Raw genomic sequence first — 55,875 nt, 5'->3', positions numbered from 1 at the left:
CCGGACCGCACGTTCGACGAGACGATCCTGCTCAACATCGACGTCGACGTCTACGTGCGGCTCGACGACACCGGCCGTCACTGGGGCAAGATCTCCCTGGCGCCCCAGGGCCTCGCGCGCAGCTACGGCCAGGCGCACGCCTGCCCGAACTCCGCGACGCGCGACCAGCAGCTGGTGATCAGCAAGAACCTGGCGGGCCTGCACGACGACGGCACGCCGCACGTGGAGAACTTCCTGTTCCGCGGCGTGACCAACCACGCCAGCGCGGGCCGGGGCAGCTTCTTCTTCGAGTCGCGTGGCCTGCGGCCGATCTTCATGTCCGGCCAGGCGGACAACGACTCGCTCGGCCACCGCAACGAGATGGTCTCCGCCAAGCGTTCCGGCGAGTGGACCACCGACCCGCTGATGGAGATCAAGGGCAAGCCCGCGATCCGCTACGTCCGCGGCGCGGTCCAGACGTGGGGCTACATCAACTTCGAGACGATGCGCGGCAGCTCGCTCGAGGAGATCCTGTTCCCGGGCAACAGCATCCTGGGCACGCTCGACACCCCGACCGGCCCGCTGGCCAACGCCTACATCACGGGCACGTTCAAGGGCAAGCTGGTCGACTGGGACGGCGACGGCAAGATCGACGTCAACTCCCTCGACATCTACTCGACGCACGAGGCCGAGGTGGACACCAACCAGGACAACATCGCGGACGAGCCGGGTGTGCAGTTCTGCACCCGCACCGGCTGGATGCACTCCTGACCCAGCACGGCGAAGCGGGGTGAGCGGTTTCGGCCGCTCACCCCGCTTTTTTGCGTGCGGGCCCGTCGCGGGGTCAGGTCACCCGATGGCGGGAGTGGAGTGGGAGATGCGCAGAACGCGCCGGCGTGCGAGGGACAGCAGCGGCCGGGTGAACTCGACGGGCGGGTCGAAGCGGCGCTGCCTGCGCAACGCGACCTGGAACGGGTGGCGGCACCGGCCGCCGGTGACGGTCACGGGTGAGTAGCCGAACCCGATCCGGCCGAGCACCCCGATGGGGGTGGCCAGCACGTCGCGCACCGTCGCGCTCGGGCCGACCGCGACGGCGATCGGCTCGTAGTCACCGTCCGCGACCGGGGGAAGGGCGACCAGCCGGTTGGTCGCGATGGCGTGGAACATCGTCGGCAGCTCCTGCGGCCGGTTCAGCCGGAAGAGCCCGAGCAACGCGTTGCAGGGCTCACCGTGCAGGCCGGTCACGGCGCCGATCGGTCCGGAGGCCGCCGCCAGCTCCGGACCCGCCTCGACGAGCTCCTCGACGGGAATGTGCCCGATCTGCTCGACGACGCACCGGAACCGGCGCGGTGACAACCCGGTCAGCTTGCCGAACTGGCTGATGAAGGTCCCCAGGCTGGAATAGCCGATCGAGGTGCACACGTCGGTCACGGTCTTCGGTGTGACCAGCAGCAGGCGCCGGGCCTCCGCCATTCTGAGCGAGGTCAGGAACCGGGCCGGCGTCGTGGTGGTGACGTCCCGGAAAACGCGGTGGAAATGAAATGGGCTCAACGTGCCCGCTCGTGCGACATCGCTGAGCTGGATTGGTTCCGGCAGATGCTCGATCATGTAGTCGACTGCCTTGGCGACCGACGTTATCCGGGCCGCTCCGGTGCTCTCGGCCAGACAGCGGCCGACCGTGGAGCACAGCCCGATCTTGTCGCACTTGAGGCAGTTTGCCTCTGTTCGCCATTGGATTGATGAATGGCCTTTCACGGTGAGTCTCCTACCCCTCGGTCAGAGCCCCGAACAAAAACCCCCGACGCGGATGGCCCCACCCGCGGCGAATGTGCGGTACCTGTCCTACGCCTGGGGCTGCTGGCTCACGAGCACCGGCAGCGGAGCGAGAGTCTCGACTATGTGAACGGGACGGATCAGATACCGGACAACGGTTGGCCCTCTTCTTTGTTTGTCAACCTGAGCTAACCGTCTGTGACCGCACGGACGGTAGTCGCGATCTTGCTATTTGTCGGGATTGTGGTGATCGAGAAGTAAGGGCTGCTCGACCATTCGGTCGGTACGGCTTCATGCTTGATCAATTGCGCGACTGTCGTTCGCTCTCACTTGGAATGGTATGTCACGCACGATCGTTCTGGTCTTTCTGGGCGAGTGCGGAATGATCGATCTGACGCAACGTAGCAACGAAAAACCCCAGCTGCGCCGTCGGAGTGACGCACTGGGCAGTTTCGCTGGTTCCTTTGGGTGTTGCCACTTGAATTGACTACACTGCGGTGATCTTTCCGTCGTCGCCGAGCAATAGGGAATGGCTACCGGGAGGAAGCACGATCCGCTCGGTTCGCGGCCCTGACGGAGTCCGCCAGCGGATCGTGTATTCGGCGTGTTCGTTCGAACCCGTTGCGAAGAACAGCTCGGTGGACGAGACACCCGTGTGCCCATTCGCGGGATAAAGCTGCGCGCGTTGTGCGGGTCGGTTGTCGGTCTGTGCGACGACCTGCGCGCCAATCGCCGCGGTGGTCGAAGTCCCCGTGCCGGGCCGGCGCAGGCTCAGTACGGTCTGGCGGGGTTCCGAGGTGGACGTGTTGAGCAGCAGCCGGGAGTCCTGCCACTGATTGGCGACGAGGGCGTCCGGCCTGCCGTCCGCGTTCACGTCGCCGATCGCTATCCCGCGGGAGTTGGCGGACTCGTCAAGGTGAAGATGTTTCGCCATGTCGGCGTAACGTCCGGACGCCGTTCGGGCCCAAAACGGGTTGCGGTCGTCTCCGGAGAGATTCGATTCGGGGCCGAAACGTGGCCATGCGGCCGGGTACTGGAGCAGCTGGTCGTTTCCGAGAGCCAATTCCTGCAGCAATGCCCAGTGCCATTTCTCGCCTTTCAGGAATCCGGTCGCCTGCATTATCTCGTCGGTTCCGTCACCGTCGAAGTCGGCGGCCTTGATGTCCCATCCCCAGCCGCTGCGCGCGAGTCCGAGCTCTTCGCTGCGGTCGATGAACGGAACGTCACCGGAAAGCAGGTCCGAACCGGGGCCGGTCGGCGTGAACGCGAAGTTGCTCTCCTGCAGTCCCCATTCCGCGGTGATGTTGCTGACCACCATCGTCGGCATCTCGGCGCCGTCCGGGTACGTGTAGGTGACGCCCATGCCCTTGAACGAGTCGTGCCCGAGAACCGTCGACTTGGGAGAGGTGAGATCGCGCGCGCCCTTCACTGTGCGTAGTCGCACGTTCCCCGGTGTCGACAGGTTGACCATCAGGTGGTCGGGGCCGAAGTCCTCGGCCTGGTAGATCTCCGGCAGGTGGTCGCCGGTGAGGTCCTGCAGGCCGATCGCCAGCGTCCACGCCTGCGCGGCCTCGGGCGGCAGGGCCGCGCTCGCGTCCGTCCACTCGGGTGCCTGGTCGGCCCCTCGCGGCCGGGACAGCAGCAGCCGGTTCGTGCCGCCGTTGAACGCACGCGCCATGCCGTCCTGCATCCGCATGCGCTCGTCCGGGCCCGCCTTCGGGTCGAGCACCTTGGCGTTGTCCGGGAAGTAGTTCGCCACCAGCAGGTCCAGGTTCCCGTCACCGTCGATGTCGCCGGCGTTGAGCGTCGTGGAGTTCCACACCTGCCGCGGCTCGACCAGCTCCACGACGCGGAACCCGCTGCCGGTGTTGAGGAACTGCACGGGCGAGCGGCCCCAGTAGTGGACGACGTAGTCGGTGTCCCCGTCCACGTCCAGATCGAGCGGCACGCAGCCCATGGGGGCCATCGTGGCGTCGTAGTCGCGGTCGGGGACGAGGACCTTCGGCTGGAACCGCGCACCGGTGCCCGGCGCGGGGAAGAGCCGCACCGAGTCGTCGCGCGGGTCGACCAGGCAGACGTCGTCGGACCGGCCGTTGCCGTCGTGGTCCGTCACCGCGACCGCGGCGCCGACGGCGGAGATCCACGATCGGATGTGCTCGACGTCCGGGCCGACCTCGCGCAGGGCGCGCGCCCCCGGAGGGGCCTGGTTCAGGGCCTTGACGGTGAACCCGTACCGGGAGGCGAGGCTCGCCGCCTCGGCGTCCGGGAGCACCGGCCGGGCCGTGGCGAGGCCGGTGGCGGCGACCAGCACGACCGCGACCACCGCCGGCAGCAGACCGGCGGCTCGTGATTTGGGGACCGTGGGTGAAGTCATGGCGTTGTCTCCGAGGTGAGGTGGTCAGACGTGCCGGGCCGCTCGATCGCGGATGAGGTGCTGCCAGTGGCGGTACGCCGCGATGTCGAGCTCGCCCGCGGACGCGACGTGCGCCGCGGCCTCCGTCCACTCGACGGCCTCGTCGACCGGCACCCCGGCCAGTTCGCGCACCGCGGTGGCGGTGTGCTCGGGCACGTGGCCCGCGGCGGCCCTGGCCCCCGCCGCGAAGGCCGCTCCCTGGGCGAGGGCCACCCGGTCCGGTCCGGTCAGCGACGTGAGGTCGTCCAGCGCGGCGTCGTCGGCGCCACCCGCGTAGCAGACGGCCAGGCCGACACCCGACCAGAGCTCGGCGCGCGTCTGCGGTGGGAACGTCGCGATCCGCCGCCGGATCGCGGCGGGGTCGGCGCATTCCATGAACCACATGGCCCGGCCGACCCCCTGGTGCAGCACGGTGTGCGAGGGCGCGGACGACCAGGCGGCGCGACGGAACCGCTCGTTCCACCTCCTGCCCCGCAGGAACGCCCTGGAGAACCCGGCGCCGTCCAGGGTGAGCCAGCGCAGCAACGGATCGAGCTTCGCGCGGCGGAGCACCGTCGACGGCGGAGCGACCAGACCGACCCAGCCGGCGCCGACGTGCATCAGGTGCGGATAGCGGTCGCCGGCCAGGGCGAACAGGTCGTCCAGCGTCGAGTTCCGCTTACGGCCCAGCAGGATGTCGTGTGCGGTGGCGGCGAACGAGGCGCCCTCGTAGGCGAACCCCTGGTCGTCGAGCGGCATCGGGTCGAGGTGGAACGGGAGCTCGCCGACGCCGTGCCGCCGCAGGGTGTTGTAGCCCGTGAGGAACGCGCCGGCGCGGCGTTCCAGCAGCGCTCTCGCCGCCGCGTTCGTGGTGCGGAAGCCGCGGCTCTCGAAGTCGACCAGACCGGACGGCAACGGGGGCAGCACCCGCGTGCTCACGGCCCCTCCTCGAGCTTCGAGATCGGCGTGACCAGCCGCCGCGCCCACAGCCCGAGCACAGCGGCGAGAGCCCCGACCAGCGCGCCGGTCTGTTCGGCGGTGAGCTCGATGAGCCCGAACGCGACCACGAGGTTGACGAGCGCCAGGAACGCGGCCTGCAGCAGCACGGGTTCGCGGCGCAGCAACGCGATCACGAGTCGTCCTGTGCCGGGCGGCGTGCCGTGAACCGTCCGTAGGACAGTTCCCGGCGGACGAAGCTGTCGAGGTAGAACTCCGTCGACTCGCACCAGTGCTGGTACTCCTCGGCCGTGCAGACGTCCTGGATCGCGCGCTGCCGCACCGTCAGCGCGCCGGAGATGATCCGGAAGCAGTCGACGGCCGCCGCCGAGATGTCGGTGTGCACGATGTCGACGAAACCCAGGTGGCTCAGCAACTCCGCGGTGTCGGCGGGCTGGGGCAGCGGGCGGATGCCGTCGTACTCCCAGGCCGTGCCGCGCACCCGGTCGCTCAGTTCACGACCGGTGAGGATGTCGGCGAAGACCAGGTGGCCGCCGGGACGCAACGCCGCGTGCGCGACCGCGAGCGCGTCGCCCGGGTCGTTCATCAACGCCAGCGAGTCGACGGCGACGACGAGGTCGTAGGCCCGGTCGGGCATCCAGGTGTTGACGTCACCGCGCAGGAAGCGGACCCGCTTCTGCACGCTGGTCGGCAGCTGCCGGTGCTTGAGCCTGGCGTGGTCCAGCTGGGACGGGTTCAGCTCGATCCCGGTGATCTGGCAGTCGAAGCGGCCGGCCAGGTAGCGGCACACCTCACCGGTGCCGGAACAGAGTTCCAGCACGCTGTGCCCGGCACCGAGATTGAACTCGGTGCCGATGCTGTCGAGCAGCGCGGCGCCCGCCATGTTGGTGAACTCCCGGCCCTCGTGCACCGGTTCGTACACCGCGAGGTGCCACAGCGCGCCCGCGGCGGTGTCGTAGATCTTGTTCTGGGCCGGCAGGGAGGCGGAGAGCCTGCCGGGGTCGGTGGAGTTGCCTTGCATGCGAGATCTCCTCGTGCGTGTGAGCGGGACAGGGTGCGGGCCACCCGACCGGGTGGGCTTCACATGCGTCATCTGCGCCGGGTGTCGACCGGGCTGCGCACCGGTCCCATGCTCCAGGGGGCAGGACCCGGGTCGGTCTCAAGTGGAGGGTCGAAGTCGCCTGCCAGGTCGGCGATCGGCGAGCCGGGAGCCCACACGTTCTCGGCGAGCCAGTACTCGACGGTGCGATAGGTCCGGGTGAACACCACCAGCGAGCCGTCCCGTGACGGCACCGGGTAGCGGACCGAGGGACCGGCGGCGGAGAGCACGCGGCCCAGGCCGTCGGGCTGTTGCTCGTGCAGCTCCTCGGCTCCCGAGGCCACGAGCGAGCACAGCAGGTTGCCGTCGGGCAGCAGGTGCGGGTTGTTGCGCTCCACGTAGTCGGGCCCCGCGAGCGTCGTGATCTCGCCGGTGGCCAGGTCCTTGCGGTAGAAGCCCCACGTCCAGTCGCCACCCCGGGTCGACATGAACACCACGCCGCGCCCGTCCGGTGTCCACGACGGAGCCTCGTCCCACCACGGGTCCTCGGTCAGCTTGTGCACCTCGCCCGTGCGCACGTCCAGCACGCACAGGTCGGCCTCGAACGGCTCGGTGTCGGACTTGAAGACGAGCCTCGTGCTGTCCGGAGACCAGTCGAGCGGACCGTGCATCCCCTTGAGCCAGTCCATTCCCCGTGTCCACACGCGACTGACGCCCTCGGCGAAGTCGTAGGTCGCGATCTCCCAACGCGGTCGCGCGGCGTGCCGGGACAGGTAGGCGATCGAGCGGCCGTCCGGGGACCAGGCGGGGAAGGCCGCCTCGCCGAGCGGGAGCAACCGGGGCGGTCCACCGGCGAGGTCGCGGATCTTCACCACCGACCGCCCGGAGTCCTCGGCCGCGTACACGAGCCGGGTGCCGTCCGGGCTCAGCGATCCGTACCGGGGCTGCTCGTCGGCACCGACGAGCTGGTGCACGCCACCGGTGCGGCGGTCCAGCACCCAGATGCCCACACCGCGGTCGACGAGGCGGTGGAAGAAAAGGTTCTGGCCGTCGGCGGTCCAGTTGGGCCACCGGTCGTCGGCGGCCTCCGTGACGAGCGCGCGGCCGGTGCCGGTGCCGTCGAGCCGTTGCACCCAGATCACCGAACGACCTTCGAAGCTGCGGGAGAACGCCACCACGGGATGAGCGCTCGACACCGACGGCTTGTAGTCCCACGCGCTGCCGTCCGTGACCTCGATCGGCGCGGATCCGTTGAGCGGCAACACGGAGATGGCGCCGGCGCCGGTGTCGTAGGAGTGGCAGACGAGCGCGTTCCCCTCAGGCAGGTAGGAGCAGGCGCCCGCACGACCGGGAGTCCTGGTGACCGCGCGGGGCCTGCCTCCCTTCGCGGGGACGACGTAGAAGTGCCGGTGTCCCCAAGGGCCGCCGGCGTACGCGATCTGCGTGCCGTCGGGGGACCACTGCGGGTACTCCTCCTCGTGATCGGCGTAGGTGAGCTGGCTGATCCGGCCGTCGCGGGCCCGGTACAGCCAGATCGCCTTGTGGCCGCCCCGCGACGAGGTGAAGGCGAGGCAGCTGGAGTCCGGGGACCACTGCGCCTCGATGTCGTCGCCGGCGCCGCGCGTGCCCTGGTGCCACTGGTCGGTCGCGAGCTCGTAGAACCACAGGTTCAGCGATCCCGCGCGCCGCGACGAGGCCACGAAACGCGCGCCGTCGGGAGAGATCGCGCCGTCGCCCGCGCCCGCGGGGTCCTGGGTCAATCGGCGCAACCGGAACTCGGGTCCGTGAGAACGCATGGGTGGGAGGTATCCGCTCACGTGTTCTGCCATCGTCTCTCCCCGATTGTCGAATGCGCGCAGACCGACTACTGGGACAGTAAGTTTGATCAGCTCGGAGTCCTTCTCATCCCTTGCGGGGAAACTCGGTGAAATCCAGCAAGGCAGAAGATGGACTTGTCCGGCAAGGCTGCTGGAATGAGTTCAGAGCAACAGAGGAGAAGTCATCGCAGTCCGCGGTTGACTACAACGGACACCGAGGAAGAGCAGTCCGTCGCTACGGTCGGTCGGCTGGCGACGCTATTGATCGGAGAGTTGATTGTGACTGAGATCCAGGATTTCGGCAGGCAGCTGAGCGAATTCGCGCGAGGCCTCCTCGGTTCCTCCGGTGGTTCGGGCGAGGGTGAAGTTTTCGAGTCGGACGCCAACGCCGAGCTCGAGATTCGCGGATTCCTGGCCGACTTGCAGGTGGCCTATTCGCGAGGCGACATCGACTACATTGTCAACACCATCGCCGACGAGTTCACGACGTACGAACTGGTGGCGGTGAACGGTCGCCCGCTGAAGGTCACGGGCCGGGAGAACATGCGGACGTACCTGTCGACGCTGTTCCCCACGAGCACCGACACCCAGGTCAAGACGATCTTCGCGACGCAGGCGATCGCGACGCCGACGCTCGGCCTGGTCAACGAGGAGGGCGACGTCATCATCACGCGCGCCGACCACAAGGAGCACCAGCCGCTGTACTCCAGCGCGCTCGCGGTGAAGACGGCCGACGGCTGGAAGTGGCGCCACTGGCACATGTCCGAGGCCGGCCCGCGCTTCCGCGTGAACCTGGGCGGTCAGCCGATCGACGACAACGGCCGCGTCATCCCCGGCGCCCGCGTGGTGGTCGAGAACGGTCTGGGCCGCGTCGTCGTCGACGGTCAGAACGACGGCGGCACTGCTCCGCGCGACTAGGACCGTTCGCGCGAACGGCCAGATAGGACGAGAACATGAGCCCACCTGTCGATCGGCCGGCCAAGTCCGGTGCGGACGCGCTGCCGGTCATGCACGTGAGCAACGGCGAGGAGAACCTCTACCCGGACTACCTCGGCAGCTACAGCAAGGGGTTGTCGCACAACGAGTTCGGTGAGGTCGACCCGGTCGTCTACCGGCAGTACCTCCGGGCTCTCCTCAGTGAGAACCCCGACGAGATAGACCGCATCCCCCTCGCCGAGGGGCGGCCGCTGACGAACCCGCAGGCTGGGCTCGCGGTCGACGCCGTCGGTCCGCCGAGTCACGCGATGACGATTCCGCCCGCGCCGAGGATGGACTCGGCCGAGCTGTCCGCGGAAGCGGCCGAGCTGTACTGGATGGCGCTGTGCAGGGACGTTCCGTTCACCAGGTTCGCGGACGACGGCCTGGTCGTGGCGGCGGCCGGCGACCTGAGCAGGTTGTCGGACTACCGCGCGGCCAAGCGCGACGGCCGGGTGGAGCCGGACTTCGTGTTCCGCGGCGACACGCCGGGGGACCACGCGGGTCCGTTCATCTCCCAGTTCTTGTACCAGCCCGTCCAGTTCGGTACCTACCGGACCGAGCAGCGCCAGGACACGGTGCGGCCCAACTATGACTACGCCACCACGTTCGAGACATACCTGCGGCTGCAGAACGGCTGGAACCGGTCACTGGCGGCGTCCGAACGGGATCAGGTCAACCGCCGGTACCTCGCCACGCCGAGGGACCTGACGCACTGGGTGCACTACGACGCGGGCCCCACGCCGGCGCAGGCGTTCATCAACGCCGCGCTGATCATGCACTACGCGGGCACGCCGACGGACGCGGGAAACCCGTACGTCGACTCGAAGACGCAGCTCGGGTTCAGCACCTTCGGCATCCCGCACCTGCTGTCGCTGGTGACCGAGGTGGCGAACCGGGCGCTGCGCGCGGCCTGGTTCCAGAAGTGGTACGTGCACCGGCGCCTGCGCCCCGAGGCGTTCTGCGCCAGGGTGCACAACCGGATCACGGGCAGGCGGGAGTACGAGTTCCTCGACTCCGAGGTGCTCGACTCCGACGCGGTGGACCGGGTGTTCAGCAAGTTCGGTTCCTACCTGCTGCCCCAGGCGTTCCCCGAGGGTTCGCCGACGCACCCGTCCTACGCGGCCGGGCACGCCACCGCGGCGGGAGCCTGCGCGACGATCCTGAAGGCCTGGCACGACGAGACGGCGATCCTGCCCGATCCGGTGCAGGCCAACGACAACGGCACGGAACTGGTGCCGTACACCGGCGTGGACGCGGACCGGCTGACCGTCGGCGGTGAGCTGAACAAGCTCGCCGCCAACATCGGAGTCGGCCGCAACATGGCGGGGGTTCACTGGCGGTCCGACTTCGCCCAGTCGGCGAAGCTGGGCGAGAGTCTGGCGATCGAGCTGCTTCGTGAACAGAAGTCGTGGTTCAACGAGAGGCACCGCTTCTCGGTCACCCGGTTCGATGGCACCACGGTGACCATCTGACCCCGCGACGCCCCACCCGGCGGCAGGCGCGGCGCGACTTTCCGTCCGCGCCGCGCCTGCCGCCGCCCTTCACTTCCCACCCTGCAGCCCCACTCCCCGGACGGTGACCTCCCGATGACCACGACGCCCGCTGACACCACCCGACCGTCGCCGAGCCACCGGCTCGCGGCCCGGCCGCCGGACAGGCGGCTCATGGCGTTGCGCCGCTTCGCCATGTCGATCACGGCGTTCAACGTCATCGGTCACCTGGTCCTCGGTTTCGAGCAGTCGCCGATCACGCCGATCACGACGGTGCTCGTGGCCTACGCAGTCGACCTGCTGCTCGAGACGCTGGACGCGCGCGCCCACGGCCGCAAGCCGGGCTATGCGGGCGGCTGGCTCAAGATGCTCAACTTCCTGCTGCCGAGCCACATCGGCGGACTCGCCGTGGCGATGCTGTTGTACGGCAACACGTCGCTGTGGCCCTACATCTTCGCGGTGACCGCCGGCATCAGCACCAAGTACGTGTTGAGGCTGCGCGTGCGCGGCCGGAAACGGCATTTCCTCAACCCCTCCAACGCGGGCATCGCGCTCACGCTGGTGCTGTTCCCGTGGGTCGGCATCGCACCGCCCTACCACTTCACCAACGAGCCCACCGGTGCCATCGACTGGATCCTGCCGCTGGCCATCCTCGGCGCGGGCACGATGATCAACGCCAAGCTGACCGGCAAGCTGCCCCTGATCCTGGGCTGGGCCGGTGGCTTCGCCGCGCAGGCCGTGCTGCGGTGGGCGATCTTCGACCACGCGCTGCTCGCCGCGCTGCTGCCGATGACCGGGCTGGCCTTCGTGATCTTCACCAACTACATGATCACCGACCCCGGCAGCACTCCGCTGGGCAAGCGCAACCAGGTGCTGTTTGGCCTCGCCACCGCGTTCACCTACGGCGTGCTCGTGCTCAACGGAGTGGTGTTCGGCTTCTTCTTCGCACTGGTGATCGTCTGCATCCTGCGTGGCGCCGTGCTGCTGACGGCGGAGCTGCGCTCGGCGTCGGCCGAACGCGCGACGGGAAGGGCCTCGCTCGCGGGCGTTGATGGGCGGTGAGCACCCCCAGGATCGCCATCGTCGGCATGGCCTGCCGGTACCCGGACGCCTCGACCCCCGAGGAGCTGTGGCAGACGGTCCTCGGCCGGCGGCGCGCGTTCCGCGCCATCCCACCGGAGAGGCTGGACCTGGCCGACTACGGCGGCGGACCATCCGAAGTGGACAAGACCGTCGCGCGCCGGGCGGCCGTGCTGCGCAACTGGTCGTTCGACCGGGCGGGGTTCCGCGTTCCCGGAGCGCTGTACCGCGCGGTGGACCCGACGCACTGGCTCGCCCTCGACACCGCACGCGCGGCTCTCGAGGACGCCGGTGTTCCCGGTGGCGAGGGCGTCGACCGCGACCGCACCGGGGTGTTCATCGGCAACTCGCTGGCGGGCGAGTTCAGCCGCGCGTCGTTGCTGCGGCTGCGCTGGCCGTCGCTGCGGCACGTCGTGGGCGCCGCGCTGGAGGAGTCCGGTGTCGCGGGCGACACCGCGGCCAGGGTCCTCGCCACCGCCGAACGCGTGCTGAAGGAACCGTTCCCCGTGCCCGACGACGAGATGCTCGCGGGCGGGCTCAGCAACACGATCGCCGGCCGGGTGTGCAACCACTTCGACTTCCACGGGGCCGGCTACACCGTCGACGGCGCGTGCTCGTCGAGCCTGCTCGCGGTGATCACCGCGAGCGAGGCACTGGCCCGCGGCGAGCTCTCGTTCGCGCTCGCGGGCGGTGTGGACCTCTCGCTGGACCCGTTCGAGCTGATCGGGTTCGCGCGCGTGGGCGCCCTGTCCGCCGGTGAGATGCGGGTCTACGACGCGCAGCCCACCGGGTTCCTGCCGGGTGAGGGCTGCGGGATCGTGGCGCTGATGCGCGCCGAGGACGCCGAGGCACGGGGACTGCGGATCTACGCGCACCTCGTCGGCTGGGGCATGTCCTCCGACGGCGCCGGTGGCGTCACCCGGCCGGCCGTCGGCGGGCAGACGAGGGCACTGCGCCGGGCCTACGCGCGGGCAGGACTCCTGCCCGCGGCGGCCGGCCTGATCGAGGGCCACGGCACGGGCACCGCGGTGGGGGACCAGGTCGAGCTCGAGGCGTTGCTGGCGGTGCGGGGCTTCAGCTCGCCCGTCGCGGCGCTCGGCAGCGTCAAGGCCAACATCGGCCACACCAAGGCGGCGGCCGGCGTCGCGGGGCTGATCAAGGCTGCACTCGCCGTGTCGCACCGCGTGATCCCGCCGATGACCGGGGTGCGTGAACTCCACCCCCTGCTCGCCGGACCGGCGGCCGGTCTGCGGTTGCCGGACGAGCCGGAGCCGTGGACGCACCGCAACCCGGTCGCGGGCGTGTCCTCGGCGGGGTTCGGCGGCATCAACACGCACGTGGTGCTCGACGCGGGAGTGCGCACCGCGATGACCAGGCGGGTGCCGCGCAGGCTCGTGCCCGCGGCACCGGAGCCCGTCGCGACCCTGCCGGACTCGGCACGCCACTGGTCGGCGCCGCTGCCCGACTGGGAACCGTTCCTCATCACGGCGAACGACCTGGCCGATCTCGACGGCCGGCTCGGCACGCTGAGCGAACGGTGCGCGGCCATGAGCGAGGCCGAACTGCATGACCTCGCGGCGACGCTGACCGCGCGGCACGACCCGCGTGCCGCTGTGCGCTGCGTCCTCGTGGCAGCCGATCCCGCCGGGCTCGCCGCCGCCGCCACGGCCGCGCGCAAGCAGTTGCCGGGATGGGACTCGAACCTGCTGCTCGACGAACCCGCGGGAGTGGTGATCGGGCGCGGTCCGGGCGTCCGGGTCGGCCTCCTGCTGCCGGGGCAGGCCGCGCCCGTGCGCGCCGCGCTCGGTCTGCCGGGCCGCCTGCTGCCGCACCCACCGTCCACTCCGGACGGTCTGGTGGACGGGGCCGCGGACACCGCGATCGCCCAGCCGGCCGTGGTGTGGCAGTCCCTCGCCGGCCTGGCGTGGCTGCGGCACCTCGGGTGTCACCCGGTCGCGGCGCTCGGGCACAGCCTCGGTGAGCTGACCGCGCTGGCCTGGGCCGGCGCGCTGACCGAGGAGCAGGTCCTCGACCTGGCCGCGCGCCGCGGCCGGTTGATGGCGGAGCACGGTGCCCGCGGCACCGGGATGATCTCGGTGGCGGCACCGGCGGAGGTGGCGCTCGACCTCGCGGAGAGCACGGAGGCCGTGCTGGCGGCCGAGAACGGACCGCAGACCGTGGTGCTCGCGGGCCCCGTCGCGGCGCTCGACGTCGTGGCCGTACGAGCGGCGGCGGCGGGTGTCCACGTGGCGAAGTTGCCGGTGTCGCACGGTTTCCACAGCTCGGCCATGTCGGCCGTGACCCGGCCGTGGCGCGAGCACCTGCGCGAGGTGCCGATGGTCGCGCCGGACAAACCGGTCTTCTCCACGGTGACCGGCACGCGGCTCGGCCCGTTCGACGACATCGCGGCGTTGCTCGTCGAGCAGCTGACCGAACCGGTGCGGTTCCTGGAAGCCGTCCGCGAGCTCGCCACGCGGTGCGACCTGCTGGTGGAGGCCGGTCCCGGCACGATGCTCGCCACGCTGGCGGCACCGGCGGGAGTTCCCGCGGTGAGCCTCGACTGCGGCGGTTCCGCGCGGCGCACCGCGTTCGCCTCGGCGACCCTCTTCGCCTCCGCGACCGCCAGGCCGCAGGCGTGGTTCGGTGACCGCGCGCATCGGCTGGTCGACCTGGACACCCCGCTCGAGTTCCTGGCCAACCCGTGCGAGTCGTTGTCCAAGAACGGGGTGCGGCCGTCGGTGACCGCGCCGGTCGAGGTTCCCGAGGTGGTGGCGGCCCCGCCGGGCACGGACCTGCTCACGGCGGTGCGCGAGTACCTGGCCGATGAGCTGGAACTGCCGGTCTCGGCGATCACCGGCGACACGATGTTGCTGTCCGACCTGCACGTCAACTCACTGCAGGTCGTGCGCTTGGTCAGCGAGATCGCCGCGCGGCACGGCAGGCAGCTCGTGCTGGACGAGTCGCTCGACGGCGTCACCGTGGGCGGGCTGGCGCGGCGGCTGGACGAGCTGCCGGAGAGCGCCCAGGACGGCCAGGCCGAGCTCAGCGGTGTGCGCCCGTGGGTGGGGCTGTTCAGCCACCACTGGGTGCCGCTCGGGCCCTCGCCGGAGCGTTCCGCCGCCCACGACCCGGCGGAAATGGTGGTGGAGCTGCCGGGCACCGCCGGCACCGGGGAGATCGCGCGGCTGCTGCGCGAGATCGCCGGGAGCGCGCCGCGGCGGTTACTTCTGACGCACACCGGACACCCGGCCGCGGCGGCGGTGGGCAGGGCGGTCTCGGCCGAGCTCCCCGGCTGCGCCGTGACGGTGCTGGACGGGCCGCCCGGCGAAAGCGCGCCGGCCGTGGCTGGGGCGGCCTCCGTCACGCCGGCCTCCGGGTACGCGGAACTGCGCGTGCGCGAGGGAGTGGTCGAACGCCTGGTGACCCGGCCGCACGTCGGTGCGCCCGGATCGGTGGCGTTGCCGCTCGGGCCGGGAGACGTGTGCCTGGTGAGCGGCGGGGCCACCGGGATCACCGCCCGCTGTGCCGCCGCGCTCGCCGGGGAGACCGGCGCGCAGCTCGTCGTGCTGGGCAGGCGGCCCGCCGACGACCCGGACGTGGCCGCGGAGGTGGCGGCGCTCGGCGCCGACTACCTCAGCTGCGACCTGACCGACCCGGCCGCCGTGCGGGCGGCGGTGCGCGAGGCCGCCCGGTTCGGCCCGGTGCGCGGCCTCCTGCACGGCGCGGGGGTCAACCAGCCGCGCCGGCTCGCCGAGGTGGGCGAGGAAGGTCTCGTGGCCACGGTCGCGCCGAAGGTGCGCGGCCTGCGGGCACTGCTCTCGGCAGTCGAAGAGGTGGTGCCGGAGGACGAGTTGCGCCTGGTGGTCGCCTTCGGGTCGATCATCGGCCGGCAGGGCCTCGCCGGGCAGTCCGAGTACTGCGTGGCGAACGACTGGATGCGCGTCGAACTGGAGCACTGGGCGCGGCGCAACCCCCGTTGCCGCACGCACCTGCTCGAGTGGTCGGCGTGGTCCGGCGTCGGCATGGCCGACCGGATGCGCGTCACCACGCAGCTGAGCAGGCTCGGGCTCGCGCTGATCGAACCGGAACGGGGCGTGACGGCGATGCTCGACGCGCTCACCGACCCGAGCGCGCCGGTCACCCTGCTCGTCACCGGACGCTTCCCGCCGTCGCCGACGTTGCGGGTCGAGCCGGAACACCACCTGTCGCCCGCGGGGCTGCGGTTCGCGGAGGAGCTGCGGAGCTGGGTGCCCGGCGTGGAGACGATCGCCGAGGCGACGCTCAACACGGGAACCGATCCGTACCTCTCCGAGCACCGGGTGTCCGGGGTGCTGGTGCTGCCCGCGGTGATCGGTGCCGAGGCGATGGCCCAGACCGCCGCGCTCACGACCGGGCCACGCGGCTCCTGGACGTTCCGCGATCTCCGGCTGCACCGGCCGGTGACCGTGGGCGAGCGGTCCGACCGGGTCATCCGCGTGGCGGCACTGGTATGCCGCGACCGGCAGGTCGACCTGTCCGTGCGCCAGGACGGTGACCGCTTCGGCGCCGACCACCTCAGCGCGAGCCTCGTGCCGTCGGCGCCACCGCCGGCCCGCCGCGCACCGGTCGACGCCGCGCCCGCCGGTCCTCCCCACCACGCCTACGGGTCCGTCCTGTTCCACAGTGGACGGTTCGAGCGGGTGGTGCGGTACGACGTGCTCTCCGCGTTCACCGTCAAGGCCTGGGTGCACGCGCGGGAGGACACGTGGTTCGCGTCGTACCACGGTTCCCGTTTGCTGCTTGGTGATCCCGCCGCGCACGACGCGACCATCCACGCGTTGCTGCCGTGCGTGCCGCACAAGCGCGCGCTGCCGGTGGAGGTGGAGGAGCTCAACGTCTGGCGCAGGCCGGCGGGCATGCTCCTGGTGCACGCGGTCGAGACGTGGCATTCGGCGGACGAGTTCCTGTTCGACGTCGACCTCGTGCAGCCGGACGGCCTGCCGGTCGCGCGGTGGACCGGATTGCGGCTGAAGGTGGTGGGGGAGCACGACCTCACCGGTCCGCTGCCGTGGGACCAGGCCGGACCGTGGCTCAGCCGCCGGATGGTCGAGTGCGGCTGGGCGCACCGGATCGGGTTGTGGAGCGCCGGCGACTCGCTCGTCGCCGATCCTGCGGCCGGTCTGCACTGGTCGCTGGGGGACGAGGATCCCGCAACCGCGGCGGGGCAGGCGCTCGCCCGGCTGGGCGCGTCCGGTTCCGTGGTGTTCGACGAGGTCACCGAGGACGGCCTGATGTCCGGGGTCGTGGGCGGGATCCGGGTCGTCGTGGCCAGGAGGGTGACCGACATGGGGCCGGTGACGGTGGCGCTGGCGTTCGGTGAGGAGCACGACGATGCCTGAGCACTACGTCCACCGCCACGTGGTGACGCTGGACGAGACGAACCTCGTGGGCAACGTCTACTTCGCGCACTACCTGCGCTGGCAGGGACATTGCCGCGAGCACTTCCTGGCCGACCATGCGCCGGGTGTGCTGCGGCGGCTCACCGCGGGAGAACTGGCCATGGTCACCGTGTCCTGCAGGATGGACTATTTCGCGGAGTGCTTCGCACTGGAGGAGATCGACGTCCTGATGTCCCTGTCCGCCGCCGCGGGCAGCAGGATCGTGATGGACTTCGAGTTCCGGCGGGGCGGGGCCGTGGTCGCGCGGGGCGGGCAGACCGTCGCGTGCATGCGGCGGACGGCGGACGGCGTGGCACCCGTCGAGGTGCCCGCCGAGCTGGCATCCGCTCTGGCCGCCTACTCGGGCTAGTATGACTATTAGTCATATGAGTGTCGCGACCGGCACAAGCGGGGAGGCTGCATGGCTCGGCGAATTGTCAAGGAGGTCGAGGTCGAGGCGCCGCTGGAGCAGGTGTGGCAGGCGATCTCGAGCGGTCCGGGCTTCGCCACCTGGTACGTGCCGCACGCGATCGATCCGACACCGGGTGGCCTGGTGCGCACGGACTTCGGGCCCGCCGGCGTGCGGGAGGGTGTCGTGCTGGACGCCGAACCGCCCCAGCGGCTCGTGTACGGGGGGTTCGGCGAGCCGGAGGACCCGGTGTACTGCTACGAGTTCGTGCTCGCGGCCGCCGAGGGCGGTCACACCGTGTTCCGGTTGGTGCAGAACGGTTTTCTCGACGACGAGGTGTGGGACCAGGAGTACGACGCGCTGGACGCGGGCTGGGACCTCTTCCTGCACAACCTGATCGTGTCCCAGCGGTGTTTCGCGGGCCTGCCCGCGTCGCTCGCGATGGCCATGACGAGGTCGGCGTCCGGCGGGGAGTGGAACCGGCTGCTCGCCGCGCTGCGCGTGCCCGCGGGTGTCGCCGTGGGGGATCGGGTCGTGGTCGCGGCGCCGCGGGGCGAGCCGGTCGAGGGCGTCGTCGACTTCCTCAACCCCGGCAGGCACCTCGGTGTGCGGTCGGATCGCGGGTTGCACCGGTTCAGTGCCGAGGGCGTCGAGCTGTGCGGCGTCAGCGTGTACCAGTACCGGTACGGGAATCCGCCACTGCGCGCGGACGTGTCCGCGTGCTGGCAACGGTGGCTGGACGACCGGTTCGCCTGACCCGGAACGGTCAGTCTGACGGCAGGGTGCGGCGCCGCACCGGGCGGACGCTCGGGTGCACGGCCACGACCATGCGGTGCGGACGACCGCCGGGCGCGTTCTCGTCGTGGTACTTGGCCGCCAGCGCCGTCACCGCTGCCGAGAGTTCGGTGGCGAACTGTGTGCGCGCGGCGGCGGAGGCGAAGCGGATCTCGCCGTCCAGAGCGAAGGTCGCCACCTTCCTGCCGGCCCGGCGCGAACCGATCAGCAACTCGCCCAGGTCGCGCATCAGCTGGGCGGTCACGGCCAGCAGCCACCCGATCGAGCGGTGGTCCTGGCTGTGCCGGGGATCGGGCTGGACCTGCTCGAAGACGTCGGGCGAGATCACGTACGAGCTGGACGCCTGCAGGAAGCGCTCGGTGGTGTTGCGGACCCGGCGTTCGGAGACCAGCTGGATCAGGCCGTGCTCCTCGAGCGTCCGCAGGTGGTAGTTGATCTTCTGGCGCGGGATGCCGAGCAGGGGTTCGAGGGTGGTGGCCGACTTCGGTGTGGCCAGCTCCGCCAGCAGTCGCAGGCGGATCGGGTCGAGGGCGATGCGTGCCGTGCCCGCGTCGCGGATGACTTCGATCTCGTGCACGTGCGGCTCCCCACCGAGTGATCGGACAACTTCGCCTTTATATACGAACCGGGCTGCGGAAACACGAGAGCCGCCGTCGGGGGGATGACGGCGGCTCTCCGCGGTCGGGCTCAGCCGGCGCTGCGAGGGGTGAGCGCCTTGCCGGCCACGACGAGCGCGGCGGCCACCAGCACGATGTCCTTCAACACGTACTGGCCGGTCAGGTTGGGCGTGAACGTGTCGTGCTCGAAGAGCTGGGCGGGCATCAGGACCAGGGGCGAGAGGATGCCCGTCAACGCCACGCCGAGCACGGCGAGCCCGGTCCTGCGCAGCCTGCCGGTGATGAGCGACAGCCCGATGAAGGTCTCCATCAGCGCCACGAGCACCACCGCGCCGCGACCGGGCACCAGGCCCAGCGTCAGCATCTCCACCGTCGTGCCCGCGATGTGCTCCGCCGGGCTGATCCCGGGGAAGAACTTCAGCGCGCCGAAGCCGAGGAACACGAGGCCCAGGCTCAGGCGCAGCAACCGGACGCTGTGCCGCGAGAGCCAGCGAGAGGCGACTTCGGTGACGTGAGTGGTGACGCGCAAGGAATGTGTGGTGATCGCGATGCTCATGGCGCTCCCCCTGGGGCGGTGTCCGGCGGTGCACCCAAGGTCGCACGAACGAATCGAGCTGTCAATACAAAACTTTTTGTCCCATGAGACCCGTTGTCCCGCAACGGCTCTGTCAGATGCCCAGCTGATGAGCCATGCTCAGCGCGTCGTAGTACACCGTGCAGCTGACGATCCGGCCCGCGCGGAACCGCAGCACCTCGCAGCCGCGGACGTCGAGGCGGCGTCCGGTGGCGGGGTACACCGTGCCGTCCGGCATGGTGAGCGTGCCCGTGTGCGTGCCGTGGTTGCGGACCTCCGCGACCACCACGTCGCCGTCCTGGTGCAGCGCCATGACCTCGGCCACCGCGTCCGGCAGCCCGGCGCGGCTGCGGCGCATCCAGTCGCGGAACCCGTCGTGCCCGCGGATCGACTCACCGGTCGCCATGTCGGTGAGCTCGTAGTCCTCGGCGAGGAGCCGGACCACGCCTTCCACGTCGTTCTCGGTGAAGTGCCGGTACATCGTCCGCGCGAGGTGCGCGTTGGCCTGAGGTGTTGTCATGGCGGGATTCCCGTCTGCCGCGCGGTGTTCCCCTTCTGGTCTACCGCCGGGGCCGCGCGCGGTCCTCTCGCAGGTTGCCGCATCTTCCCCGGCGGTCGAGAAGACACCGCCGGCCGACGCAGCATGGAGCTGACAACGGGAGGTGCCAGCGATGGCAGACAAGGTGTTCGTGAAGGCGATGGTGTTCGCCCCCGCGCCCGCGGTGTACCGGGCGATGACGACCGAGCTGTCCCTGAGCACGTGGTTCGCCGAGCACGTCGACGTCCGGCTGGACGACGGCAGATTCGAGTTCTGGGGAAGGCACACGCCGTTCGGCGACGTACCCCGGCAGACGAACGTGTCGGCCGAGCCGGGCGGGAAGCTGCGCTTCGACTGGGAGATGGAGGGGATGAGCACGGCGGTCGAGCTGGCGGTGCGCGGAACCGTCAGCGGTGACACGACGGTGTCGGTGCGGCACGAGCCGGTTCCGTTCTGGGGATTCGATCGGGCGAGCATGAACGACTTCTGGGGGATCGCGGTCGGCAACCTCGCCAACTTCACCGAGGGACGGACTCTCGCGCCGCGTCCCGACTACACGGTTCCCTGCGAGGAGACGGCTCTCGCGACGATCGTCGTCGGCACGAGCCCCGATGACGTGTTCTCCGTGCTCCTCGATCCGGCCATGATCGACAAGTGGCTGCCGTCGCAGTCGGTGGTGGAACCGTGGGAGGGCGGGCGTTACGAGTTCGGCTGGGACCACGGCCCGATGACGGTGGTCGACATCGAGGCACCACACCGGCTCGCTTACACCTGGCACAACGACGGCTGGCCGGACACCCTCGTGAGCTGGGAGCTGGACGAGGAACCGGGGGAAGGGACGAGGATCAGCCTGCGCCACAGCGGTTTCGTCGACGGACGCCCGTCCGACGGCTACCAGCTCGGCTGGCAGAACCTGCTGATCAACCTGCAGCGCATGGTCGAGATCGGCGAACGCTGGGAGGCGCCGCAGTGGCGGCACCGCTGACTCAGTCCGCGGGAAGCCAGCCAAGCGAGGTGGCCATCGTCCGCATCGTGGTGGTCACGTTGTTCAGCAACACGGTGCGCCGGAACTCGTAGAGCGCGCCCGCGTGCTCCGGCTGCGCCTCCATCGCGTGCACGAGGTGGCTGCCGCCGGGGCCGTGGCGGAACGTCTGGGTGATCAGCGTTCCGCCACCCGGACGTTCGGCGAGCCGGTAGTGCCAGGTCGAGGAGGGCAGCGACGGATCTCCCGCGAACCCGACGACGATCCACGAGAAGCTCTCCGGCCTGCTGACCTCGACCACCTCGCAGGTCACGTCCCACTCCCACTCGCCGGCCCGGTTGCGCGCGTGGAACCGGGCGCCCGGTTCGGCACCCCTGGCGCCGCCGATCCAGGCGACATGGACGCACTCCGGACTCCACTCGGGTACGCGGGTCGGATCGGCCACCGCGTCGAACACCTCGGTGGCGGGGGCGTCGACTTCGAGCTCGACGGTCACGGCGAGGGTGGTCACGTCCACGGGCACACCTCCGGTCGATGAATCTCCTTGCAGGCTAACGTAATCGCGATCCGCGCAAGCTGGGACAAGTGTTGTCCTGTCCTGGGGTCCTATAACCGTAGGCATGTTCCAGAGCGTTCAGCTCGTCCTGCGAGCGATCACCGTGGTCTCGATCTCCCTGTGGCACCTGGCTTTGGCCTGCCCGGTGATCGTGGTGCGCGCGTGCGTGAGCCGTGCGGAGGCGGGCGCGGTGGTGCAGCGCCGCACCCGCCGGCTGGTGGTCGCGCTGGGGCCCGCCTTCGTGAAGGGCGCGCAGTTGCTGAGCACGCGGCGCGACGTGCTCCCGGTCAGGTGGTGCGAGGCGCTGGCGGACCTGCACGACCGGGTGCCACCCATGCCGGTCCGCACGGCCAGGAAAGTGCTGCGCTCGGCGTACGGCGGTGCTCCACCCTTCGCGGTCGACTGGAATTCCGTGCGCAGCGGCAGCATCGCGTGCGTCTACCGGGCCGAGCTGGACGGGCTTCCCGTGGCGCTCAAGGTGCGCAGACCCCGTGTGCGCAAGCTGATCGAGCAGGACTTCGCGATCATGCGCGCGGGGGCCGCGGTGACGGCGCGGCTGCCGTGGTTCCGCGGCCTGCCCGCGGTCGCGGTACTGCGCCAGATCGGTGCCGCGGTGGCGGCGCAGGCGGACTTCGAGGCGGAGGCCGGCGCCCTCGCCGAGCTGCGCACGGTGCTGGCCGACGTGGAGTACCTGCACATCCCCCGTCCGCTGCCCTCCTACGGCACGGAAGGCGTGCTGGTGATGGAGTTCGTCGACGGCCTCTCCCCGCTCGCCACCGAGACCACCCCCGCCGCACAACGCGCCCAGCTCGCCCGGCGGGTGCTGTTCTGCGTCTACCGCATGCTCTTCCTCGACGGCCTGGTCCACTGCGACATGCACCCCGGCAACCTCTACCTGGGGCGCGACGGCCGGATCGTCCTGCTCGACGCGGGGTTCGTGGTCCGGCTGGAACCCAGGGTGCGCAGGCTCTTCGCCGAGTTCTTCATGCACATGGCCCGCGGCGACGGCCCGCACTGCGCGGAGATCCTCCAGGAGAGCGCGGAGGGCGTCGCCGAGTGGGCGGACGTCGCCGCGTTCCGCCGGGGGACCGTCGCGTTGATCGAGGAGTCGAGCGGCCGCGCGGCCCGCGACTTCAGCCTGGTCCGGTTCGCCACGCGCCTGTTCGACCTGCAGCGCGTCAACGGGCTGTTCGCGGCGCCCGAGTTCATCTTCCCGTTGCTGGCCCTGCTCGTACTGGAGGGCCGGATCAACGAGCTCGACGAAGAGGTCGACTTCCAGGCCGAGTCGATCCCCGTGCTCACCAGGGCGGTCATGTCAGGCCTGCTCAAGAACGGTTCCCGGAAGCAGGCCTGACGGCCCTTCCCTCCTCGACAGGAGCGAGAATGCAACCGACCTTCCTGCACGCACAACGTCCGGCGATCCCGAAACGCGGACGGCTGGTGGTGCTCAGCGCGCTCGCCGGGTTCGTGCTCACGGTGATCTGGTCGGCGCCGTTCGTCGACCGGGTCATCGGCGACAACGTCGCGAACTCGATGCTGGGCCACGACGCGAAGGCCACGCCTCTGGACGGTGTGCTGGCGGGCATCGCCTTCGCGTTCGTCACAGGGCTGGCCGGCTCTTTCACCGCATGCAACATCGCGGTGTTCGGAGTCGTGACGCCACTCGTCGGCGACCGAGGTGCGGCCAGGCCGCGCTGGCGGGACTCGCTGCGCGCGCTGTGGTGGATCTGCGTGGGAGCAGTGGGCATCTCGGCCGTCTACGGCGCGCTGGTCGCGATCGTGGGCACCTCCATGCCGCAGTTCGCGACCACGGCGAGCGTGGCCGGTGTGCTCAGCCCGCGCCAGGTCCAGTCGATGATCGTGTTCGGTCTCATCGGCGTCGCGTTCGTCTACCTCGGCCTCGCCGCGCTGCGTCTGGTGCCCGACCCGTTCGCCCGCGTCCGTCAGCGCCACCCGGCGGTGCCGCTCGTCGTGATGGGCGTGCTGATCGGCGCACTGCTCATCGGCCGGCCGTTCCCGTTGTTCCGGATCATGTTCCGGCACGCGGCGGAGAGCGGGAACGTGCTCTACGGGATGTCCGCGTTCGTCCTGCAGTCACTGGGAAACCTGGTGATCGCCGCCGTCGTGTTCCTGGTGCTGGCACACGGCACCGGCGGCCGCGTGCAGCGCTGGCTGGCGGCCAGGCCCGGCCGCACCGAGCGGATCACCGCGGTCGCGTTCCTCGTCTTCGGCACCTTCACCCTGCTGTACTGGGACCTGCGATCCCTCGGGCGGGCCGGGCTCATCTGGTACCCGGCCGTCGGCTGGTGAGGGCGGGATGTCGACGCGGCCGAACACCCGCCCGGTGCTGACAGTCGTCACGGTGGTCGTGCTCGTGTACTGGGCCGAACTCCTGCTGCGACTCGCGCAGACCTACCTGTTCCACATACCCGAGCCGTACGCGCGAGGACTGCTCGGCGTGGTGTTGCCGTGGTTGGCGGAGTCCGGCTGGGCACACCACGGCATCGCGTTCGTCGTACTCGCCGGGTGCCTGGAGTCGCACCGGGCGTCGCGCGCCGAGGTGACCTGATGTCCGGCGCGTTCGGCCCCGCGATCCCGGTCGAGACGTGCGTGCGGCTGTTCGAGGCGGCCCGTTCGTCGGAGTCGGCCTGGAACCGGCAGCCGTGGCGGTTCGTCCTGGGCAGGTGCGCGGATCCGACCTTCCGGACGCTGTCCTCGGCCCTCGCCGAGGACAACCGCGTCAAGGCGCGCACTGCCGTCGCGTTGATCCTGGCGACCGTCCGGACCACCGACGACGCCGGCAAGAGGATGCGCGGCACCGAGTACGAGCTCGGCCTGGCGGTCGGAGGACTGACCGCCAGGGCGCGCGCCGAGGGCCTGCAGGTGCGGCAGTACGGAGGGTTCGACCGCGTGGCGGTGCGCGCCGCGCTCGCCGTACCGGACACGCACGACCTCGTCACGGTGGTCGGGCTGCGGTGGGCGCGGCCTGATCGAGTCCGTCCGGCCGCGCGAATGTCGTTGTCCGACATCGTGTTCTCCGGCCGCTGGGGCTCGCCCGCGGATCTCGCAACCGGGAAGAGACGCTCCTCCGCCGAATCACGATACTGAGGAACAGCAATGTTTTCTTCACGGCGGAGAATGGCGTGCAATGGACTTTCTGCAGCTGGGCGGGCCCATAGCGGCGGTCGTCACCGCGTTTCTGAGCTTCTTCGGGGCACGACGGATGATCAGGCACGAGCGAGCCAAGGAAGAGCTGCGGCACGCCGAGCAGCAACGCGCGGAGGAAATGGTCAGACAGCGGGCCGCCGACAACCTGGTGGACCAGGCGAGGGCGGCGGTGGTGGCCGAGCGGGACCAGTTGCTGGGCCGCTGGCAGCAGACCCTCGACGAGGCCCAGGAAGAGCGCCGGCGCCTCGTCGAGGACCACCGCGTGGAGATCGAACGGGTGCGTCAGCAGGCGCGCTGGGAGGTGGACCGGGTGCGTCGTGAGTCGGCGGCCATCGTCACCCACCTGCGTGCCCAGTTCGCTGAACGGCTCGACGACCGCGACGAGCCCCAGGGCATCGAGCAGAAACGCTAGTGCCGCGGCCCCGTCAGTCCTGCTCCCGCGGCCCGGCCTCCATGCGGTCGAGATCGGCCAGCACGGTGTCGATCGCGGTGATCTCGGCGGCGAAGTAGGCGGAGCCCCAGGTGGCGACCAGCGCGGGGTAGGGCAGCGCCTGGTCCAGTTCGGTCCTGAGCTGGGTGAGCCCGCTCGTCTGCTCCACGGCCCAGTCGCGGTACTCGGTGAGGACCTCGCGCAGCCTGCCGTGGTTGGTCTGGTGGCCGAAGAACAGGCGCAGCGCGACGGAGTGCTTGAGCAGCGGAGGCCCGACGGGGGCGTGGTCCAGCCATTCGCGGAAGACCTTCAGGCCGGCGTCGGTGATCCGGTACAACCGCTTGTCCGGGCGGCTCTTCTGCTCTTCCAGGTGCACCTCGACGAGCCCGTGCTGCAGCAACCTGCGCAATTCCAGGTAGATCTGGCTCTGCGCGGGGCTCCAGTAGAAGTAGCGCAGGTTCATCGCCCACTTGCGCAGGTCGTACCCGGTCAGCTCCTGACCGAACGACAGCAGGCCGAGCACTGCGTACGCCGTCGCGGGCAGCGCCGGGTCCTGGCTGGGCACTTCTTCCTGCGCCACGGTGTCTCCTGCGTCCTGACGTGCGGTGAACGGCTCGACGACAGTCTGCCACCCCGTTGTGTCCAAAGCGGACCCTCGGTGCCGCGGGGGTTTGGCAAGACGGGATAAGCGGGTCCGGCCGGTCGCGGGCTATCAATCGAGGTGAGCGAAAAGGTACGCCACGGCAAGGAGAATCCCGATGACACAACCCACCATGGCCCGGCACGCCAGGAGCAGCTCCGCGGCTGTGATCGTGTTCACGGCGGCTCTCACCGTTGCCTGCACAGGCGGAAGCGACAAACCGGGCGAGCCGCCTCCGGGCACCCCGCCGCCGTCCACCGTCCCGGCGGGACCCGCGCTGTCGTTCGCGACCTCGGCGAGCAGCCAGGTCGGCGACAACCCGCGGGCGATCTCGGCCGCGGACTTCGACCGCGACGGTGCTCTGGACCTCGTCACGGCGAACCTCGGACCGGGCGACGCGTCGGTGCTCTTCGGTGATGGCAGGGCGGGTGTCCGCGAGGTCGTGACGATCCCGGCCGGACCGGCGGCACTGCGCAACGCCACCGCGGACGTCGACGCCGACGGCAACGCCGACGTGATCACGATCAACGTCAGCGACGAGACCGTCACCGTGCAGCGCGGTGACGGCAAGGGCGGGTTCAGCGCGCCGACCGTGCACGCCGCGGGAGACGGTCCGTCCGGTGTGGCCGCCGCCGACCTCGACGGCAACGGGAGCCTCGACCTCGCGACCGCCAACTACGACGGCGACAACGTGAGCGTCATGCTCGCCGACGGCAGCGGCGGGTTCGCCGCACCGGTGCACCTGCCCGCCGGGAACGGCCCCGCCGACATCACCGCGGCCGACTTCAACGGCGACGGGCGAATGGACCTGGCTTCCGGCAACCATCATTCGGACGACGCCGGAATCCTCCTCGGCAACGGCGACGGCACGTTCGCCCCCGTGGTCTCCGCCAAGGCGGGCAACGGCCCGCACGGGATCGTCACGGCCGACTTCAACGCCGACGGCCACGCCGACCTCGCCACCCCCGACTACGAGGGCGACACGGTCTCCGTGCTCCTCGGCGACGGCAGCGGCGGGTTCGCGGAGCCGCTCGTGATGCCGGCGGGTGACGGTCCGACCGGGATCGCGGCCGCCGACCTCGACGGTGACGGCGACGTCGACCTGGCGTCCGCGAACTTCGAGTCCGACAACGTCTCGGTCTTCGCGGGCGACGGCCGCGGCGGGTTCTCCGCCGCGCTGACGGTGCCCGTCGCGGACGGCCCGATCAAGATCGTCGCTGGTGACCTGGACGGTGACGGCAAGGCGGACCTGGCGGTGGCGAACTCCCACGCCGACAACGTCGTGGTGCTCCGGAACACCACCGGCGGCTAGAACCCGCATCGAAGTCCGGGACGCCGCCCGTGCGGCCGCACGGGCGGGAACCACCTCAGGCGCGACTCTCATCGAACGGGACTTCGATACAGACCCTAGTTCCGCGGTTCCCACAGCTCGAACCAGTTCCCCTCCGGGTCGCACGCCCAGGCGAACCGCCCGTAGCCGTACTCCTCGATCTCGTCCCTGATCGGCGTGCCGGTGGATCGCAGCCGGGCCAGCACGGCGTCCAGGTCGGCGACGCGGAAGTTGATCATCACCTGCTGGGCGGGGTTGTGGAAGTACTCGGTGTCCCGCGGGAACGGGCCCCACACCGTCGGCCCGGCCTGCTGGTCCCACATCCGCTCCTCACCGGTCTGGTCGCCGTCAGCGGGGCTGATCGGGATGCCGAGGTTGTCGCGGTACCACCGGGCCTGGGCCCGTGGGTCCTTCGCGCGAAAGAAGACACCGCCGATGCCTTGGACGAGGTCCATGTCGTCTCCACCGTTGCCCGTCGTGTCCGAAGAGTGCTGTTTGTGTGACAAACAGTCATATCGATTGTATGATGTTTAGTCATATGCCGCCCAGTGCGGCGCGCGGTTTCCGGAGGGGTGAGCCGGCATTCGAGCCCGGCGGAGAGGCGATGATGACCGCAGCGATCGTGGCTCGGGAAGTCGTGAAGAAGTACGCGTCGGTGACGGCGCTGGACGGCTTCGATCTGGAGGTCGCCGAGGGAACGGTGATGGGCCTGCTCGGCCCGAACGGAGCGGGCAAGACCACGGCGGTCAGGGTCTTCGCCACACTCATCCAGCCCGACAGCGGCCACGCCGAGGTCGCCGGGATCGACGTGGTGGCGAATCCGCGCGCGGTGCGTGAGGTGATCGGCCTGTCGGGGCAGTACGCCGCGGTCGACGAGCTGCTGACCGGTTACGAGAACCTGGAGCTGATCGGCCGGCTCTACCACCTGGGCAAGAAGGGTGCGAAGGCGCGCGCCGAGGAGCTGCTGGAGCAGTTCGACCTGACCGAGGCCGCGGGCAGGCGGCTCAAGGAGTACTCCGGCGGCATGCGCCGGCGTCTCGACCTCGCGGGCGCGCTGGTGCGCAAACCGAAGGTGCTCATCCTCGACGAACCGACGACAGGCCTCGACATCCGCAGCCGTGAGGCCACGTGGGAGGCCATCGGTGAACTGGTCGCGTCGGGCAGCACGCTGCTGCTCACGACGCAGTACCTGGAGGAGGCCGACCGGCTGGCCCACCGCATCGCGGTGATCGACCACGGCAAGCTGATCGCGAACGGCACGGCCGACGAGCTCAAGGACCAGGTCGGTGGCCACCGGCTCGAGGTGACGCTGCGCGACGCGGCCGACCTCGACCACGCCCGCGCCGTGCTGGCGCCTATCGGGCACGGCGAACCCGTTGCCACGCAGGAGGACCGCCGGGTGGTCGTGCCGATCGCGGCCGCCGGGGGAGTGCTGGTCGAAGGTGTGCGCAGGCTCGACATGGCCGGCATCGAGGTGGTCGACGCCTCGGTGCGCAGGCCCACGCTGGACGACGTCTTCCTCGCCCTCACGGGGCATCCGGCGGACAAGGCCGAGCAGAACGGTGAGGGCGTGAAGGCCGAGGAGACGAAGAACGAGGAGCCTGTTCGATGAGTGCGGTGGGACTCGCCGTCGGTGACGGCGTGGTGCTGGCGAAGCGCAACCTCACCAGGACGTTGCGCGTGCCGGACCTGATGATGTCGTCGCTGATCATGCCGATCATGTCGACGTTGCTGTTCGCCTACATCTTCGGCAGCGCCATCCAGGTGCCGGGCGTGTCGTACACCGAGTTCCTGCTCGTCGGTGTGTTCGTGCAGACCGTGGTGTTCAACTCGGTGATCACCGGTTCGGGGTTGGCCGAGGACATCCAGAAGGGCATCGTCGACCGGTTCCGGTCGCTGCCGATCTCGCCGTACTCCGTCCTCATCGGACGGACGATCAGCGATCTCGCGAACAACGTGCTGTCGATCGTCGTGATGGTCGCGACGGGACTGCTCGTCGGCTGGCGCATCGACAGCTCGGCGGGCGAGGCGGCGGCGGGTTTCGTGCTGCTGCTGGCATTCGCGTACGCGCTGTCGTGGATCCTGGCCGTCGTCGGACTGTCGGTGCGGGCGCCGGAGGTGGTGACGAACGCCAGCTTCATGATCATCATGCCGCTGTGCTTCATCGCCAACACCTACGTCAGCCCGGAGGGCTTCCCCGCCGTGCTGCGGGTGATCGCCGAGTGGAACCCCGTGTCCGCGGTCACGCAGGCGGTGCGGGAGCTGTTCGGCAACACCAACCCGGCCTTCCCGCCCGGTGACGCGTGGCCGTTGCAGAACGCGATCCTGGCGTCGTTCCTGTGGATCGTGGTGATGCTCGTGGTGTTCGTGCCGTTCGCGACCAGTCGTTACCGCAAGGCCGTCGCCCGCTGACGGTTCCAGCCCTCCGCGCGCACGGACTCGTTCCGTGCGCGCGGTGTGCTGTGGTCAGAACTTCAGGCCGAGCTGGTTCGCCACCGTCAGGAAGTCGTAGTAGAGCGTGCCCTTGGCGATCCTGCCGTCGCGGAACTCGTAGAGCTCGCAGCTCAGTCCGCGGATCCGGTTGCCCGTGGGCGGGTGCTCTCCGCCGCCGGGCAACGGGAACGGCGCCGTGTGCGTGCCCTCGTTGACCACCTCCGCGACCGCGAAGTCCCCCTTGATCACCAGGGACTGGATCGTCGTCCGCGCGTCCGGCATCGGGATCCGGTTCGCCGCCTGCCGCTGTTTCCAGCCCGCGGGGCCGCGCACCACCTCGCCCGACGGCACGTCGATGCCCTCGTAGTCGTCGGTGAGCAGCGTGCTCGCCGCGTCGAGGTCGTTGTCGTTGAACTTCTGGTAGAGCGCCCGCAGCGTCTCTTCGTTGCGGAGTTCGTTCGTCACGCCGCCTTCTCCGTCCTGGCCCGCGAGCAGGCCGTGCGCAAAATCGCCGAGCTTTCGTCCGAATGATTCGATGTCGCTCATCTCTCCCCGTTTCCAGGCAGCTGTAGGACCCGTTCTACGGCGCGCCGCCAGCTCTTTCTTCTTCCAGTGTGCTGAATGTGAACTTCACGCGCTTCGTGATTGGGCAAGCGATGAAAAGCCTGGTGGAAGCCCTGCCGCTGACACTGGAAAGCGCAGCCGATCGAGTGCGAGGAGAAGCACATGGGCGCCGCAATGCGCGTTTCCCGAAAAGTGGCCGGATCTCTGGTGGCGGTGCTGCTGGTCGCCGGCTGCACCACGAAGTCCGAACCGGATCCCCCGCCGGGCACCTCGTCCGGCGCGCGGCCGACGGCGAACGTGCCGCCCGCCGGAACCCCGGCACCGGTGCCGATGCCCGCCCAGCAGGCGTCGTTCGCGCCGGCCGGGGCGTTCAAGGCGGGCGACGCCTCGGCCGACATCCTGGCGGCCGATCTCAACGACGACGGCGCACTGGACCTGGCGACGCCCAACTACAACTCCAACGACGTGGCCGTGCTGATCGCCGACGGCAACGGCGGTTACGCGCCACCGTTGATCCTGCCCGCCGGCCGCACCCCGAACGGTCTCGCGGCCGGTGACTTCAACTCCGACGGCCACGAGGACCTCGTCGCCGCGAACCTCGGGTCCGACGACCTGTCGCTGTACCTGGGCGACGGCACCGGCAAGTTCGGTGAGCCGGTCACCTTCCCGGCGGGCGACGGACCGGCCCGCGCCGTGGCACGTGATCTCAACGGCGACAGCTTCCTCGACATCGTGACGCCGAACCTCAACGGCGACGATGTGACCGTGATGCTCGGGGACGGCAAGGGCGCGTTCGCCGCACCCGCCCACCACCCGGCGGGCGACGGCGCGCTGCGGCTGTCGGTCGCGGACCTCGACGGCGACGGGAAGCTCGACCTCGCGGTGTCGAACTACAACTCCGGCGACGTCGCCGTGCTCAAGGGTGACGGCGGCGGCCGGTTCGGTCCGCCCGCGGTCTTCCCGGCGGGCGACACCTCGGCCGGTGCCGCGCTCGCCGACTTCAACAGCGACGGCGCGCTCGACGTCGTCAGCGCTCTGTACGAGGTGGACCAGATCGCCGTGCTGTTCGGTGACGGCAAGGGCGGCTTCGGCGGCCCGGTCGTGCTCGGCTCGGGTGCGCACCCGTCGGACACGGGGGTCGGCGACTTCAACGGCGACGGGTTCGCGGACATCGTGGCGCCCAACTTCGACTCCGACGACGTGAGCCTGCTGCACGGTGACGGCAAGGGCGGGTTCGCCGCCCCGGTCAGTATCAAGGTCGGCGCCGGCGCGCCCGCGATCGTGGTCACCGACTTCAACGGCGACGGCAAGGCCGACTTCGCGACCGCGGACTCGCTCGCGGACACGGTCTCGGTGCTGCTCAACACCACCGGCGGCTGACGCCGGCCCGGGCTGCTCGTTCCCCCTCGCCCAGGGCCTGGCCGCGACCGCCGTGCCAGATGGGGTTCTCCGCCGGTGTGGTCACCCGGCGGGGAACCCCTCGTTCTCGTGCGGTCACGACGACCAGAGACCCACGTGGTTGCCGTCCGGATCGCGGATGACGGCGCACAACCCGTGGGCGCCACCGATGTTCATGAGTGGGCGGTGCAGCGTGGCGCCGGCCGTCAGCGCCACCTCGACGGTCTTCGGAATGTCGTCCACGTGCAGGTACAACACGCTCGACTCGCGGCCGACGGCCTCGTCCGGCGTCGCCGTGCGGGCGATGCCGCCGTTGCCGCTCTCACCGTCCGCCGTCCTGATGACGAGGTAGCCGTCGAGGCTCTCGTCGGCGTCGCCGAGCGGGTCGAACGTCCAGCCGAACACCGTGCCGTAGAACTCCGCTGCTCTGGTGACGTCACGGACGTGGATCTCGAACCACGCCAGCGCGCCGCGGTGAAGGGACATCGGGGCCTCCGTTCCGCAAGATCACTACTACGAAGTGAAGTGAGACAGGGAAAGAGCTAGGGATGAGAACGCCCTCTCGTTGACTCAGTATATGAAAAATAAGTAACCTTGCCTCCTCCGGACAGAGGAGTTCGCGATGACCCAGCTCGCCGGACATCCGATCCCGGTCGCGTGCTTCGATCCCTCGGCTCCCGAGGTCCAGCGCGATCCGTACCCCTACTACCACTGGCTGCTGCGCAACGATCCCGTCCACCGCGGCGTGAACGGCATCTGGTTCGTGTCCCGCTACGACGACGTGCGAGCTGTTCTCGCCGAGGATCGCCTTGTCCGGCAAGGCATCCGGGACTTCTGGTCGCAGCTCGTCGGGCCCGGCCCGCTCAGCGGCATCCTCAGCAGGACGCTGCTGTTCCAGGACGAACCGGACCACAGCCGGTTGCGGGCGCTCGTCATGCCCGCGTTCGCGCCCCGTGCGCTCCGGTCGCTGGTGCCCGAGATCGACCGGCTCGTCGACGAGCTGGTCGACCCGTCGGCGGGAGAGCTCGACGTCATCAACGACGTCGCGTACCCGTTGGCGCTGGGCGTGATCTCGGCCGTGCTCGGCCTTCCCCCGAAGGACAGAGACCTGATCCGCGCGTGGTCGTTGCGCATCGGACCCACCCTCGACCTCGCGGCCGGGCCGGGCGAGATCGCCGACGGCCAGGCCGCGATGGCCGAGCTGACCGACTACCTGACGGACCTGATCCGGGTGCGGCGCGGTTCCGGCGACCTGCTCGGCACCCTGTGCGCGGACGGCTCCGCCAGCCGCGAAGAGGTCATCGCCATGGTGGTCACGCTGATCTTCGCGGGGCACGAGACCGTGACCAACCAGATCGGCAACGGAGTGCTGGCGCTGGCGCGGCATCCCGCCCAGCTCAGCCTGTTGCGGGCCCTGCCGGACCTGATTCCGGACGCGGTGGAGGAGATGCTGCGCTTCGACTCGTCCGTCCAGTCCAACAGCAGGCAGCTCGTGGACGACCTCGAACTGCGGGGGAGAACGTTGCGGCGCGGTGAGCTCGTGGTCGCGCTCATGGGCGCCGCGAACCGGGATCCGGAGCGGTTCGCCGACCCGGACCGGTTCGACGTCACCAGGACCGGCGTGCACCCGCTGTCGTTCGGCAGCGGGATGCGGCACTGCGTGGGCGCGGTGCTCGCACGGCTCGAGCTCGCCGCGGTGTTCCGCGCCCTGGTGCGGTTGCCCGACTGGACCCTGACGAAGAACCCCGGCGAACTCCAGTACCAGCGCAGCACGATGTTCCGCGGCGTGCTGACGCTCCCGATCGCCTTCACGGCGCAGAACCCCAGGAGCACACCATGACCGTCGACGCCGCGCCCGACCGCTCCGATCCGCTGGTCGTGCCGAACAGCCAGCACCACGTGGGACTCAGCATCCGCGGCCAGCTCACCGTGCTCTTCTCCGACGGCGAGACGCTGGACTGCGCGGACGTCAAGGGCCTGAGCGCGGTGCGCAGCGCGCAGGACTTCACCACCCTGCCCGACGGGCGGCCGCAGATCGCCGTCACCCGGCTGATGACGCACTTCCACTCCAACGAGACGGGCCTGCTGATCCAGCAGAACCCCGCCCGCCCCAACCTCGGGATCCTCACCGGGCTGCAGCAGGGAGGAGCGGAGGCGCTGCTGCCGGCGGACGTCGTCTTCGAGCAGTACCTGATCATCAGCCTGCGCGGGCGCCTGTACCTCAACCTCGACCCGCTGCTGATGGAGGCCAAGGCGATCACCACGTTCCCGCCGGTCGGCACCACCTTCCTGTCCCGCACGCCGACGACGTTCTACGACGTGACGGAACTGGAGGGCGGCCTGCACGCCACCGAGCCCGGCTCCGCGAAGCCACGACTCGCGCTGGCGTCGACGAGCGTGTGCGGCAGCCACGTCACGCACGAGATCGACGTCCCGACGGACTGACGCGTGCGCGCGGCGGTCGTCCTGAGAGCTTTCGAAGTCCTGGTAGTGCTGGCGGCCACGGGTGTGCGGGCGGCGTTCTCGAGCAGGCGGGCGGACCTGCTGACGGACGCCGTCGTGCGCCTCGGGCCGACGTTCCTCAAGGTGGCGCAGCTGCTCGGCACGCGGGTCGACGTCGTGCCGCTGGGGGTGTGCCGCGCGCTCGCCCACGTATACGACGACCTGCCCGCGGTGCCGGTTTCCGAGGCGCAGCAGCGGTTTCCGGCCCGGTTGCGCGCCGACCTCGTCGGAGTGACTCCTGCCGCGGCCGGCAGTATCGCGTGCGTCTACCGGGGCGAGCTGCGGGACGGCCGCCACGTCGCGATCAAGGTCCGCCGGCCGGGCATCGGCCGGGTCGTCGCGCGTGATCTCGCGCTGCTCGGCTGGATGGCGCGGCTCGCGGAGTCGTTGCGCCTGCTGGGCGGGATGCCCGTGGTGAACGTCGTCGGCGAGATAGCGGACGCGGTACGCCAGCAGCTCGACTTCGACGCCGAGGCCGCGGCACTGCGGGAGCTGGGCGCGAACCTCGTTGCCGTGCCCGGTGTCCGGGTGCCGGACGTGATCGGCGAGTACTGCGGGCCGGGCGTGCTCGTCATGGAGCACGTGCCGGGGTTGCGTGACGGGGCCGTGTCCCCGCAGGCGAAGCGCGACGCGACGATCACCGCACTGCGCGCCGTCTACCAGATGATCTTCCTTGACGGTCTGGTGCACTGCGACCTGCATCCCGGCAACCTGTACGCGATGCCGGACGGCTCGGCGGTGATCGTGGACGCGGGCTTCTGCCGCCGCATGACCGACTCGGGCCGGCGGGCGTTCGTCGAGTTCTTCTACCGGATGACCCGCGGAGACGGCGCCGCGTGCGCGGACGTCGTGCTCGCCACGGCCGGCGTCACCGAGCGGTCGGACCCCGAGGGCTTCCGCACCGGGATGATCCGGCTCGTCGAGTCGGCGACGCGCGACTCGATCGCGGACTTCGACCTCGTGCCGTTCACCGTCCGGCTCTTCGCGATCCAGCGCGAGCACGGCCTCGCCGCGGATCCGGCGTTCGTGTTCCCGATCCTGTCGCTCGTCGTGCTGGAGGGCACGTTGAGGGAGGTGTGCGCGGACGTCGACTTCCAGACGGAGGCGCTGCCGTTCGTGCTGCGCGGCATGATGACCTGAACGGCGGGTCCGCTGTGGACCGTTCGACTCGGTGTTAGAATTGATAGCGAGTTTGGGCGGTGTGATGGCTTCGGTGAAACGTGACTACGGCCAGTTCTGCGGGCTTGCCGCGGCGCTGAACGTCATCGGCGAGCGCTGGACGCTGCTGGTGCTGCGCGAGCTCCTGATCGGCCCGGCCCGCTTCACCGAACTGGCCGGGAACCTTCCCGGCGCCGGCCCGAACCTCCTGTCGGACCGCCTGCGCACGCTGGTGGAGCACGGCGTGGTCGAGCAGTCGTCCGTGGAAGGCGACGGGCGGGCACGGCAGTACCACCTGACGGACCTCGGCGAGGAGCTGCGCGGGCCGGTGCTGGCGTTGGCGAACTGGGGGCTGGGGTTCCTGCGCGAGGAGGACCGTTCCGGTGCGGTCAGGGCGGAGTGGGGTTTCCTCGCCGTCCAGTCGATGGTCGTCGAGTCCGCGATCCCGGCCGTCGACGAGGTCTACGAGTTCCAGGTCGGCGACGAGCCGTTCGTGATCGAGGTGAAAGGCGGCGCCGTCGCGTTCGGCCGCGGTCATGCCGAACGGCCCGACCTGACGGTCGAGTGCGACGCCGACACGTTCGTCAGGGTCGGTGCGCGGATGGTGTCGCCGTTCGAGGCGATCGCGACCGGAGACGTGCGCATCAAAGGCAAAGCGGAATCGGTGCGCCGCTGCATTCTCCTGCTCGGGCTGAACTGATCCGCGCAATCTGGGAGAAGGGGCCTGTTCCGCCCCGTCGGTAACGTCCGGACCACTCCTGGCTTCCCGGACGGAGCTGATTCATGACTACTCATGCCGGGGCGTGGTCCGCGCCTGGCGCACTCAACGAGCGCTGGCACAAGCTCGCGCTCAACCTCTTCATGTTCGTGGTGCTCGCGCACTGGGCGGAACACATCGTGCAGGCGGTGCAGGTGTTCCTGCTCGGATGGCCGCGCCCGGCGGCCGGTGGTGTGCTCGGTCTCTGGATCCCGTGGCTGGTGACGTCGGAATGGATGCATTACGGCTACGCCGTCATCATGCTCGTGGGTTTCTTCGCGCTCGCACCGGGTTTCGTCGGGCGTGCGAAGAAATGGTGGAAAATCGCGTTGTGGATCCAGTTCTGGCACCACTTCGAGCACCTGCTCCTGCTCCTGCAGGCCATCACCGGCCGTAACCTGCTCGGGTACCCGCAGCCGGTGAGCATCCTGCAGCTGGTGCTGCCGCGCGTCGAGCTGCACCTGTTCTACAACCTGGTCGTGTTCGTCCCGATGATGGTCGCCGTCTACTTCCACCTGCGTCCCTCGCGGGCGGACCGGGCCGCGATGCGCTGTACCTGCGCGGCCTGAGATGCACGACCACGGCTCGACGGTGCCCGTGCTCGCCGGACCGGTGCTGCTCTACCTGATGCTCTACTTCTCGGTTCCGGTGGTGGCGGGCTTCGCGCTGATGCGGATCACCACGCCACCGCCGCGCCGGGCGGACGCGCTGCTGGTGACCGGGGCGTCCACCACCGCGTTCCTGGTGGCCATGATGGTCGTCCCCGCGTTCGGGCTGCCGCCGCAGGCGACCGTGCTCCTGCTCGTCGCGGGCATCGTGCCGTTCGTCATCTGGTGGCGGGCACCGCACCTCCTCGTGCGGACGGCGTTGCTCGCACCGTGGCTCGTGGCCGCCGCCACCGTGACCGGCCTGCTCCGCGCACCGGCCGACCTGCCCGGCGGTTTCACCGCCGCCCTGACCGCCGTGTCCTGGCTGACCTTCTGCGCGCCGCGGTCACGGCCGGGCAGGATCGCGGTGCGGGTGACGGCCGGGACGCTCGCGTTGACGGTGGTCGCCATCACCGCGAAGGTCGCCTCAGCCGGTGGCTGGCAGTAGTTCATCCCAGCGCGACCGCCGCGCAGCATGCCGCCAGGCCGAGGCACAGTGGCGAGTAGATCCGCTGGTCGAGCCGGGCGAACTCGGTGTCCTGCCGTGACGACGACACCACCAGGCCCGCCGCGCCGCGCAGCAGTACCGCACGGAGGTCGTCGACGACCCGGAAGCCCTGGCGTACCTGGTGGACAGCCTCATCAGCCCCACCGGGCGACGCCGCATAAGCTGGCGATCATGACGAAGCACAGGTGGGCCGCCGGCGACCTTCCCGACCTGACCGGCCGCACCGTCGTGGTGACCGGTGCGGCCAGCGGGGTGGGCCGCGGCACGGCGACCGCCTTCGCCGCGGCAGGGGCGCGCACGGTGCTCGCGGTGCGCGACGTCGCCGCCGGTGAGCGGGCCGCGGCCGCCATGTCCGGTACCACCGAGGTCCGGGAACTGGACCTGGCGAACCTGGCGTCGGTGCGCGCGTTCGCCGAGGGCTGGCAGGGTGAGCTCGACGTCCTGGTCAACAACGCCGGGGTGGCGATGACCCCGTACGGGCGCACGGCGGACGGGTTCGAGCTGCAGTTCGGCACCAACCACCTCGGCCACTTCGCGCTGACCAACCTGCTGTTGCCCTCGATCACCGGCCGCGTGGTGACCGTGGCCTCCGGCGCGCACAAGGCGGGCGTGCTCGATCTCGACGACCTCGACTTCGCCCGCTCCGGCTACACCCCGGTGAAGGGCTATGGCAGGTCGAAGCTGGCGAACCTGCTGTTCACCCTGGAGCTGGAGCGGCGCTGCCGCGAGGCCGGGTCGTCCGTGCGCGCGCTGTCCTCGCACCCCGGCTACTCGGCGACCAACCTGGGTACCAAGGGACGCAACCGGCACCTGGTCAAGATCGTGCACCTGGCCGGGCGTTACCTGGCGCAGACCGAGGAGCAGGGCGCGCTGCCGTCGTTGTTCGCGGCGACCCAGGACCTACCTGGCGCCAGTTACGTCGGCCCGGACGGACGGTTCGAGCTGCACGGCCATCCTGCGCTGGTCGGCCGGTCTGCGGCGGCCACTGACCCGGTGCTGGCGCGGCGGCTGTGGGAGGAGTCGGAGCGGCTCACCGGGGTGACCTTCCCACTGACCGCCAAGTCCTGAGCTCGACCGGCGAAGCGGCTCGTTGCCGTTCGGCTCTGCTATGCCCGCTCGGCCACGCTGGTGACGTCGCACTGCCGGGCGGCGTCCTGCAGTGCGCTCAGCGCCGCCCGGCAGGCGGGGCGGTTCGTGGTGCTGTTGCGCCACAACGCGAACACCCGTCGCCGGGGTGCCGGTAGCAGCGGCACGAACCGGACACCGACCGGTGTGGGGCCGCGCCCGAGCCGGGGGATGATCGCGGCGCCGAGCCCCGCCGCCACCACCGCGAGCTGGGTGGAGTGTTCCGAGGCGGTGTGCTTGACCCGGCGCTCGATTCCGTTGCGGCGCAGGGTGTTCTCGAGCCAGCCGTGGCAGATCTCGTCGCTGGGCCAGCCCACCCAGTCCTCGGCGTGCAGCTCGTCCAGGGTGACGGTTGCCCGGTCGGCGAAGGGATGCCGGGCGGGTAGTGCCACGTCGAGGACGTCCTCCAGCAGCGGGGCGGATGAGATCCCGTCGGGCACGGTGAGTGGCTCTTCCGGCCAGTCCTGCACCACCGCGATGTCGATGTCGGCGTGGCGCAGCTGTGCGATCGACTCGGTGGGTTCCAGTTCCGCGAGCCGCGCCGACACGGCCGGGTGCCGCTGGCGCAGCGTGTGCAGCACCGTCGGCAGCAGGCCGCGGGCGGCCGTGGCGAACGCGGCGATCGTGAGTGATCCGGCCACCGCGCCGTGGTGGCCGGCGAGCTCGGTCTCGACGAGTTCGACCTGCCGCAGCAGCCTGCCCGCGTGCTCGGCGAGCAGGTCGCCGGCGTCGGTGAGCCGGATACCGCGCCCCTGCTTCTCCAGCAGGCGCTGACCTACCTCGCGCTCCAATGTGGACAGTTGCTGCGACACCGCCGAGGTGGTCACGTGCAGTGCCTCGGCGGCGCCGCGGACCGATCCCGTCGTGGACACGGCGTGGAGCGTCCGCAGGCGTTCCAGGTTCAACACATCAGCGATGCTACGCAATCACCCCAAGAATGTTTCGATTGTCTTAGCAACGGCGGGGCGGCAGTGTCGGTGCCGCAGGAACCGACACCGCAAGGAGACTCCGTGCATCACCACCTCGTCCTCGGCGGCGACCTTCCCGTCCACCGGCTGGGTTTCGGCGCCATGCGGCTGCCCGCGGACAACCCAGCCGCCGCGCACGCACTGGCCCGCCGCGCGGTCGAACTCGGCGTCACGTTCATCGACACCGCCGACTCCTACGATCTCGGCCGCAACGAGGAGCTGCTGGCGGAGGCCCTGCACCCGTACCCCGACGGCGTCGTGGTGGCCACGAAGGCCGGCCAGTGCCACCCCGGCGACGAGTGGATCCCGCTCGGTCGTCCGGAGTACCTGCGCCAGCAGGCCGAGCTGAGCCTGCGCCGGCTGCGGGTCGAGCGCATCGACCTGTTCCAGCTGCACCGGATCGACCCCACCATCCCGCTGGCGGACCAGATCGGCGCCTTGCGGCAACTGCAGGAGGAGGGAAAGGTGCGGCATGCCGGGCTGTCCGAGGTGTCCGTCGACCAGATCGTCGAAGCCGGGCGGATCACGCCGATCGTGAGCGTGCAGAACCGGTACAACCTCGGCGACCGGCGCTCGGAGGACGTGCTGGTGCACTGCGAACGGCACGGCATCGCTTTCCTGCCGTGGCTGCCGATCGCTCCGAGCGTCCGGTCGGACTCGCCGGTGACCGAGGTGGCCCGCCGGCTCGGCGCCACTGCGGCGCAGGTCGCACTGGCGTGGCTGCTGCGCCGGTCGAAGGTCATGCTCCCCATCCCGGGCACGTCCTCCCCGCACCACCTCGAGGAGAACGTCGGCGCGGTGAACGTGGACCTGCCCGATGAGGACTTCGAGCACCTCGACCGGCCCAGCACGGACTGGATCACGGGAAACTAGGCGGAATCCTGGCGTTCCAGCCACTTCAGGATGGCCTGGTTGGTCTCTTCCGGCCTTTCCTGCTGGATCCAGTGGCCGGAATCCAGATTGACCACCTCCACATCGGGCACGAAGTTCGCCAGTGTCTCGGACTTCGCGACCGTGTCCCGGTCGCCATAGATCATGAGGGCGGGCTGGCGGATGACGGGGTCCACGTCCGCCAGCAGGTGCCAGTTGCGGTCGAGGTTCCGGTACCAGTTCACGCTGCCCGTGAACCCCGATGATTCGAAGGCGGAGACGAAAACGGCCAGTTCGCCGTCGCTCATCAGAGGCTCGCCGAGCGGTGTTTCCGCTGTGGCGAGATCGATCAACGCCATTCCTGGTTGCGGCTCTCCGGAGGGTTCGTTCTTCCGGAACATGTTGCGGAGGAACTGGAAGGTGTTCTCGTCGAACACGGCGTCCGCGATGCCTGGCCGCCGGTTGAAGTGGACGAGGTAGGAGTCGCTGCCGAGCAGGTCCTCCAGGAACTCGACCCACGGTTTTTCTCCGCGTTCGAGGTAGGGCATGCTCAGGCTGATCACCTTGTTCACCCGGCTCGGGTGCAACAGGGTGAGTCCCCAGACGACGATCGCACCCCAGTCATGACCGGCGAAGGTGGCGTCCTCGTACCCGTAGTGGTCGAGAAGTCCGACGAGATCACCCGACAGGTGTTCGATGTCGTAGTCCATCACTTCGGCCGGACGCGATGAGTTGCCGTAGCCCCGCTGGTTCGGGACGATGACGTGAAAGCCCGCTGCGACAAGGGCAGGCACCTGATAGCGCCAGGAAAAGGCGTGCTCCGGCCAGCCGTGACAGAGCACAACGGGATTTCCCGCGTTGTGCCGGCCTGCTTCGAAGACTTCGAGTTCCACGCCGTTGACGGGGACAAGGGTGGGCTCGGGAAAATCGGTTGGATCGACCATGTCGTGATCTTGCCGACCGAAACCGGTCAGCCCATGACCGGTTTCTGTGAAAATCTTGGCGGCGTGCGAACCGATCGGCTGGTGGCCGTCCTCCTCCTGCTGCAACGGCGCGAGCAGGTGACAGCGGCGGAGGTCGCCCGGGAGCTGGAGGTCTCCGAGCGCACCGCTCGCCGCGATCTCGACGCCCTGGCCATGGCCGGGGTGCCCGTGTACTCCCTGCAGGGCCGAGGCGGCGGCTGGCGCCTCGTGGGCGGCGCCCGCACCGACCTGTCCGGGCTGACCGAGAGCGAGGCCCGCGCCCTGTTCCTGGTCGCCGGGCCGGCCTCGGTCGCGACGCCGACCGTGAAAGCAGCTCTGCGCAAGCTCGTCCACGCCCTGCCGGAGCCCTTCCGGGGGCAGGCCGAGGCAGCGGCGTCGTCGTTGGTCGTGGACCCGCGACGATGGGGGGCGAGCCGGGTCGAGCACCGGCCGCCCCGCTTCCTCGACGAACTCCAGGACGCGGTGATCCGCGGCGTCCAGGTGCGGCTCGGCTACGTCGACCGCGAGAACGTCGTGACCGAGAGGACCGTCCACCCGCTGGGCATCGTCGCCAAAGGCGCGTCGTGGTATCTCGTCACCAACACCGAGGCGGGCCGGCGGACCTTCCGGATCGACCGCGTGTCGTCCGCCGTTCCGACCGGCGATCGCGTGCACCGGCCCGAGGACTTCGACCTCGCCGAGAGCTGGCGGGCGATCGCCGACGAGGTCGACCGCAAGCGGACGCCTCTCGAGGTCCAGGCGGTGTGCGTGCCCCACGGGGTGGGCCTGCTCCGGATCGCGTTCGGTGGCCGGCTCGAGGTGGGAGGTTCCACGACTGACGGCCGCGTCGCGGTCGTGATCCGCGGCCAGGACGAGAACGTGCTCGCCGGCGAGCTTGCCGGGCTGGTCGAATGGATCGAGGTGACCGGCCCTCCGGGTGTGCGCGACCACCTGGCCTCGATCGGCAACGTGCTCATTGAGCGATACGGCTGAGGCCGTCCCTCGTTTCGGTACTCTCGGACCGCCTGACGGAAGGACACGGGTGGACGACTCGTCGAAGGTCGGTAGGCATGCTCGCGCGGTCCTGGCCGCCGCGAAGGCGTTCCGCGCCGAGGCAGCAGGGGTGCGCGCGGAACCGGATCGGCTGCACGCGCTCGCCGCCGCGCAGTACCAGGCGGTCCGGGACTCGCTGGTGGCCGACCAGCTCCGTGCCATGCCGGTGGACAAACTGCGGGACACGAAAGCGAACCTGCGGCTGAGCAAGCTGAAGGCCGCCGGGTACCGGACCGTCGCCGACGTCGCCGGGGCGCGCCTGGAGCAGCTCGACGGCGTGCCCGGAGTCGGCAGGCAGTCCGCCGAGCAGATCGTGCGCGCCGCCCGCGCAGTCGTCGACGGCGTCGCGCGCGACACGACCGTCCGGCTGAACCCCGACCGCGCTGACCGCGCCCAGACCGAGCTGCTGCAGCTGATGTCCAAGCTGCGCAGGGCGAACCAGCTCGTCGGTCCGCTGCGCGAGCCGCTCGGAGACGTGCTGGGCAGGATCGACGCCGATGTGCGCGCCGCGTCCCGTGCGTGGAGCCGGCTGCGGATGTTCTTCTCGTTGCGGAAGAACCGGCAGGCCGCCATCGAGTCGCTCGGCCGGCTCGAGGTCCTGCTGGCCAGTCGTGACGTGGCGGCGTTGCGCGCGATGGGCACGCAGCTGCGCGTGCCGGACCTGGACCACCGCGCGCTGTGGCGTGACTACGAGCTCGACGCGGCCGCCTACAACACGCTCCTCGCCGACCTCGCCGGTGCGGACGCGATGCCGGATCGCAGTGCCGCCAAGGGTTTCGTCCCGGCCGACATCGAGCACGAGGTCGACGCGACCACACTGGACACCAGCCTGCTGAAGGTGTCACTGCGCGGCTACCAGGTGTTCGGAGCCAAGTTCGCGCTGGCCCGCAAACGCGTCATCATCGGCGACGAGATGGGACTGGGCAAGACGATCGAGGCCATCGCGGTGATGGCCAGCCTCGCCGCCGATGGGCGGCGTGGGTTCCTGGTGGTCTGCCCGGCGAGCGTCGTCGTCAACTGGGTCAACGAGATCGCCAGGCACAGCGACCTCGTGCCGCACCGCATGCACGGCGCGGGCCGCGACGGCGCGGTCGGCGAGTGGCTGGTGCAGGGCGGCGTCGGCGTGACGACGTTCGGCACGTTGCCGAAACTGGTGCTGCCGAAGAGGTTCCGCCCGGCGCTGGTCGTGGTCGACGAGGCGCACTACGTGAAGAACCCGGACACGCAGCGCTCGCAAGCGGTCAACGCGATCGTGCAGCGCGCGGAGCGGGCGGTGCTCCTCACCGGCACGCCGATGGAGAACCGCGTCGAGGAGTTCCGCAACCTGGTCGCCTATCTCCAGCCGAGCGTCGCGGCCCGCACCGGCGCGACCGATGCCGTGGTGGGAGCAAAGGCCTTCCGCCGCGTCGTCGCACCGGTGTACCTGCGGCGCAACCAGGAGGACGTGCTGGGGGAGTTGCCGGAACTGCTGGAGATGGAGGACTGGGTCGAGTTCGGCAAGCAGGACCGAGGCGCGTACCTGGACGCGGTGCGCGAGGGGAACCTGATGGCGATGCGCCGCGCCGCCTACGCGCCGGGCACGCCTCGCGGCTCGGCGAAGCTGGAGCGGCTGCTGGAGATCATCGAGGAGTCGAGGGACAACGGCTGGAAGGTCGTGGTGTTCTCGTACTTCCACGACGTGCTGGACGCGGTCGCGGACCACGTCGAGGTCTTCGGTCCCCTGACCGGCGCGACGTCGGCGCAGGGCCGTCAGCGACTGGTGGACGAGTTCACGGCGTGCGAGGACCACGCGGTGCTGGTGGCCCAGATCGAGGCGGGCGGCGTGGGCCTCAACATCCAGGCCGCGTCCGTGGTGATCATCGCCGAGCCGCAGTGGAAGCCGAGCACGGAGGACCAGGCGATCGCCCGTTGTCACCGGATGGGTCAGGTCCGCAAGGTCCACGTGCACCGGTTGCTGGTCAAGGACAGCGTGGACGCGCGGGTGCAGGAGATCCGCGACCACAAGACTTTGCTGTTCGACCACTACGCGCGCGAAAGCGACACGAAGCACTCACACGAGAGCGCACTGGACTCAGCGGTGTCGGTGGAGCAGCGGGTGGTGCAGGCCGAGCAGCAACGCCTCGGTCTCTAGTGCCGCACTCCCTGGATCGTGTCCGACAAGTTGTGGGCGCGGATCGAACCCTTGCTGCCGGTGGTGCCACGTCGTGCTGCCCGCACCCGATGTGGCCAGCGCGCGGCCCCGAACAGGTACGCGGTGCCAGAGCGCCACTCGAACGTGTGATCCTCGCCGATCACCGCATGGACGATTTCTCCGGCGGTATCCAGCGTCCCGAAACAACGATCGCCCGGAGGAGACGACATGGACACCGCGAAGCGGCTCATGGTTGTACTCGTTCTCGGCGCGGCGCTCGCCGGAGTTCCGGCAGCGTCGGCGCTGGCCGACGCGGCCGTGCCGCACGCCACGGCGGTGGTGACGGCTCAGGACGACAACGACAACAACAGCGGCAACTGGGGCTGGCTTGGCCTCCTCGGTCTGCTGGGCTTGGCAGGCCTGGCGGGACGGAAACGGAGCCAGGTCACCGACCGCACCGTGGGCCGGTGATGCGAGCGGAGGTGGTAGGCGCGAAAGTCGGCCATGCGCTTCGGTAACACCCGGGTCGAGTTCCTGGGTGGCCGCGCGGGATGCCTGACGATGCTGGTGATCTCCGTGGTGCTGTCGGTCCTGCTCACTGTTCTGCTGAACGCCATGCTGTGACGAGCGATGCGGGGTGGACGCTGTGACGTTCACCCCGCCTGTACTTCGCGGTCACCCATTCGATCCGTCGTCTCACGGTGAGGTTCCGGGTGGAGTGGCATGTGTGGTTGACGCGGAAGTCCACGGGTGGGATCAGCAGCGAGCAGGGCCAGGACGCAGAGCTCTGGTCAGATCCAGGCTTGATCGCCCGCGTTCACCGCGGGTTCGCCGCCTGCCTCCGTGAACGCGGCCAGTGCGCCGACGAGCCCGCGCCGTTCGTCCTCGGACATCCTCGCCACGATCCGGCTGATCGCCGATCGCCTCCGGCGCGTCACTCCGCGCACGACACGGCGGCCTTCGGCGGTCAGGTCCACCACCACCTCGCGGCGGGTCGCCGGGTTGGCCTGGCGCGCGATCATGCCCGTCGTGACCAGCCGATCGACCATGCGCGTCACCGTGGACGGGTTGACGTCCAGCAGTTCGGCGAGCGAGGTGAGTCTCATCATCCCTCTGCTGTCCAGGATGACGAGCAGCCGGAACTGCGGCAGCGTGATCGTCTCCTCGACCGCGGCGAGCGATCGCGCCGACACCGCGACCAACAGACGTGACGCGGTCAGCACCGCGTCCGTGAGCGCGTCGACGTCGCTGGCGTCGACCTTGGGCCGGGACATGCCACAGTTCTACCGCAGTCCCGGACGGTGATCACCGTGCCGCCAGGCGCATCTGCTGCGGGATGGGGCATTCGGTCGCGATGACCGTTTCGAGTGCGTTGAGCGCGGCCTCGACCCAGTCGTCGACGCTGCTCGCCGACGCCCCTGGCGCACCGGTCAGCCGCACGGTCACCGCACTGCGGTCGTGGGCGAGCCGTAGCACCTGAAGGGTGCCGGTGCAGCTGGTCATCGGCTCGTTGCCCCAAGAGATGCGCAGCAGGTCCCAGTCGATGGTGACCTGACGCTGCAGATCGAGGTCAGCGTGGCGGCCGGGCAGCCAGACCCGGATGAGGCCTGGCCCGGACAGCTCGATCTCGACGGATCCGGGCAGCCAGCTGGTCATGTGTTCGAGGTCGGAGAGGACGCCGAAGACGGCCTCCGCGTCGGCGGGCATGGAACGGCTTCGAGTCAAAACGTGTCCTCCCGGCAGATTTCTCCCATCCTGTCCGAATCGCCGCTGATGTGAACCTACGAATGGCTAACGATCGCTCACTAGGCCTGTATCGAAGTCTGGTTCGATGAGAGTCGCGCTTGAGGTGGTTTCTGGTGGTGCGGGCGAACGGCCCGCATACCGGTGTTGTATGTGGGTCGTTCGCCCGTGCCGCCAGGGGCCGCCTCGGGCCCGGCTGTCGCGGATCAGACTTCGATACAGGCCTTAGGGAGTGGTCGCCGTCGGCGTGCCGGGTGTGGTCGACGTGAGCTCAGGCGGTGAATGGGGTCGTTGCGTCACCACGGGAGTAGGCGCCTCACCCGTCGCCGAGGTGCCGATCGGTTCTGGCTCGTCCTGTGTGGACACACCGCATGCGGTGGTGGTGAGCAGGAACATGGTCGCGACGATGACGGCTCTCATGACGCGGCTTCCGGGATCTCCACGACGAACCTCGCCCCGCCGCCTGGCCGGTCCTCCACCCACACCTGCCCGTCGTGGCGGCGGACGTGCTCGGCGACGAGCGCGAGGCCGAGTCCGCTGCCGGCACCCGTGCCCCGGCTGCCTGCCCTGCTACCACGGGTGAAGCGCTCGAACACCTGCGCGCGCATCTCGCCCGGCACACCGGGACCCGCGTCGTCGACCTCCAGCCGGACGTTGCCCTCGTGGCGGAGCACGGCGAGCCGGACCGCGCCTCCCGCATGGCATTCGGCGTTCTCGATGAGGTTGCCGACGACCCGGTCCAGTCTGCGGCGGTCTCCGAGCACCAGCGGTGAAGGCGGGTCGACGACGATCTCGACGTCCTCGCCCAGGCGGATGCCCGCGACGCCGTGAACGAGCCCGCCGACGTCGAGTGGCTCGAACGCCTCCAGGTCACCGTCCTGGTCGGCGCGGCTGATCTCCATCAGGTCGACCACCATGCGCGCGAACCTGTCCACTTCGGACGTGAGCAGGCCGAGTGCCTTGCCCGCCGTGCCGGGCAGTTCGGCCTGTCTGCGGCGCAGCACGGCGGCCGCGTTCACCATCGTCGTGAGCGGTGATCGCAGTTCGTGGCTGACGTCGCCGGCGAACCGGGCGTCGCGCAGCACCCGTTGCTCCAGCGCGTCGGCGGTGGAGTTGAACGTGGTGGCGAGCGGAGCGAGATCGGGATCGGCCTGGTCGGGCAGCCGTGCCTTCAGGTCACCACCCGCGATGCGGGACGCGGCGACGGTCAGCTGGCTCAACGGCCGCAACGCCCGTCTGCTGGCCCAGGAGCCGAGTGCCATCCCGATCAGGCCGCTCAGCACCGTTCCGGCGATCAGCAGGCCGCTGAGGAACCGGAACGTGCGGTCGAGCTGGACGAGCGGGAAGAGCTCCACGTAAAGGCCTCTGGTAGTGGTGAGGGGCTGGGCCACCGCGAGCACGGGGATGCCGTCGGCGTGCAGCCGCTGCCGTGCCGGAACACCGCTGCGGGCCAGCGACAGAAGATCGTCCGGCACCACGCCGGGATCGACCTGCCGTCCGCTCGTCAGCACCTCGCCCGCGCGGAACAGCATGATGGTCGAGTCGGGATCGGTGGTCAGGCCGGTGAGCAGTTCGGTCAGGCCGTCCGACTCCGCGCGCACGGCTCCCTCGACCAGCCGCAGGTTGACCTCGGCCTGACGCGTCGTGGCCTGCAGGCGTTGCCGCAGCATGTAGTCGGACGCGAGGTTCCAGGTGGCGACGGCCAGGAGGCTGGTGACCAGGAACGAGCCCAGGCCGAGCGCGGCGGCGACCCTCCAGCGCAACGAGGGACGGCGCACCGTCATCGTGGCGGGCCGATCTTGTAGCCGGAACCGCGCACGGTCAGGACGAACACCGGGTCGTCCGCGTTGTGCTCGATCTTGGTCCGGAGCCTGCGGATGTGCACGTGGAGCAGCCGCGTGTCGCCGTAGTAGTCGTAGCCCCACACCCGATGCAGCAACTGCTCCCTCGTCACGATCTTCCCGCCCGCCGCGGCCAGTTCCACGAGCAGGCGGAACTCGGTGCGGGTCAGCCGGATCTCCTCACCGCCACGGTGGACGACCCCTTCGTCGGGCCAGATCTCCAGGTCCTCGATCCGATGCGAGATGTTCTGCGCCGGGCCGCCGCGTCGTCGCAGGAGGGCCCGGATGCGGGCCGCGAGCTCGCTGGCGACCAGCGGCTTGGTCACGTAGTCGTCGGCGCCGGCCTCCAGGCCCGCGATGACGTCAGGGGTGTCGGTGCGCGCCGTGACGATGATGATCGGCAGATCTCCCTGGTCGCGCAGCGTCCGGCACACCTGCAGGCCGTCCACACCGGGCAGCATGAGATCGAGCAGGACGACGTCGAAGAGGTCGGTGCCGAGGCGGCGCAGAGCGTCCTCGCCGGACACAGCCTCCTCGACCGCGAAGCCCTCGTCCGCCAGTGCGAGACCGAGAGCCTGGCGAATTCGCTCGTCGTCGTCCACGAGCAGCACGGAGAAGTCCATGTCCTGCTTTTCGTCCGGGAGTTTCAGTGCTGCTGCTTCTACCACGTTGTCATGGTGGACGCATCCGCGAAGGCCTGCGTGCCTTCGGAAGGAGTTCGTAAGGTTGCACAGTGCATGTATCGGGCATGCTTGGCACCGCGGGCTCACGCCCGTCGGGGGCGCGTGTGCCTGCGACAGTGATTCCGGGGAAGGCCAGGCACCGGCCGCCGAGCTGCGGCCGGTGCCTGCTGCACGAAGAAAGGCCGTATCAGCGTGACGGGCATGCCAACCGCCGACGAGGGCAGCGCGGGAACGATCCTCGTGTGTGACGGCTGCGGGCGGTCGCGCCGCACCAGCAGCACCGGCCCCATCGCGTGGGACCTGCTCTGGCTGCAGGCGGACGTCGCGGGCTGGGCCGGTTCGGACCGCCCGTTGGGGCCCCATTACTGCACCACCTGCGTCGGCAACGAGTAGACGACAACGAGATCCCATCGAAAGGGCCTCGCAAGGTTGCACAGTGCGGGTTTCCGGCAGACTGTGTGATGCGGACGCCAACCGGTCGGGGCGGGCGTCCGCACCAATCGCCACGGGGAGATCCGGGTACCGGCCGACAGGATCGGCGGCCGGTACCCGCCCGTGCGACCCGAACCGTCAGCGCCGGCGCGTCACGTTGTTCGCCACGACCAGCGGTGCGAACTGGACCCAGTCGATGTTCGGCCCCCACGCCGCCGGATTGCCGAAGGTCACCGCGCCGCCTCGGGTGGCCAGGTCGAGCGGGGACGTTTCCAGCCAGAAGCCGTCCCACGTGTAGTTGTGGCGGTACCGCGCGGCAGTCGCCTTGCCGCCCGCCTCGGTGGCGACGAGTGACCGGTTGATGATGTCGGTGTTGTAGGCGTGCCCGGTGTTCTTGTCCGCCTGGGCATAGGCGACGGTCAGGTCGTACTGCCCGGCCGCTCCGGTACGCGGAACCGTCAGCGTGCCGTTGTTGCCGACGTAGCTGACGTAGGAGCCACCGGACGCCCAGGGGCTCGACGCGATCGCCGCGCCGCCCGCGAGCTGTCCCGCCTCGGCCTCGACGCGGACCGTGTTCCGGTCGGCCGCGGCGTCGCGTGTCACGGTGAGAGTGCCGGTGACGAGTGGGGTGCGGCCCTCGTTGGAGAGCTTGACCTCGGTGATGCCCGCCTTCAGGTGCACCGTCGTGCTGCCGTTCCAGGAGCCCGCGCAGGTGGCGGTCTGGTCGGCACCGGCGACGCGGCGGCCGGAGAGGGTGAGTCCCAGGGTGCCGCGCCCGGTCGCCGTCCACGAGGTGTCCAGGCGGTAGTAGCCGTCCTCGGCCGCGGACACGTAGGTGGTGGCGGACTCTCCGGCACGCAGGACTCCGCTGCGGCTGGAACCACGCGCGTCGGACAGCGGGTACGTGGTCCGTTCCGGGCCGGTGACCTCGGTCAGGTCCAGGCGGTCGAGCGTGATGTCCGCCGAGCCGCCGAGATGGCCACCGGGACCGCTGGTGCGCAACGAGATCCGGTGCGTGCCCGCGGTGAGCCCGACGGTGGTGTCGTACCTGCCGCGATAGGTCCAGTTGAGGGTCGCGGGCAGGACGAGGTTCCGCACGTGGGTGTCGTCCACGTAGAGGGCCTGCTGACCGACGAACGCGTTGGTGCCGTAGAACGTGCCGAGTTTGTAGGTGCCGGTGCGCGGCACGGTCACGTTGACGGTGACGCGGGAGTCCGGCCGGTTCATGGAACCGACGTCCTTGCGGCCCGACGTGGTGTAGCGCATGGCCATGTCCCAGGAACCGGAGCCGTCGTCCTGGGTGTACACCTGAGCGTTCTCCACCAGGCCGTTCTCGGCTTCGTAGCTCGCCTGCCACGGCGCGTTCGCGACCGGCGGCGCGCCGGAGCCGGCCGGCGTGACGATCACCTGGTAGGCGGCGAGCCGGTCGCCTCCCGGCACGGCGATGGTGGCGTTGCCGTTCGCCACGCGGACCCTGGAGGCCGCGACGACCGGCGGCTGGCCGGCGTCACCCTCGTAACCGGTCCAGCCGATCTTGGAGACGCGCACGTCGACCTGGTCGCCGAAGACCTTGCGGTCGATGCCCGTGAGAGCGACGTTCACCGCGTTCGCCGTGCCGCCGAGCAGCACGGTCGCCCGGTCGCGATCACGGGTGGCCAGTCCCTGCACCGTGTCCCTCGTGTTCGGCTGCGGCGGCGTCACCTTGACGGTGTCGCCGGACAGGTCGCCGTACCACTTGGTGAGCCACCAGCCACCGTTGGCACGGCCGGCCCGCACGGCGTGGTCGCTGAGGTTGCCGGCCATGGACCAGAACGCCATGTGACCGTCCACTTTGGTGTCTTCCAGCATGGTGATCCACTGGACCATCTGGCCGGGCACCGAGGTGTCCCGCCGGTTGGAGTACTCGTTGATCACGATCTCCCTCGGCGAGATGCCGAGCTGCCGTTCCATCTCGCGGTACTCCGCGTGGTGGCCGCGGTAGAGCGCCAGCGAGTCGGGGCCGAGCTCGTGCCAGCTGGTGATCTCCGGCAGCACGTTGTTCGCCTTGGCGTAGGTGAGGAACTCGCGCAGGTGGTCCGCGCGGTACCGGGTCTCGCCGATGCCGGTGATGCGCGCGTTGGGCAGCACGGACTTCACCAGCCGGTAGACCCTGGTCCAGTCGGCGAAGAACTTCTGCTTCTTGTTCGCCCAGTCCGAGTACCAGATGCCGTCCGGCTCGTTGAAGATCGTCCACACGAACCGGTCGCGGTCAGGGCGCTGGGCGACCTTCTCCAGCTGCGGCCGCAACCTGGCGACGTAGTCGTCGATGCCGAGGTCCTCGTAGGGCCACTTGCTGTACGCGTCCTGCGAGTAGATGTGCATCTCGGTGCCACCCGTGGCGAAGAACTCGTCGGCGAGCTTCAGCGCGTCGCCGTTCGGGTGCTGGTCCCCGTCCGGCGCCTTCTGCGAGATGCTGCGCAGACGCATGCCCGCGACCAGGTCCTGGGACGGGACACCGGCATCGCCCAAGCCGTACAGCATGCCCGTGGCGCCGCCGCGGAACTTGCCCGTCGTCGAAGCGAGGTCCACGCGCACTGTTTCGGTCGCGGCGACCGCGACCGGTGGTGACAGGGTGGTGAGCACTAACGCGGCAACTACCGCGCAGGCAGGGAAACGCATAGCAGCTCCATTCGGGATCATTTGACGGCGCCGCCCGTGATGCCCGCGATGATCCTGCGCTGGGCGACGGCGAGCACGACGACGAGTGGCAGGCTCATCAGCACGACGTAGGCGAAGATCAGATGCCAGTTGTTGAGGTACAGACCGGCACTCGCCACGCGGAACAGGTTCAGCGGCAGGGTGTCGAGCCGGCCGCCGATGACGAAGAAGGCGTAGAACACGTCGTTCCACACGTAGAGGCAGATCAGGATCGTGGCGGTGGCGAGCACCGGCCGCAGCAGCGGCAGTACGACCCGCCAGAACACCGTGAACGGGCCCGCGCCGTCGATCTGGGCGGCCTCCTCCAGCGCCGGCGGGATGGTCCGCACGAAGCCGGTGACGAAGAAGATCACCGTGGACAGGTAGATGCCCGTGTAGACGCCGATCATGCCGGCCGCGCTGCCCGCGAGCCCGAGCTGGCGCAGCAGCAGGACGACCGTGACGACGGCCGGCGGCAGCACGATGCCGCTGATGCCCAACGCGTACAGCACGGCGTTCAGCCGGGTCGCGCGGCGGGCCAGGATCCAGGCCGCCATCGCCCCGAACGTCAGCAGCAACGCGACCGTCGGCACGACGACCAGCAGACTGCCGAGGAACGCGGTGGGCACCTCGCCCTCGTCCCACACCTGCCGCAGGTTCTCCAGCAACCGCCAGTCCCGCGGCAGTGACAGGTCCGGGTCGAGCGCCTCGCCCTGGGACTTCGCCGCTGTCACCACCACCAGCCACAGCGGGACACCGATCACGACGAGCACGAGCGCGATCGCCGCGACGGGCTGCGCCCTGGTCCAGAACCTGGTCAAAGGACCTCCTCCCGCCTGCGCAGCATGCGGATCACGGGGAACGCCAGCAGGGCGACGAGCAGGAACAGCACCAGGCTCATCGCGGTGGCCTGGGCGAACAGGCCCTGCCCGAAGGTGCGGTAGATGAAGATGTTGAGGATCTCGGTGGTGCGCGCCGGGCCTCCGCCGGTCGTGGCCTGGACGATGTCGAACCCGTTCATCGACCCCAGCAACGCCGTGGCCACGTTGAACGTGACCGCGGGTGCCAGCAGCGGGAACCTGATCGACCAGAACGCCCTGGTGCGGGAGGCGCCGTCGATGTGCGCCGCCTCCAGCAGGTCCTCGGGGATGGTCTTCAGGCCCGCCAGGTAGATGAGCATGGACAGGCCCATCCACTTCCACGCGTGGATCATCGCGACCACCACGATCGTCCAGGTGGTGTCACCGAGCCAGGCGTAGTCGATGCCCAGCAGACTGTTGAGGCTGCCCTGTGGTTTCAGCAACGCCTGGAAGATGTAGCCGACGGCGAGCGCGGACATCAGCACGGGCACCAGGAAGAAGATCCGCGCCACCCGGTTGAGCGTGGTGTCCCGTTCGAGCAGTACCGCGAGCCCGAAACCGAAGAGGTTCTGGAACAGGGCGACCAGCACGGCGTAGACGAGGGTGATCCGCACCGCCCGCAGCAGCGTGCCGTCCGACGCGAGCTGGGTGAAGTTGTCCAGCCCCACGGGGTTGATCGCGCTCTTGAAGCCCGACCAGTCGGTGAACGCGTAGACGAAGTTGAACAGCGTCGGTACGAAGAAGAACACGAGCAGGATGGCGAACGCCGGTGCCATGAACCACATCGGGTGCGTCTGCCGCCGGACGGCGCCGCGACGGGGCGGGGCCGGCGCGGGCAGCGGCCGGGTTCGTGGCCGCTCCCGCACAGCGGTGGGGGAGGCCGGCATCAGAACCCCGGTGCCCCGGCCGCCTTGGCCAGCTGGGCGAACTGGTCCTGCGTCGCCTTCGCGACCTGCTCCGGCGCCATCGTCCCGACGATCATGTCCGCGAGGTTGATGTACAGGTCCGGGTTCGCGACCGCCAGCGCCTGCATGGAACCGACCGCGGTGCCCAGTGACGCGTGCACGTCGAGCAGCGCTTTCGGCACACCGGCGGGGTTCGCGACGGCGGGCTGCAGCGAGACGGTCTTGCGGGCGGTGACGAACTCCTGGTAGCCGGGCCCCATCCAGTACGCGAGCAGCTGCCGGGCCGCTGCCTCGCGCTTGGCGTCCCCGGTGCGGAACGCGACGAGCGCGTTGGACTGGTCCGGGATGAACGTGCCGACGTTGCCGGACGGCGAGATCGGGAAGAACCCGATCTTCCGGTCGAGCGCCGCGGTGTCGGACTTCGCCTGCAGCTGCCCGAAGAACGAGTTGACCTGCACGACCATCGCGGCCTTGCCGTCGAGCAGCGCGGCGCCCTGGTCCTCGAACTTCGCGGTCTTGATGTCGGCGTTGAACAGGCCTTCGTCGATCAGGGCCTGGTACTTCCTGATCGCGTCGACCACGACCGGACTGGTGAAGGTCTCCTTGCCGGTGTTGATCCTCTCCCAGAGACCGTTCTTGGCGGCGTCGGCGAGCAGCACCTGCACCCACCACTGGGTGGCCCAGCGGTCACCGGCCATCTCGAAGAACGGCGTGACGCCCTTGGCTTTGAGTGCCCTGGCCTTGGCGATCATGTCGTCGAAGTTCTTCGGCAGTTCCGTGATCCCGTTGGCCGCGAACACGTCCTTGTTGTAGTACACGCCTTCCACGGCCGGGCTGGTGATCAGTGCCGCATAGCGCGTGCCGTCGAGAAGGCCGGTGATGTCCTTGAGTTCGGGTGCCAGCTTCGGCAACCACGGCGCGTCGGTGAGCGGCTGGAGGTTCGCCTTGGCGTTGATCGCGGTGAGCATGGACGCGGTGGGCTGCCAGAAGGCGAGGTCCGGCTTGTCACCGGTCGCCACCTTGGTCTGCACGCCCTGTTCGTACGGGTCCGGGATCGTCACGACGTCGACGTCGGCACCGGTCGCCTTCTCGAACGCCGCCACCACCTGCTCCGGCACGGTGTTGCTGTTCTGCGCGGCCCACATGGTCAGCTTGACGCCGCTGAGCGACGCGGTGGGATCGGCCCAGGAGACCGCTCCCGCGGTGGCGGTGTCCGCGCCGGGGTCGCTGCACGCCGCGAGTGCCAAAAGGACGGTGGCAACGCCGATCAGTCTCTTCATCGTGCGAACCCTTCGGTGGGGGAGGGAATCGGGGAGGTGAGCCGGGTGATCCGGAACAGGCGGGCCGACGCGGGGACGCGGTGGGCGGTCATGCTCAGCACTCCCGCGTCCGCGTCCCAGTCGCAGGTCCACTCGGGCAGATCGGACGGGTGGAGCACGTCGAGCTCGATGTCCGCGCCGCGCAGATGCGGCAACGGCAGGGTGACGTCCGTCCGGTCACCACCACGGCGCCAGACCGCCAGGTAGGTGAGGTCACCGGACTTCATGGCGAGGCTCAGCCACCGGTCGTCCCACGCGGGAAGACCCAGTGGCCACAACGGAACCGCGGCGGCGAGGTCGGCGCGGATCTCCTGGTGCACCCGCACCGCGGCCCGCACGGAATCCAGCTGTGCCGCGGTCATGGCGTCGAGACGACCGGACAGGTACAGGCGGCCGAGCATCCCGGTGCACAGCGTGAAGGCCATCTCCTCGGCGGACATGCCCGGCTGCGGGTAGGCCCAGCTGGCCGACTGCTCCGGCAGCACCGACATCGGCGCGGCCACGGCGATCGGCGGGTAACGCAGGTGGTCCTGCTGGTCGCTGGTGGACTGCAGCTGCATCCGCGACAACATCGCGTAGTCCATCCGCATCGCACCGGACGCGCAGTTCTCCAGGACCAGTCCGGGATGCCGGTCCAGGACCGCGTCGAGCCACGCGAGGTGCGCCCGGTTGCAGGCGAGCAGGCCGGCACCGACGCTGTCCGCGGCCACGTCCGTGCCCGCACCACCGTCGATGTTGTAGTCGAGCTTGAAATACCCCACGCCCAGCTCGCCGACCAGCCGGTCGACCACCGCGTCGAGGTGTGCGACGGCTCGCGGGTCGCGCAGGTCCAGGTGGTAGCGGCCGTGCTCGACCAGCCGGAAACCGCCCCGTTGCAGGAACGCGGACTCGGGCAGCCGGTCGCCCATCGGGCTGCGCACGCCGATCACCTCCGGCTCCAGCCACAGGCCGGGCACCATGCCGCGCGCGCGGATGTGCCCGATCACCTCCTCGATGCCGGCGGGGAACCTGGTCGACGACGGCTCCCATTCACCGACGCCGTCCCACCAGCTCGAGCCGTTGTCGTACCAGCCCGCGTCGACGCAGAACACCTCCGCACCCGCGTCGGCCGCCGCGTCGATCAACGGCAGCAGCTTCTCCGTGGTGGGATCGCCCATCAGCGTGTTCATGTAGTCGTTGAACACCACCGGCAAAGCGGTGAGGTCGCGGTGCGGGCGCACGATCTCGCGCCGATGCCGGGTCAGCGCGGCGATCGCACCGTCCACACCGGACGCCGACACCGCCACCGACACCGGGACGGAGGTGAACGACTCACCCGGCAGCAGGCGCTGCTGCCACTGGTGGTCGATGTCGGTCGGCCCGAGCAGCGCGACGTAGAC

The 55,875-nt window shown here is 69.9% G+C and carries 57 protein-coding genes (2 of these 57 only partly in view); 29 read left to right on the top strand and 28 right to left on the bottom strand.

Going from position 1 to position 55,875, the window contains the following annotated elements:
* On the top strand, positions 1–750 hold the 3' portion of the coding sequence (locus tag IG04_RS0103335; protein WP_030475017.1) for a HEAT repeat domain-containing protein. The gene continues 468 nt to the left of window position 1, outside the view; 750 of the gene's 1,218 nt are visible here — the last part of the coding sequence; its start codon lies beyond the left edge, outside the window; the stop codon is at positions 748–750.
* 78 nt (positions 751–828) lie between these two features.
* On the opposite strand, the gene IG04_RS0103330 is transcribed toward IG04_RS0103335, so the two are convergent.
* The 6 genes from IG04_RS0103330 to IG04_RS0103305 form a co-directional block, all read right to left on the bottom strand.
* Positions 829–1,587 (bottom strand): helix-turn-helix domain-containing protein, encoded by a 759-nt coding sequence (locus IG04_RS0103330; RefSeq protein WP_084400787.1) that lies wholly within the window; start codon positions 1,585–1,587, stop codon positions 829–831.
* A 652-nt stretch (positions 1,588–2,239) separates the two neighbouring features.
* Positions 2,240–4,126, bottom strand: coding sequence for an FG-GAP repeat domain-containing protein (locus IG04_RS0103325; RefSeq protein ID WP_051768785.1), 1,887 nt, complete (start codon positions 4,124–4,126; stop codon positions 2,240–2,242).
* Between the two features lie 24 nt (positions 4,127–4,150).
* Positions 4,151–5,083, bottom strand: coding sequence for a DUF1702 family protein (locus tag IG04_RS0103320; RefSeq protein ID WP_051768783.1), 933 nt, complete (start codon positions 5,081–5,083; stop codon positions 4,151–4,153).
* Positions 5,080–5,277: a hypothetical protein gene (locus tag IG04_RS0103315; protein ID WP_211257657.1), complete on the bottom strand. Its 198-nt coding sequence runs from the start codon at positions 5,275–5,277 to the stop codon at positions 5,080–5,082. The genes IG04_RS0103320 and IG04_RS0103315 overlap by 4 nt, the downstream gene beginning before the upstream one ends.
* Complete coding sequence (locus tag IG04_RS0103310) at positions 5,274–6,122, bottom strand: class I SAM-dependent methyltransferase (RefSeq protein WP_030475012.1); 849 nt, start codon at positions 6,120–6,122, stop codon at positions 5,274–5,276. Before IG04_RS0103310 ends, IG04_RS0103315 begins: the two co-directional genes overlap by 4 nt.
* Positions 6,123–6,190: 68 nt before the next feature.
* On the bottom strand, positions 6,191–7,936 hold the full coding sequence (locus IG04_RS0103305) for a PD40 domain-containing protein (protein WP_030475011.1): 1,746 nt from the start codon (positions 7,934–7,936) through the stop codon (positions 6,191–6,193).
* A 156-nt stretch (positions 7,937–8,092) separates the two neighbouring features.
* Between IG04_RS0103305 and IG04_RS0103300 the strand changes: the two genes are divergently transcribed.
* The 6 genes from IG04_RS0103300 to IG04_RS0103275 all read left to right on the top strand — a co-directional run bounded on the left by IG04_RS0103300 (position 8,093) and on the right by IG04_RS0103275 (position 18,087).
* Positions 8,093–8,875 carry a nuclear transport factor 2 family protein gene (locus IG04_RS0103300; RefSeq protein ID WP_211257656.1) on the top strand — a complete coding sequence of 261 codons (783 nt, stop codon included), beginning with the start codon at positions 8,093–8,095 and terminating at the stop codon, positions 8,873–8,875.
* A gap of 35 nt (positions 8,876–8,910) precedes the next feature.
* Positions 8,911–10,407 (top strand): phosphatase PAP2 family protein, encoded by a 1,497-nt coding sequence (locus IG04_RS0103295; protein ID WP_030475009.1) that lies wholly within the window; start codon positions 8,911–8,913, stop codon positions 10,405–10,407.
* Positions 10,408–10,521: 114 nt separating this feature from the next.
* A complete protein-coding gene (locus tag IG04_RS0103290) occupies positions 10,522–11,487 on the top strand; it encodes a hypothetical protein (RefSeq protein WP_084400784.1) in 966 nt (321 codons plus the stop codon).
* Positions 11,484–16,883 (top strand): type I polyketide synthase, encoded by a 5,400-nt coding sequence (locus IG04_RS0103285; protein ID WP_051768780.1) that lies wholly within the window; start codon positions 11,484–11,486, stop codon positions 16,881–16,883. The genes IG04_RS0103290 and IG04_RS0103285 overlap by 4 nt, the downstream gene beginning before the upstream one ends.
* Entirely contained in the window at positions 16,876–17,292 is a 417-nt protein-coding gene (locus IG04_RS0103280; protein WP_030475006.1) for an acyl-CoA thioesterase, read from the top strand. Before IG04_RS0103285 ends, IG04_RS0103280 begins: the two co-directional genes overlap by 8 nt.
* Before the next feature lie 51 nt (positions 17,293–17,343).
* Entirely contained in the window at positions 17,344–18,087 is a 744-nt protein-coding gene (locus tag IG04_RS0103275) for an SRPBCC family protein (RefSeq protein ID WP_030475005.1), read from the top strand.
* A 10-nt stretch (positions 18,088–18,097) separates the two neighbouring features.
* Here IG04_RS0103275 and IG04_RS0103270 read toward each other — a convergent pair whose 3' ends face one another.
* The 3 genes from IG04_RS0103270 to IG04_RS46230 form a co-directional block, all read right to left on the bottom strand.
* Positions 18,098–18,703: a winged helix-turn-helix domain-containing protein gene (locus IG04_RS0103270; protein WP_030475004.1), complete on the bottom strand. Its 606-nt coding sequence runs from the start codon at positions 18,701–18,703 to the stop codon at positions 18,098–18,100.
* Positions 18,704–18,813: 110 nt separating this feature from the next.
* Positions 18,814–19,299: a DoxX family protein gene (locus IG04_RS0103265; protein WP_051768778.1), complete on the bottom strand. Its 486-nt coding sequence runs from the start codon at positions 19,297–19,299 to the stop codon at positions 18,814–18,816.
* Between the two features lie 112 nt (positions 19,300–19,411).
* The gene (locus IG04_RS46230; RefSeq protein WP_030475002.1) at positions 19,412–19,837 is read right to left on the bottom strand and encodes an ester cyclase; all 426 of its coding nucleotides are present in this window, start codon (positions 19,835–19,837) and stop codon (positions 19,412–19,414) included.
* A 151-nt stretch (positions 19,838–19,988) separates the two neighbouring features.
* On the opposite strand from IG04_RS46230, the gene IG04_RS0103255 reads away from it, so the two are divergent.
* Complete coding sequence (locus IG04_RS0103255; protein WP_030475001.1) at positions 19,989–20,840, top strand: SRPBCC family protein; 852 nt, start codon at positions 19,989–19,991, stop codon at positions 20,838–20,840.
* A 1-nt stretch (position 20,841) separates the two neighbouring features.
* Here the strand turns inward: IG04_RS0103255 and IG04_RS0103250 are convergent, their stop codons facing one another.
* The gene (locus tag IG04_RS0103250) at positions 20,842–21,354 is read right to left on the bottom strand and encodes an SRPBCC family protein (protein ID WP_159460409.1); all 513 of its coding nucleotides are present in this window, start codon (positions 21,352–21,354) and stop codon (positions 20,842–20,844) included.
* Positions 21,355–21,457: 103 nt separating this feature from the next.
* On the opposite strand from IG04_RS0103250, the gene IG04_RS0103245 reads away from it, so the two are divergent.
* Genes IG04_RS0103245 through IG04_RS0103225 form a run of 5 tightly spaced genes read left to right on the top strand, consistent with a single transcriptional unit; the run spans position 21,458 to position 24,973 of the window.
* Positions 21,458–22,747, top strand: coding sequence for an ABC1 kinase family protein (locus IG04_RS0103245; protein ID WP_030474999.1), 1,290 nt, complete (start codon positions 21,458–21,460; stop codon positions 22,745–22,747).
* Between the two features lie 29 nt (positions 22,748–22,776).
* Positions 22,777–23,703, top strand: coding sequence for a hypothetical protein (locus IG04_RS0103240; protein ID WP_051768771.1), 927 nt, complete (start codon positions 22,777–22,779; stop codon positions 23,701–23,703).
* Positions 23,704–23,710: 7 nt separating this feature from the next.
* Positions 23,711–23,962 (top strand): hypothetical protein, encoded by a 252-nt coding sequence (locus tag IG04_RS0103235; RefSeq protein WP_030474997.1) that lies wholly within the window; start codon positions 23,711–23,713, stop codon positions 23,960–23,962.
* Positions 23,962–24,501, top strand: coding sequence for a nitroreductase family protein (locus IG04_RS0103230; protein ID WP_051768769.1), 540 nt, complete (start codon positions 23,962–23,964; stop codon positions 24,499–24,501). Before IG04_RS0103235 ends, IG04_RS0103230 begins: the two co-directional genes overlap by 1 nt.
* A 40-nt stretch (positions 24,502–24,541) precedes the next feature.
* Positions 24,542–24,973, top strand: a complete 432-nt coding sequence (locus IG04_RS0103225; RefSeq protein ID WP_051768767.1) for a hypothetical protein — start codon at positions 24,542–24,544, stop codon at positions 24,971–24,973.
* A gap of 13 nt (positions 24,974–24,986) precedes the next feature.
* On the opposite strand, the gene IG04_RS0103220 is transcribed toward IG04_RS0103225, so the two are convergent.
* A complete protein-coding gene (locus tag IG04_RS0103220; RefSeq protein WP_030474994.1) occupies positions 24,987–25,571 on the bottom strand; it encodes a PadR family transcriptional regulator in 585 nt (194 codons plus the stop codon).
* Between the two features lie 178 nt (positions 25,572–25,749).
* On the opposite strand from IG04_RS0103220, the gene IG04_RS0103215 reads away from it, so the two are divergent.
* A complete protein-coding gene (locus IG04_RS0103215) occupies positions 25,750–26,943 on the top strand; it encodes an FG-GAP repeat domain-containing protein (protein ID WP_030474993.1) in 1,194 nt (397 codons plus the stop codon).
* A gap of 95 nt (positions 26,944–27,038) precedes the next feature.
* On the opposite strand, the gene IG04_RS0103210 is transcribed toward IG04_RS0103215, so the two are convergent.
* A complete protein-coding gene (locus tag IG04_RS0103210) occupies positions 27,039–27,416 on the bottom strand; it encodes a VOC family protein (protein ID WP_030474992.1) in 378 nt (125 codons plus the stop codon).
* A 152-nt stretch (positions 27,417–27,568) separates the two neighbouring features.
* On the opposite strand from IG04_RS0103210, the gene IG04_RS0103205 reads away from it, so the two are divergent.
* Together IG04_RS0103205 and IG04_RS0103200 are read left to right on the top strand one after the other, a co-directional pair.
* Positions 27,569–28,573, top strand: coding sequence for a daunorubicin resistance protein DrrA family ABC transporter ATP-binding protein (locus IG04_RS0103205; protein WP_030474991.1), 1,005 nt, complete (start codon positions 27,569–27,571; stop codon positions 28,571–28,573).
* The gene (locus IG04_RS0103200) at positions 28,570–29,373 is read left to right on the top strand and encodes an ABC transporter permease (protein WP_030474990.1); all 804 of its coding nucleotides are present in this window, start codon (positions 28,570–28,572) and stop codon (positions 29,371–29,373) included. Before IG04_RS0103205 ends, IG04_RS0103200 begins: the two co-directional genes overlap by 4 nt.
* 54 nt (positions 29,374–29,427) lie before the next feature.
* On the opposite strand, the gene IG04_RS0103195 is transcribed toward IG04_RS0103200, so the two are convergent.
* On the bottom strand, positions 29,428–29,940 hold the full coding sequence (locus tag IG04_RS0103195; protein WP_211257655.1) for an ester cyclase: 513 nt from the start codon (positions 29,938–29,940) through the stop codon (positions 29,428–29,430).
* A 180-nt stretch (positions 29,941–30,120) separates the two neighbouring features.
* Here IG04_RS0103195 and IG04_RS0103190 point away from each other — a divergent pair, with 180 nt between their 5' ends.
* Positions 30,121–31,338 (top strand): FG-GAP repeat domain-containing protein, encoded by a 1,218-nt coding sequence (locus IG04_RS0103190; protein WP_211257654.1) that lies wholly within the window; start codon positions 30,121–30,123, stop codon positions 31,336–31,338.
* A gap of 114 nt (positions 31,339–31,452) precedes the next feature.
* Here IG04_RS0103190 and IG04_RS43690 read toward each other — a convergent pair whose 3' ends face one another.
* Positions 31,453–31,842, bottom strand: coding sequence for a VOC family protein (locus IG04_RS43690; RefSeq protein ID WP_030474987.1), 390 nt, complete (start codon positions 31,840–31,842; stop codon positions 31,453–31,455).
* A gap of 136 nt (positions 31,843–31,978) precedes the next feature.
* Between IG04_RS43690 and IG04_RS0103180 the strand changes: the two genes are divergently transcribed.
* The 6 genes from IG04_RS0103180 (at position 31,979) to IG04_RS46225 (ending at position 36,868) form a co-directional block, all read left to right on the top strand.
* On the top strand, positions 31,979–33,196 hold the full coding sequence (locus IG04_RS0103180) for a cytochrome P450 (protein WP_051768765.1): 1,218 nt from the start codon (positions 31,979–31,981) through the stop codon (positions 33,194–33,196).
* Entirely contained in the window at positions 33,193–33,801 is a 609-nt protein-coding gene (locus tag IG04_RS0103175) for a hypothetical protein (protein ID WP_030474985.1), read from the top strand. Before IG04_RS0103180 ends, IG04_RS0103175 begins: the two co-directional genes overlap by 4 nt.
* Before the next feature lie 3 nt (positions 33,802–33,804).
* A complete protein-coding gene (locus IG04_RS0103170; protein WP_051768763.1) occupies positions 33,805–34,998 on the top strand; it encodes an ABC1 kinase family protein in 1,194 nt (397 codons plus the stop codon).
* Between the two features lie 73 nt (positions 34,999–35,071).
* Positions 35,072–35,716, top strand: coding sequence for a winged helix-turn-helix transcriptional regulator (locus IG04_RS0103165; protein ID WP_420843945.1), 645 nt, complete (start codon positions 35,072–35,074; stop codon positions 35,714–35,716).
* A gap of 83 nt (positions 35,717–35,799) precedes the next feature.
* Positions 35,800–36,342 (top strand): hypothetical protein, encoded by a 543-nt coding sequence (locus tag IG04_RS0103160; protein WP_030474982.1) that lies wholly within the window; start codon positions 35,800–35,802, stop codon positions 36,340–36,342.
* Between the two features lies 1 nt (position 36,343).
* Entirely contained in the window at positions 36,344–36,868 is a 525-nt protein-coding gene (locus IG04_RS46225) for a DUF6239 family natural product biosynthesis protein (RefSeq protein WP_030474981.1), read from the top strand.
* A 1-nt stretch (position 36,869) separates the two neighbouring features.
* On the opposite strand, the gene IG04_RS48860 is transcribed toward IG04_RS46225, so the two are convergent.
* Positions 36,870–36,977, bottom strand: a complete 108-nt coding sequence (locus tag IG04_RS48860) for a DUF3995 domain-containing protein (protein ID WP_159460408.1) — start codon at positions 36,975–36,977, stop codon at positions 36,870–36,872.
* 122 nt (positions 36,978–37,099) lie between these two features.
* Between IG04_RS48860 and IG04_RS0103145 the strand changes: the two genes are divergently transcribed.
* Positions 37,100–37,996 carry an oxidoreductase gene (locus IG04_RS0103145; RefSeq protein ID WP_030474980.1) on the top strand — a complete coding sequence of 299 codons (897 nt, stop codon included), beginning with the start codon at positions 37,100–37,102 and terminating at the stop codon, positions 37,994–37,996.
* Between the two features lie 38 nt (positions 37,997–38,034).
* Here IG04_RS0103145 and IG04_RS0103140 read toward each other — a convergent pair whose 3' ends face one another.
* On the bottom strand, positions 38,035–38,961 hold the full coding sequence (locus tag IG04_RS0103140; RefSeq protein WP_030474979.1) for a LysR family transcriptional regulator: 927 nt from the start codon (positions 38,959–38,961) through the stop codon (positions 38,035–38,037).
* A gap of 102 nt (positions 38,962–39,063) precedes the next feature.
* Between IG04_RS0103140 and IG04_RS0103135 the strand changes: the two genes are divergently transcribed.
* Complete coding sequence (locus IG04_RS0103135; protein WP_030474978.1) at positions 39,064–39,894, top strand: aldo/keto reductase; 831 nt, start codon at positions 39,064–39,066, stop codon at positions 39,892–39,894.
* On the opposite strand, the gene IG04_RS0103130 is transcribed toward IG04_RS0103135, so the two are convergent.
* Positions 39,891–40,940, bottom strand: a complete 1,050-nt coding sequence (locus IG04_RS0103130; protein WP_245815844.1) for an alpha/beta fold hydrolase — start codon at positions 40,938–40,940, stop codon at positions 39,891–39,893. The two genes, IG04_RS0103135 and IG04_RS0103130, sit on opposite strands and share 4 nt — an antisense overlap.
* Here IG04_RS0103130 and IG04_RS0103125 point away from each other — a divergent pair.
* Positions 40,899–41,846, top strand: coding sequence for a helix-turn-helix transcriptional regulator (locus IG04_RS0103125; protein WP_036013473.1), 948 nt, complete (start codon positions 40,899–40,901; stop codon positions 41,844–41,846). The genes IG04_RS0103130 and IG04_RS0103125 overlap by 42 nt on opposite strands.
* 49 nt (positions 41,847–41,895) lie before the next feature.
* The gene (locus tag IG04_RS0103120) at positions 41,896–44,037 is read left to right on the top strand and encodes a DEAD/DEAH box helicase (protein WP_030474975.1); all 2,142 of its coding nucleotides are present in this window, start codon (positions 41,896–41,898) and stop codon (positions 44,035–44,037) included.
* On the opposite strand, the gene IG04_RS46220 is transcribed toward IG04_RS0103120, so the two are convergent.
* On the bottom strand, positions 44,034–44,201 hold the full coding sequence (locus IG04_RS46220; RefSeq protein WP_157512854.1) for a hypothetical protein: 168 nt from the start codon (positions 44,199–44,201) through the stop codon (positions 44,034–44,036). The genes IG04_RS0103120 and IG04_RS46220 overlap by 4 nt on opposite strands.
* A gap of 64 nt (positions 44,202–44,265) precedes the next feature.
* Here IG04_RS46220 and IG04_RS0103110 point away from each other — a divergent pair, with 64 nt between their 5' ends.
* Positions 44,266–44,508, top strand: a complete 243-nt coding sequence (locus IG04_RS0103110) for a WGxxGxxG family protein (RefSeq protein ID WP_051768761.1) — start codon at positions 44,266–44,268, stop codon at positions 44,506–44,508.
* 320 nt (positions 44,509–44,828) lie between these two features.
* Here the strand turns inward: IG04_RS0103110 and IG04_RS0103100 are convergent, their stop codons facing one another.
* From IG04_RS0103100 to IG04_RS0103080, 5 genes are all read right to left on the bottom strand, one after another.
* Positions 44,829–45,311, bottom strand: coding sequence for a MarR family winged helix-turn-helix transcriptional regulator (locus IG04_RS0103100; protein WP_030474973.1), 483 nt, complete (start codon positions 45,309–45,311; stop codon positions 44,829–44,831).
* A 31-nt stretch (positions 45,312–45,342) separates the two neighbouring features.
* Positions 45,343–45,762, bottom strand: a complete 420-nt coding sequence (locus tag IG04_RS0103095) for an SRPBCC family protein (protein WP_144065123.1) — start codon at positions 45,760–45,762, stop codon at positions 45,343–45,345.
* Between the two features lie 243 nt (positions 45,763–46,005).
* Complete coding sequence (locus IG04_RS0103090) at positions 46,006–46,200, bottom strand: hypothetical protein (protein ID WP_030474971.1); 195 nt, start codon at positions 46,198–46,200, stop codon at positions 46,006–46,008.
* Positions 46,197–47,564 carry a sensor histidine kinase gene (locus IG04_RS0103085; RefSeq protein ID WP_030474970.1) on the bottom strand — a complete coding sequence of 456 codons (1,368 nt, stop codon included), beginning with the start codon at positions 47,562–47,564 and terminating at the stop codon, positions 46,197–46,199. Before IG04_RS0103085 ends, IG04_RS0103090 begins: the two co-directional genes overlap by 4 nt.
* Positions 47,561–48,244: a response regulator transcription factor gene (locus tag IG04_RS0103080; RefSeq protein ID WP_030474969.1), complete on the bottom strand. Its 684-nt coding sequence runs from the start codon at positions 48,242–48,244 to the stop codon at positions 47,561–47,563. The genes IG04_RS0103085 and IG04_RS0103080 overlap by 4 nt, the downstream gene beginning before the upstream one ends.
* A 261-nt stretch (positions 48,245–48,505) precedes the next feature.
* On the opposite strand from IG04_RS0103080, the gene IG04_RS0103075 reads away from it, so the two are divergent.
* Positions 48,506–48,697 (top strand): hypothetical protein, encoded by a 192-nt coding sequence (locus tag IG04_RS0103075; RefSeq protein WP_144065122.1) that lies wholly within the window; start codon positions 48,506–48,508, stop codon positions 48,695–48,697.
* Positions 48,698–48,874: 177 nt separating this feature from the next.
* Here IG04_RS0103075 and IG04_RS0103070 read toward each other — a convergent pair whose 3' ends face one another.
* The 5 genes in view from IG04_RS0103070 to IG04_RS0103050 are tightly spaced (at most 17 nt apart) and all read right to left on the bottom strand, a layout consistent with a single transcriptional unit that may run on beyond the window.
* A complete protein-coding gene (locus IG04_RS0103070; RefSeq protein WP_144065121.1) occupies positions 48,875–51,394 on the bottom strand; it encodes a carbohydrate-binding protein in 2,520 nt (839 codons plus the stop codon).
* Positions 51,395–51,411: 17 nt separating this feature from the next.
* Positions 51,412–52,233, bottom strand: a complete 822-nt coding sequence (locus IG04_RS0103065; protein WP_030474966.1) for a carbohydrate ABC transporter permease — start codon at positions 52,231–52,233, stop codon at positions 51,412–51,414.
* Positions 52,230–53,159, bottom strand: a complete 930-nt coding sequence (locus tag IG04_RS0103060) for a carbohydrate ABC transporter permease (protein ID WP_084400778.1) — start codon at positions 53,157–53,159, stop codon at positions 52,230–52,232. Before IG04_RS0103060 ends, IG04_RS0103065 begins: the two co-directional genes overlap by 4 nt.
* A complete protein-coding gene (locus IG04_RS0103055) occupies positions 53,159–54,457 on the bottom strand; it encodes an ABC transporter substrate-binding protein (RefSeq protein WP_030474964.1) in 1,299 nt (432 codons plus the stop codon). Before IG04_RS0103055 ends, IG04_RS0103060 begins: the two co-directional genes overlap by 1 nt.
* Positions 54,454–55,875, bottom strand: partial view of a glycoside hydrolase family 36 protein gene (locus IG04_RS0103050; RefSeq protein ID WP_030474963.1) — the 3' portion only. The gene runs 714 nt beyond the window's last position; only the last 1,422 of its 2,136 coding nucleotides appear in the window; the start codon falls outside the window, past its right edge; it ends in the stop codon at positions 54,454–54,456. Before IG04_RS0103050 ends, IG04_RS0103055 begins: the two co-directional genes overlap by 4 nt.

The organism is Lentzea albidocapillata, assembly GCF_000719115.1.
GTDB classification, from domain to species: Bacteria; Actinomycetota; Actinomycetes; order Mycobacteriales; family Pseudonocardiaceae; genus Lentzea; species Lentzea albidocapillata.
This window is presented reverse-complemented; position numbering and strand designations above follow the sequence as displayed.

Coding starts and splice junctions, on each gene's coding strand:
- IG04_RS0103330 (WP_084400787.1), bottom strand. CDS start 1,587: ATGATCGAGCATCTGCCGGAACCAATCCAGCTCAGCGATGTCGCACGA.
- IG04_RS0103325 (WP_051768785.1), bottom strand. CDS start 4,126: ATGACTTCACCCACGGTCCCCAAATCACGAGCCGCCGGTCTGCTGCCG.
- IG04_RS0103310 (WP_030475012.1), bottom strand. CDS start 6,122: ATGCAAGGCAACTCCACCGACCCCGGCAGGCTCTCCGCCTCCCTGCCG.
- IG04_RS0103305 (WP_030475011.1), bottom strand. CDS start 7,936: ATGCGTTCTCACGGACCCGAGTTCCGGTTGCGCCGATTGACCCAGGAC.
- IG04_RS0103295 (WP_030475009.1), top strand. CDS start 8,911: ATGAGCCCACCTGTCGATCGGCCGGCCAAGTCCGGTGCGGACGCGCTG.
- IG04_RS0103290 (WP_084400784.1), top strand. CDS start 10,522: ATGACCACGACGCCCGCTGACACCACCCGACCGTCGCCGAGCCACCGG.
- IG04_RS0103280 (WP_030475006.1), top strand. CDS start 16,876: ATGCCTGAGCACTACGTCCACCGCCACGTGGTGACGCTGGACGAGACG.
- IG04_RS0103275 (WP_030475005.1), top strand. CDS start 17,344: ATGGCTCGGCGAATTGTCAAGGAGGTCGAGGTCGAGGCGCCGCTGGAG.
- IG04_RS0103265 (WP_051768778.1), bottom strand. CDS start 19,299: ATGAGCATCGCGATCACCACACATTCCTTGCGCGTCACCACTCACGTC.
- IG04_RS46230 (WP_030475002.1), bottom strand. CDS start 19,837: ATGACAACACCTCAGGCCAACGCGCACCTCGCGCGGACGATGTACCGG.
- IG04_RS0103255 (WP_030475001.1), top strand. CDS start 19,989: ATGGCAGACAAGGTGTTCGTGAAGGCGATGGTGTTCGCCCCCGCGCCC.
- IG04_RS0103245 (WP_030474999.1), top strand. CDS start 21,458: ATGTTCCAGAGCGTTCAGCTCGTCCTGCGAGCGATCACCGTGGTCTCG.
- IG04_RS0103240 (WP_051768771.1), top strand. CDS start 22,777: ATGCAACCGACCTTCCTGCACGCACAACGTCCGGCGATCCCGAAACGC.
- IG04_RS0103235 (WP_030474997.1), top strand. CDS start 23,711: ATGTCGACGCGGCCGAACACCCGCCCGGTGCTGACAGTCGTCACGGTG.
- IG04_RS0103230 (WP_051768769.1), top strand. CDS start 23,962: ATGTCCGGCGCGTTCGGCCCCGCGATCCCGGTCGAGACGTGCGTGCGG.
- IG04_RS0103225 (WP_051768767.1), top strand. CDS start 24,542: ATGGACTTTCTGCAGCTGGGCGGGCCCATAGCGGCGGTCGTCACCGCG.
- IG04_RS0103215 (WP_030474993.1), top strand. CDS start 25,750: ATGACACAACCCACCATGGCCCGGCACGCCAGGAGCAGCTCCGCGGCT.
- IG04_RS0103210 (WP_030474992.1), bottom strand. CDS start 27,416: ATGGACCTCGTCCAAGGCATCGGCGGTGTCTTCTTTCGCGCGAAGGAC.
- IG04_RS0103205 (WP_030474991.1), top strand. CDS start 27,569: ATGACCGCAGCGATCGTGGCTCGGGAAGTCGTGAAGAAGTACGCGTCG.
- IG04_RS0103200 (WP_030474990.1), top strand. CDS start 28,570: ATGAGTGCGGTGGGACTCGCCGTCGGTGACGGCGTGGTGCTGGCGAAG.
- IG04_RS0103195 (WP_211257655.1), bottom strand. CDS start 29,940: ATGAGCGACATCGAATCATTCGGACGAAAGCTCGGCGATTTTGCGCAC.
- IG04_RS0103190 (WP_211257654.1), top strand. CDS start 30,121: ATGGGCGCCGCAATGCGCGTTTCCCGAAAAGTGGCCGGATCTCTGGTG.
- IG04_RS43690 (WP_030474987.1), bottom strand. CDS start 31,842: ATGTCCCTTCACCGCGGCGCGCTGGCGTGGTTCGAGATCCACGTCCGT.
- IG04_RS0103180 (WP_051768765.1), top strand. CDS start 31,979: ATGACCCAGCTCGCCGGACATCCGATCCCGGTCGCGTGCTTCGATCCC.
- IG04_RS0103175 (WP_030474985.1), top strand. CDS start 33,193: ATGACCGTCGACGCCGCGCCCGACCGCTCCGATCCGCTGGTCGTGCCG.
- IG04_RS0103160 (WP_030474982.1), top strand. CDS start 35,800: ATGACTACTCATGCCGGGGCGTGGTCCGCGCCTGGCGCACTCAACGAG.
- IG04_RS46225 (WP_030474981.1), top strand. CDS start 36,344: ATGCACGACCACGGCTCGACGGTGCCCGTGCTCGCCGGACCGGTGCTG.
- IG04_RS0103145 (WP_030474980.1), top strand. CDS start 37,100: ATGACGAAGCACAGGTGGGCCGCCGGCGACCTTCCCGACCTGACCGGC.
- IG04_RS0103110 (WP_051768761.1), top strand. CDS start 44,266: ATGGACACCGCGAAGCGGCTCATGGTTGTACTCGTTCTCGGCGCGGCG.
- IG04_RS0103100 (WP_030474973.1), bottom strand. CDS start 45,311: ATGTCCCGGCCCAAGGTCGACGCCAGCGACGTCGACGCGCTCACGGAC.
- IG04_RS0103090 (WP_030474971.1), bottom strand. CDS start 46,200: ATGAGAGCCGTCATCGTCGCGACCATGTTCCTGCTCACCACCACCGCA.
- IG04_RS0103085 (WP_030474970.1), bottom strand. CDS start 47,564: ATGACGGTGCGCCGTCCCTCGTTGCGCTGGAGGGTCGCCGCCGCGCTC.
- IG04_RS0103080 (WP_030474969.1), bottom strand. CDS start 48,244: ATGGACTTCTCCGTGCTGCTCGTGGACGACGACGAGCGAATTCGCCAG.
- IG04_RS0103075 (WP_144065122.1), top strand. CDS start 48,506: ATGCCAACCGCCGACGAGGGCAGCGCGGGAACGATCCTCGTGTGTGAC.
- IG04_RS0103070 (WP_144065121.1), bottom strand. CDS start 51,394: ATGCGTTTCCCTGCCTGCGCGGTAGTTGCCGCGTTAGTGCTCACCACC.
- IG04_RS0103060 (WP_084400778.1), bottom strand. CDS start 53,159: ATGCCGGCCTCCCCCACCGCTGTGCGGGAGCGGCCACGAACCCGGCCG.
- IG04_RS0103055 (WP_030474964.1), bottom strand. CDS start 54,457: ATGAAGAGACTGATCGGCGTTGCCACCGTCCTTTTGGCACTCGCGGCG.